Consider the following 45,712-nt stretch of genomic DNA (forward strand, 5'->3'; position numbering starts at 1 on the left):
GCGTAAAAGGCTGATTATTATTTTAATGATATTATCCACTTGTGGACTTATGGTAAGCGCTTTATCTCAAAATATATGGATGCTTATCATAGGCACAGCTATGACAGGGCTATTTTCAACGGTAGCTCAAGTTTTAATTCCTTTTGCCGCTACGCTATCAAAACCAGAGCATCGTGGTAAAATTGTGGGCATGTTAATGAGCGGTATGCTACTAGGTATTTTATTAGGTAGAACCTTTGCTGGTATCATTTCAACAATTGCTGATTGGCATGACGTGTATTGGATTGCAACAGGTATGATGACCATTGTGACGCTATTACTCTGGATTTCTCTACCTAGTTACCGTAGTGATATTAACATTAATTATTTTAAGCTGTTATGGTCGATTGCTTTATTATATAAACAAGAACCAATACTTAGAATTCGTTCACTATTAGCCATTATATCATTTGCACTATTTTCACTATTATGGACACCGCTTGCCTTTTTGTTAACTAATGCACCATACCACTATTCTGATTTTATTATTGGCTTATTTGGACTTGCTGGTGCGGCTGGGGCAATGGGATCACCAATAGTAGGAAAATTGTCAGACAAAGGCAAAGGTTTTATTGCAACCACTATTGGGTTATGCTTATTACTGTTATCTTGGTTGCCACTCTCGTTAGCCCAATATTCAATTTATGCCTTAATTATTGGCGTGATTTTATTAGATTTTGCCGTACAAGTTACCCACGTCTCAAGTATGAATGCCATTTATCAAATTAGGCCCGAAGCACGCAGCCGAATGAATACAGGTTATATGGTATGTTATTTTATTGGCGGAATGCTAGGATCTGTGGGTTCGACCTATTTATTTAGTCATTACGGATGGATAGCGATAATCATTGCAAGCACGTCTTTGGCAATATTAGGTATCATTTGCTGGCTTTTTTATACTAAAACGCATTCCTATTAGAAACTTTTTGACAAAAATCACAGTAATAAAATGTCAACCTAGATCAAATATGCATAGCATATTTGATCAATTGTTTTTTTAATAATGAGCTATGATTAATAGCATTCATACCAATGGTTCTTAATGTCTTTTTCAGCACATTATCACCATTAAACATATCTTGAATAGTTCGCATGGCTGTTAACATAACTAACGTATCTTTACGACGGTTAAACTCAAATGACTTCAAATTATTTACAAGTCCAATATCTTTTTGTGTATCAAGTGATTTTTTAATGGCCGAAACTAATAAAGCTGAGTCTTGAAAACCTAAATTTACACCTTGTCCAGCTAAAGGATGAATCGTGTGCGCAGCATCACCAATAAGTACTAGGCGGTGTTTAACAAATTGTTTTGCAAAACGCGCTTTTAATGGAAATACCATGCGCGGGTTAATTAATTTGCATTTGCCTACCTTATCACCCGTTAACGCTAATAATTCATTTGAAAATTCAGATTCACAAAGCGAGGACAACATTGCTGCATTATCAGGTTTAGTCGACCAAACTAAGCAACTTTTATATTCATCCCAAAGAGGAAGAAAAGCGATAATCCCATTTGGATAAAACATTTGTCTAGCACAAGATTGATGTGGATACTCAGTTTCAACAGTTGTAATAAGAGCATGATGAATATAATCGCGCTCAAAAACAGAAATATTTTCGCATCTACGCACCCAAGAGTGAGCACCATCAGCACCTATCATTAATTTAGATTGTAAAACAGTTTTATCAGCAAGCGTCAAAAAGGCAAAATCATCATTAAATGTACAATCAATGGCTTCACAACCAAAAATATTAATATTGGAGCAATTTAAAGCATATTGGTAAAGATAATGAGAAATCACATTATTTTCGATTATATATCCAAGATTAGGATAGTCATAATCTTTGGCATGAGCAGACAAATGAGCTTGACCATATTTTTCCCATACACCTATTTCGGTAAATTCTTGTACACGTTGACTTGCGCACAGATCATCCCATATACCGATTTGCGAAAAATACCGTTGGCTTGCGCCATTAATAGCTGAGGCTCTAATACCTATTTCACTATGTGACAATGATGCATGCCGATGAATTTTAGCATCTATAATTGCAATGTTTAGTGCATATTGACTAAGTGCGCAGGCTGTCGCTAACCCCACTAACCCTCCACCTACAATTGCCACATCAAATTGAATATTCATACCAATAATTACATCTATTTATTATCTAACTTATCATCATTTTTTGATTCCACTTCGTCATCATTCATCGCTTTTTTAAAGCCTTTCAATGCTGAACCAAGATCTGAACCTAAATTACGTAATTTTTTGGTACCAAATAATAAAATAACTACAGCAAGAAACACTAAAAGATGTGGAATACTAAAAGACATAATAAACTCCTCTCAATAAATACAAGTCTCTATTTAGGATAGGCCTTAAAACAGATTTTATAGCATATTATTATACTCTTTTTATGATGGGATTTCATGAATAGTTCAAGAACAAAAAAAAGACCTGTATAAAACTATACAGGCCAACATGAAATATAAGGAATATAAGGAAAGAAAACAATGAAAAATCCTTACCCTTCTTATTATCCGTTTTTTTTCGCACTAGTCAACGTTTTTATTTTTTTAATTTACTTATCCATAACATAACAATAAAACAACAAATCAAAATAAAACAAACAAATAAATAGAAAGGTGACACTTGATCAATATCAAAATTAGATTGAAAAAACAAATATAAACATTAAAATAAACAATTTTTACAGAAAAAACACAAATTAAAAACAGAAAAAAATTAATTTGTGTTTTTTTAAACCATTTTCCATAAACAAAAATATGCAATAAGAAAACAAATTAATATAAAAATAAAAAGAATTCCATTAATTTCCTATATTATGGATTTATACAAAATTATTTTAAAATACACTATAATCAATCAACTTATGCAAGAAATAATGAGTCAAAGATGAATACAATTAAAAATAATAATGTTAAAACTTTCAAAGATAGATTACATAGCTCAATGCAAGGTTTATCTGTTTCTGCTTTCGCTAAAAAATGTGATATGTCAGAAACGGTAATCCGAGATTATTTATCGGGGAAAACATACCCATCACTGACACGCTTAGAAGTCATTGCTGAAAAATGTAATGTTTCTTTTAATTGGCTTGCTACGGGACATAGACTAGAATTTGTAGACTCCAAAAATGATGAAGATGTTTACAATGAAAATATTTATCGTATTCCTGTTTATAAAAAACAGCTACCAACAAAAGAAGAAGCACAAAAAGAACGTTTTGTTAGAGAAACCCCTCCGGTAATGAATTATCCTATTATTGAAGGTTGGGTTAAACACCGTGGTTTAGATGCTAAAAAATTAATTATATATTGGGCCAAAGGTGATTTAATGTCACCAGAAATAAAAAATAATAACGGTCTAATCCTTAACACTGAAGTGAGTGACATCGTTGATGGAGCAATCTATTTAATTGAATATGAAGATATTACTTTCTTAAGAAAGGTACGTTTAACTCTCGATGGGTGGCTGTTAATTTGTAACAATAGCCAACACCCTACAATTGAAGTACCAAAAGCAGACTTTCATAAATATCATATTGTTGGTCGTGTTGTACTTATCATTAAAGATATTTATTAATGTCTTTAATCGCTATATATTAACTCTCAAGATATAATCAAAAACGAGGGAATATTAAACATTTTATTCCCTCCTAATTTCTATGATGCTTATAACTTAAATAATAACAGTTAAATAGTTAACTCATGTTTTTTAAATTTCATGTAGCATATTAGTGCAAAAATAATTTGTAGTTATTTGCATTACCCCATTTTTTCTATATTATTTATAATATTATCAATAAATAATCTTATTATTAACTAGGCCTAACATGTATCGATTTTTTGAAAAATTAGTGTCATCTTATCCGACAGATGAACCTCGTCCTATGGCTAAAAATTTTTTTAGTTTCATATGGCAATCAACTAAAGGAACTCGTTTATTTTTACTACTATTAATTATTTTTAGCGCGTTAGGTGGAGCTTTTGAAGCCTTTTTATACTCAGCCCTCGGTAAAGTTATTGATTGGCTTTCGATTGTTGAACCTAGCAAATTTTGGCAACAAGAAAAAACAACATTAATACTATTAACCTTAATTATCCTATCCAGTACAATTATTATTGGATTACAAACTATTATTAAACATCAGTGCCTAGCAGGAAATTTTCCGATGCGAATGCGCTGGAATCTACATAGGTTAGTACTTAACCAAAGTATGCGCTTTTTTCAAGATGAATTTGCTGGAAGAATATCAGCAAAAGTCATGCAAACAGCACTAGCGGTTCGCGATACGTGTTTCTTAGTGGCGGATATTTTCATCTATGTCATAATCTCGTTTATTACTATGGCAACAATCATCGGCCAATTAGATATTTGGTTATTAATGCCATTTATGTGTTGGTGTCTGATTTATGGAATTGCCATGTATTATTTTATTCCCCGATTAAGTAAAGTGGCTAGTATGCAGGCTAATGCTCGTTCTACGATGACAGGAAGAGTGACCGATGCCTATACCAACATTATGACAGTAAAACTATTTTCTCATGCAGGCAATGAAGCAAAATATGCGCAAGAATCAATGGATGATTTTTTAGTTACTGTTAACAAACAAATGCGTCTAGTCAGTAGTTTTGAAATTGTTAATCATTTATTGTCTATTTTATTAGTGTTAAGCACAACAGGCGTTGCATTGTGGTTATGGATAAATCAATTCATTGGTGTTGGTGCAATTGCAACAACAACAGCTGTTGCACTTCGTTTAAATGGTTTTTCACACTGGATTATGTGGGAAATGGCCGCCCTATTTGAAAATATTGGGGTTGTTAAAGATGGTATTAATACTTTTTCAGCAACTAAAACAGTTGTTGATCAACCCAATGCAACATCACTCACTGTTACTCAAGGAAAAATCGAATTTAAACACATTTATTTTGCGTATGACGAAAAGCAACGTCATTCAGTCATTGAAAATTTTGATTTAACAATTAAGTCTGGTGAAAAAATCGGATTAGTTGGTCGTTCTGGGGCAGGTAAATCAACACTTATCAATTTATTACTTCGCTTTTACGATTTACAAAGTGGCAAGATTGTCATTGATGGTCAAGATATTACGGCTGTTAGCCAAGAAAGCCTACGAGCTCAAATTGGTATGGTGACACAAGATACTTCATTATTGCATCGAACAGTTCGAGAAAACTTGCTTTATGGTAACAATCACGCTACTGAAAAACAAATGATTGAAGCAGCCCAAAAAGCACATGCAGACAATTTTATTCAAACCCTCATTGATGCAAGGGGTAGAACTGGATATGACGCATTTGTTGGTGAGCGAGGCATAAAATTATCTGGCGGCCAAAGACAACGTATTGCAATTGCTCGCGTTATCCTAAAAAATGCTCCTATTTTATTATTAGATGAAGCAACAAGTGCGCTGGATTCTGAAATTGAACAAGCAATCCAAGAAAGTTTATACACTTTAATGGAGGGTAAAACCGTTATTGCCATTGCTCATCGGCTATCAACCATTGCAGCAATGGATAGATTAGTCGTACTAGATCAGGGAAAAATCATCGAACAAGGAACACACCAAGAATTACTCATGAAAAATGGATTATATGCACAGCTTTGGAAACATCAAAGCGGCGGATTCTTAGCGGCTAATATTTAATTTTATGCTTTACCGTTAAATAATTTTTAGGACACATATTTATTTTAGATAAAACTTATGTGTCCTTCTTAGGAAATTATTATTGAATAAAGTTTTTATAAAATTCCGATTCAAAACGCATAATGGCACTATTTTGGGGTTCGCTTTGATTATCAGCGTGATAACCTGATAATAACTGCACGAAAGCCACATACTTGCCATCGGATTTTTGGATAAATCCAGCCAAATTATAGCAACCTTGAATATAACCTGTTTTGGCCAGTATTGTTTCTTTAAAAGGTGCTTGATTAAAGCTCTTACGATTTAGCAAAGTACCATCAACGCCTGCAATTGGTAGCATTTCAATAATTCTTAATTGCGCATTATTAGCTGAAATATATTGTAAAATTTCCATTAACTTGTCAGCACTTACTAAGTTCAATCGAGATAATCCAGAACCATCAACAATAACTAAGTTCTCTAAATTTATCCCTGCTTTTTTGCGTAAAATTTGCTTAACAGCATCGCCACCATTACGCCATGTACCTTGAACATTATAATAATGAGCACCTAACGTTCTAAAAATTGCATCTGCATATAAATTATTTGATTTTTTAAGCATCACCGTTAATAGCTCAGAAAGCGGTTCTGATTGGCTAGATGCTAACAAAGTCAACTGAACATTAGTCCTTTGATTACGTTCTAAAAGTGAACCTGTATACGTTATTTTTTGCTGTTTGAGCTCATTTTTTAAAATAGTAGAAAAATACTCCACCCCATTAATTACCGCAAACTTTAACGCTGTTTTATCCGAGCTTGCAGCAATGCATCCCGATAGATGGTAACGGTTTTTATCTGAATAGGTAACATCTAATTCACAATACTTATCATTGAGATCTTTACTATTTTTAGCTATGGTTTTCACATTTCCCGTCACCAAGACAGGAATGTTAGACGACGTAGATATTGTGGCTTGCCCCCCTACTTTACCTGGCATCACTGTTGCATAGAAACAATTATCATCAATAATCGCTGCCGATGGCGGAGCACTGTAACAAGCTGTTAAATTATTCCACGCCCATCCCTCAGCTTTATCATGACTGGTAAATATTGAAGTATCTAAAATCACATTTCCTGCAATTTTTTCAATACCTTTTTTACGCAGTTCAACAATCATATTTTTTAATTTTTCTCGGGTAAATGTTGGATCTCCACTTAATTGAATAATAAGATCACCACTTAACTGTTTATTACTTATTGAACCATTGGTTTGCATACGAGTTATAAATCGGAAATCACGTCCTAATTCAAGCTCTGCGGCTAAAGCAGTTATAACCTTTTGAGTACTTGCAGGCTGTTTAAACTGATCACTTTTATATTTTGCTAAAGTCTTAGGTTTACTTTCTACAGACTGGACCAAAATAGATAAATCACTTCCTTTAGGCAAAGAAGATATATAAGGCTCTACCGAAAGTGCATGCAATAATCCAGTAAAAAAAGGAAGAAGAAATAAAATAATTACTTTAAATTTTGTCATGAATTTTAGCTCAAAATTGTATTAACTTAAAACAGTTAAATGTAAGTTGCAAATATAACTTTTTTTGATTTAGCTAGCAATATATACTCAACCACTTTTATAATTACGATCTATTGAATAATTCAATATAACCAAAACGCAAAATTCACTCCATATAGCTAATATTAGGTAATATAATTATGATTCAAGATTCATTAGGCTTTCCAATAGAAACTATATTGGTATTTATTGGACTAGCCTTGGCCGCAATTATTATTGATTTATATGCTCACCACAACGATAAACCAATTAGTTTAAGCAATGCCATTGTTTGGTCACTATTTTGGATAATCGTTGCATTGGTGTTTGCACTATATTTGTACCTTCATCATGGCAGTGCTATAGCCAGTTTATTTATTACAGGTTATGTCCTTGAAAAAGCATTATCGGTTGATAATTTGTTTGTGATTATGGCTATTTTTTCGTGGTTTGCAGTACCAAATAATTATCGACATCGCCTACTTTATTGGGGAGTTATTGGCGCTATTATATTTCGTGCCTTATTTGTGGTAATTGGTACAGGTTTGCTATATTTGGGGCCTTGGATGGAATTTGTATTTTCGATCTTAGTTGCTTGCACAGGAATCATGATGTTAAAAAATCAAGACAATGACCAAGATATCAAAGATTATTCAAATCACTTTGCTTTTCGCATAGCCAAACGTATTTGTCCATCTTATCCCAAAATTGTCGGCCATCACTTTTTATTGTCTCAGAAACAACTTGATACAGAGCTTGCAAAACCTGAAAACAAAAATTTAGTGGATACAATACCTAAAAGTACTTTTTATGCTACACCGCTGTTTCTATGTATTATTGTAATCGAACTAAGTGACATTATGTTTGCTTTTGATTCAGTTCCTGCAGTAATCGCTGTCAGCCAAGAACCATTAATCGTCTATAGTGCTATGATCTTTGCTATTTTAGGACTTAGAACGATGTACTTTATTTTACAAGCCATGAAACAGTATTTAGCTCATCTTGGTAAAGCAGTTATCTGTTTACTCTTTTTTATTGCCGGAAAATTGGTTTTAAATGCAAGCAACCACCTATGGGGGTATGGTATTGATATAGCTCCAACCACAAGTCTTTATATCGTTTTAGGCATACTAGCTTTGGGGATTATTGCAAGTATTATATGGCCAGAAAAGAATAAATCTCAATAATTGCAATAACGATATTGGCAGGATTACCTGCCATTTTGGGTTTATATTTATTGGCGTTTTAAAGAGCGAATAAAATAGCTCACACATAAAATAACAAACCAAATAGGTGTTGCCACTAATGCTTGGCGGGTATCTGCCTCGAAAGTAAGTAACACAATCATGAAAGCAAAAAAAGCTAAACAGACAACACACATCAAAATACCACCGGGCATTTTAAATTGAGATTGTTCATGCAAGTTTACTTTTTTACGACGATAAGCAATATAAGAAATAAGAATCATCGACCAAATAAACATAAATAAAATAGCTGAAATTGTAGTTACTATGGTAAAGGCTTCCATGACATTAGGCACTAAGTAAATCAAAACTACACCACCAAATAAACAAGCACACGAAAACACTAAACCATTAGCCGGTACTGAACGACTTGATAATTTGCCAAAAGGCTCTGGCGCATCTTGTTTTTTAGCAAGTCCAAATAGCATTCGGCTTGTTGAGTAAATACCGCTATTAGCGGAAGATGCAGCTGATGTAAGTACTACGAAATTAATAATACTTGCAGCTGCAGGTAAACCAATTAAAGTAAATAATTCAACAAATGGGCTTTTATTTGGAGAAATTAACGTCCAAGGTGTGACACTCATAATAATGATTAAAGCAAAAACATAGAAAAAGATAATACGTGCTGGCACAGAGTTAATAGCACGAGGTAAATTTTTGCTCGGATCGACTGTTTCTGCAGCCGTTGTACCAACTAATTCAATTCCCACGAAAGCAAAAATAGCAATTTGAAATCCAGCAAAAAAGCCCATAGTACCATGAGGAAAAAAGCCGCCGTACTCCCATAGATTCGAAAATGTAGCTGTGGTATCTGTTTGTTCGGAATGGAAAGCAGTTATAATAAGAATTAGTCCAATACCAATCAGTGCTAAAATTGCAACAATCTTAATCATTGAAAACCAAAACTCTGTCTCACCAAACATTTTTACAGTTAATAGATTTAAAGTTAATAGCAAGATAACCGTCAATAACATTGGTATCCAAGATTGTAGTTCAGGAAACCAATGTTGCGCATATCCAGCAATTGCAATAACATCTGCAATTCCTGTAACCACCCAGCAAAACCAATAAGTCCAACCAGTAAAAAATCCGGCCCAAGGACCTAGAAGGTCGTTGGAAAAATCACTAAAAGACTTGTATTTCAAATTAGAAAGAAGGATTTCACCCATCGCACGCATAACAAAAAAAAGAATAAAACCAATAATCATATACACAAAAATAATAGAAGGTCCAGCAAGACTAATTGTCTTTCCCGAGCCCATAAATAAGCCAGTACCAATTGCACCACTAATTGCAATTAATTGAATATGACGGTTAGAAAGGTTTCGCTTTAGATCATGCTTTGAGGATGTAATGCTCATCGCTATTATTTCCTTTTGTTTTCACAATTTCTCGATTTTCTAAGAATATAGGACTATAAAGTCTATAAAATAAAAGCGCAAGCTGAATCGTTATGAAAACTTTTTATAGATTCTTAATAATTAACTGTAGTTTCTTATAATAGAATCTTGTAGCATAGCATTATATGTTTTATAACTGATTATAATTAATGACTAAGATGAAAGAAAACAGCCATTACTATCGCTTTTATGCTTTATGCTTTTTTATTATGTTATCGCTATTAAGCGGTTGTCAAAGCAACAAAAATGAAGGACAACAATATAGAGATGGAAAATTACCATTACCTCTCAACATCAGCCATCCACAACTGCCCTCGCCTATTAACATTTCTGACTATATTATCCAAGTTTCAAAAATTAAAGAAATATCACCATCTTTATATCAAAAAAATGAACATATATATAAAGCTATCGACGCTTGGATTAACCGTTCATTAGGCACCAGTGAATTTAAAAAAGTCGGATTAAATAGCTATGAAATGGCTGGGCAAGATGGCTATGGTAACGTGCATTTAACAGGTTATTACACTCCCGTGATTAAAGCAAGACATACACCAACTGCAGAATTCAAATACCCCATTTATAAAATGCCGCCTAAAACAACAAAAGGAAGATTACCAAGCCGTGAACAAATTTATAATGGAGCATTGTCAGGGAAAGGGCTTGAAATCGCTTATAGTAACTCTTTGATGGATAACTTCATCATGGAAGTACAAGGCAGTGCTTATATTGATTTCGAAGATGGTTCTCCTTTAGTCTTCTTCTGCTATGGTGGCAAAAATGGCCATGGTTATTCAAGCATTGGAAGATTACTAGTAGAACAAGGTGAAATCGAAAAAGAAAAAATGTCGATACAAGCTATCAAAGATTGGGCCAAAAATAAAAGTGAAAAAAAACTGAAAGAATTATTAATTCAAAACCGCTCATTTGTTTTTTTTAAACCACAACATAATGCTGAAGTAAAAGGCGCTGCTGCAGTACCTTTAGTTGCTAATGCATCTGTCGCCTCTGATAAATCACTAATACCAATTGGTTCGGTGGTATTAGTTGATGTTCCTCTACTTGATAATGATGGACAATATCGCGGTAGAAGAGAGACTCGTTTAATGGTTGCACTTGATGTAGGTGGTGCAATTAAAGGGCATCATTTTGACCTTTATCTCGGTATTGGAGATAAAGCAGGTAAATTAGCTGGTTATTATAACCACTATGGCCGTGCATGGGTGATTAAGCCTTAAACGACTAACATCGACGCCATTAGAAGAACCTGTTAGAATAACGCAATACGAGTTGAATTAAGGATCACCCATGAGATTATGCGACCGAGATATTGAAGCGTATTTACAAAATGGTAAATTAAAAATAACGCCACAACCGGCAGCGAGCTGTATTAATGGTGCAACCGTTGATGTTAGATTAGGTAACCAATTTCGAACGTTTCGAGAACATACTACACCTTATATAGATTTAAGCGGACCTAAAGAAGAAGTATCGGCAGTACTAGAACGTGTGATGAGTGAAGAAATGATATTACCGGAAGGTGATGCCTTTTACTTACATCCGGGTGAATTAGCATTAGCGGTAACATTAGAATCAGTCACTATTCCTGATGATTTGGTTGGGTGGTTAGATGGGCGTTCATCGCTTGCAAGACTAGGACTTATGGTTCACGTTACAGCCCATCGAATCGATCCCGGTTGGCAAGGACAAATTGTATTAGAATTTTACAATTCAGGAAAAATTCCATTAGCACTTAGACCAGGAATGACCATCGGCGCGCTCAGTTTTGAAACACTAACAGGACCTGCTGAAAGGCCATATAACCGAAGACAAGATGCTAAATATAAAGACCAACATGGAGCTGTCGCCAGTCGTATTGATAAAGACTAAACGGTTTATAACCTTAAAAAAGGAATATTAATATGATCAAAAAAATATTGGTTACTTTACTTATCTTAATTTTAGTTATCACAATTAGTATTGTTTCTCTTATTGTTTTTGTCGATCCTAACAATTTTCGTGGGTTTATTTCCAATACAGTAAAAAATAAAACAGGCTATGAATTATCTATTGAAGGTAATTTGCGCTGGCACATATGGCCACAAGTGAGTATTTTAACCGACTCAGTAAAACTATCCGATAATGGCTCTGAAAAACCCATTTTAACTGCAGATAACATGAGACTGGATGTTGAATTACTGCCTCTTTTTTCAAAAAAATTATCAGTTAAAAATGTATTTATAAAATCAGCGATCATCAACATTACCGATGAAAGTAAAGGAAATATTGCAAAGAATAAAGTTAAAATTTCCTCGAATACTATCAATGATGATAAGCCTACTGATTTAAAGGCTCAAAAAAGTTCATCTAATTGGGAATTTAACCTAAATAAGTTTGAAATTGCTGATAGCACTGTGGTATTGCAACATAGTGATGATCTTATTAACTTTAGAAATATTAATTTAGTGATAGAACAAAATAAAGATAAAAATGTCTCTATCAACTTAAAAGGAAACATAGATAAAAATCAACAAGATATATATTATGTAGCTAACGCTTCTGTTGATTTAAATCAATTTCCAGAACAAACTACAGTCGATTTAAAAAAGTTAGATTTTACCTATAAGGGCGTTACTAATTCAGCAAAAGAGCTAAAAGGTAGTATTAATGGTGTATTTAACTACCAACAAACCCCAATGTTATTAAACAGTCAAAATTTATCTTTTTCAGTTAATGAGAATCATTTTACCGGTACTATCAACGCCGATTTAGCAAATAAACCGGATATAGATTTACAGTTAAATTCAGAAAAAATCGACCTTACTTCATTTTTAGAAATAGATGAAAAATCGAAAGAAAAGACAACTATCCAACAAACTTCACCCGTAGTATCAAATGTCACAAAGAGCGATAATGAATTAAGCTTTCTAAATACTTTTAATGCTAAAGCTAAATTGAATATCAAACAGCTCAATGCTAATAAAATCACATTAAATAATATTGAAGTTAATATAGTTAATAATGACGGTATTGCAATATTTAAAAATATTAGTTTAGATTTTGCTAAAGGCCATATAGATGCAACTGGTGTGGCAAATGGCAAACAAAAAAATACGCTAATCAAACTTAATACTAAAATAGCAAATATTAATTTAAATACATTTTTCAGTCAGATAGATACCGAAAACGATCTAGATGGTTTATTTAACGCTACTGGAGATTTAGAAAGTAACAGTTTATCGAGTTCCAAACTGTTAGCCAACTTACAAGGTAATCTAGATATTGTTGTAACCAATGCAAAACTCAAAAATCTTAATATTCAAAGTATTATCCAAAATGCAGCGGCACAATATTCGAAAGATGTCATAACACCTGAAAATCAAGAAAAATATACCCAATTTCATAAAATTTCGACCAATACCTACTTGAAACAAGGCAATTTGGAATTTTCTACATTAAGTGCGAATTCTGAGACACTTGATATCATTGATGGTTCAGGAAGAGTTGGGATATTAAAGCGAGATTTAGATATTAATTTGAGTTTAAAAATGTTTGGCGGCTGGAACGGAAAAAGTGAAACCATTGGAAAACTGCAAAAATTGACAATACCATTACGTATTTATGGACAATTTGCTAATCTTCGTTACCAAATAGATATGGGTAAATTAATCACCGATATGCTAAGTGATAAATTACAAGAGCGGTTAGACAAACTTCGTGATAAATTAGAAAACCGTGATGCTAAAGAACACTCGAAATCTAAATCCAAAGCCATTGATATATTAGATGGATTGCTCAAAAAGTAATAATAAAAAACCAAATTGCTCACTAACCAAAAGCTTGCTTTTAGCGAGCTTTTGGTTTAATTGTTAAAGAAAAAAACTCACACCATGGACAACAGAAAAAAAGAACAATATCTTCCAAAATCGTTTTGTCCTTAAAATTAAAGTCATCAATTTTGAATTTATTTGTGAACTACTGACTCTGTTTTATAACTTTAATGATATTTTTTGGCATAAAAACCAGCAAACATGCACAAAACTATATTGGTAAATTGCTTTTTTGGCATTTTTAATAAACAACAACAAAACTGTTCCCAAAAAGCTCAAACGCTCTAACCCCAACCGCACCAAACTCAATCATCACCTATACCCGATAAAAACAAGTCAGAAAAATAATTGATTTTATTTAATTTTTTATTCACTCTTTTAAAAAAATTACTTATTATGAGCAACCACAACTACTGATACCCAAATCCTTGTAATATTCTCATCTTCCATCCGTATATGGCTTAACTAAAACATCTGTTAGATGCTTGTTGACATTGGATTTGGTGCTAGATAACCTACCATCTGTAATTTACTCATCGCTAAATAGATATCGCTAGTATTGGTTTTTCATCGGTTAACCTATAGCAGTCACACCCAAATATAAAAAACAATAAAACTATTTTTGTTTTTTTTAAGTTGTTATGCCCCAAGATTGTAAAACCCAAGAAAAAATAAACCCCGAATTACCTCGGGGTTTATATCAATCTAAGTGAGAAAAACTTATTTTTGTATACTAATATCTAAGTCATTTATAAAATAAACTTACTTAGATCTTCATCTGCAACAAGTTTATCTAAATGATCACCAACGTATTTAGCATCAATTGTGACAGTTTGTCCATCAAGTTCGCTAGCCTCAAATGAAACCTCTTCCATCAATCGTTCTAATACAGTATGCAATCTACGCGCACCAATATTTTCATTTTGCTCATTTACTTGCCATGCTGATTCGGCAATTTTGCGAATACCATCTGAAGTAAAATCAATATTAACGCCTTCCGTTGCCATTAATGCTTTATATTGAACAGTAAGTGAAGCATTTGGTTCAGTTAAAATACGCTCAAAATCTTCACTAGTTAGTGCTTGTAATTCAACTCTAATTGGTAATCTACCCTGCAATTCAGGAATTAAATCAGATGGATTGGCTGTTTGGAAAGCACCTGATGCAATAAACAAGATATGATCTGTTTTAACAGCTCCGTGTTTAGTCGACACAGTACAACCTTCAACCAATGGTAAAAGATCTCGTTGTACACCTTCACGTGAAACATCTGGACCAGATGAATTACCGCGTTTACAAACTTTATCTATTTCATCAATAAAGACAATTCCGTTCTGCTCAACCGCTTCAATCGCTTCATGCTTAAGCTCATCAGGATTAACCAATTTAGCAGCCTCTTCTTCGATGAGTTGTTTGAACGCATCTTTAATTTTCATTTTACGTGGTTTAGTTTTTTGTCCACCTAAATTTTGAAACATTGATTGTAGTTGGTTTGTCATCTCTTCCATGCCTGGAGGAGCCATAATTTCAACACCGATATTCACACCAGCTAACTCAATTTCTATCTCTTTATCGTCAAGTGAACCTTCACGTAATTTTTTACGAAAAGCTTGTCTTGCTGTTGAATTATGATTATCTTCAACTTGTCCCCAGCCATCTTTAGCTGGTGGTACAAGCACATCTAAAATACGATCTTCAGCAAGTTCTTCCGCTCGATTACGATTTCGTTCCATGGCTTCTTGGCGGATCATTTTTACTGCTGAGTCGGTTAAGTCACGAATAATGGAATCAACTTCTTTTCCAACATAACCAACTTCAGTAAACTTAGTCGCTTCTACTTTAATAAATGGTGCGTGTGCCAATTTTGCTAATCGTCTTGCAATTTCAGTTTTACCCACCCCTGTTGGACCAATCATAAGTATATTTTTAGGCGTAACTTCATGACGCAATGTTTCATCTAGCTGCATCCGACGCCAACGATTACGCAATGCTATAGCCACAGAACGTTTGGCTTTATCTTGTCCTATGATGTGTTGGTTTAATTCGCTTACAATCTCACGAGGAGTCATTTCAGACATAGTTAAATTTCTCTTAAATCAGATTAATAATTAAGTTCTTCGATTGTTTGGAAATTATTAGTATAAACACAAATATCACCAGCAATCGATAATGATTTTTGCACAATATCATGTGCAGAAAGTGAGCTATTATCTAATAAAGCCCGAGCCGCTGCTTGCGCATAAGGACCGCCAGAACCAATAGCAATTAAATCATCTTCTGGTTGAATAACATCACCAGTCCCTGTAATAATCAGTGACGCACTTTCGTCAGCAACAGCAAGTAACGCTTCTAGTTTACGTAGCATTCTATCAGTTCGCCAATCTTTAGCTAGTTCAACAGCAGCTTTGGTTAAATGTCCTTGGTGCATTTCTAATTTTCGCTCAAATAGCTCAAATAGAGTAAAAGCATCAGCAGTACCACCGGCAAAACCTGCAATCACTTTGTTATTATATAAACGACGAACTTTACGAGCATTACCTTTCATAATAATACGTTCACCTAACGTGACTTGGCCATCACCACCGATAACGACTTGCCCCTCACGACGGACACTGACAATTGTTGTCATGTTCTGCTCCTTCTTTTACTTAAATAACTTGGTTCGAAATGAATAGAGGATATATTGGGGTGATTAATGTAATTTCAACATTTACATTTGCAGATATAGGTAATTTATTGTAAAGATTTTTTAGAAAACATCGTATTTACGTATAAAAATCATTTCGGTTGAAAGTCAATTGTCATCGTTTTTACTTGATTATAAAACGCACTTGCAGGCTTTGGAATTACTGCTTGTTTAGTCGCTGCAAGAGCTTCTCGACATAATGCCTCATCACCACCTTTTGCACTAACACTAAGTAACAAGCCATCTGGCGCTATTTGAATTTCTAATACACAATTGCGACCACTATATAACTTATTAGGATTAATAAATTTATTACTGATGGCATTTTGAACTAAAGATTTATATTTATCGAGTTCTCCATCTGAAACACCTTTACGACTGGCTGCACCGCCTGATGGACTGGGCGTGCCAGATGTTAGCCCACCTAACAAATTATCAAGTTCTTTATCTTTTTTTGCTTGTGCCGCTTTTTTTGCTTTTTCGGCTGCAGCTTTTTCAGCTGCGGCTTTATCCGCCGCAGCCTTTTCTGCAGCGGCTTTTTCAGCGGCTTGCTTTTTTGCTTGTTCTTGCTCTTCTTTTTGCTTAGCTAGCTCTGCTTGTTTACGTTCATTTTCAGCTCGTTGCTTTTCAAGAAGTTCTTGTTCAGCTTTTGCTTTAGCTTCGTGTTCGGCTTTTTGTTTCGCTAATTCTTCTTGTTTTCGCTGAGTTTCTTCTCGCTGTTTTTCTAATAACTCTCGGTCTGCTTTTAATTTAGCTTCTTGTTCTGACTTTTGCTTTAATAACTCAGCCTGCTGTTGCTCTAAACGCTGTTTCTCGGCTTGCCTTTGCTGCTCTTCCAATTGTTCTTTCGCTTTGCGATCTGCTTCTTCTTTTTGTCTTGCAGCCCGTGCAGCCTCCGCGGCTTCTGCTTCTTTCTTTTGTAGTTCCTCTACTTTTAAGCGCTCTCTTTCTAACTCTTTTAGTCTCTGTTGCTGAGCCAGCTGTTGCTCTTGCAGTTCACGAGCCTGATTATCTATTTGTTGCTGTCTTTGTTGTTCAGCTTGTTTTTGACTAACTTGTGTTTTTAGTTGTCTTTGGTACTGTTCGGTCATCACGGAAGGATCAACCATAATAGCGTCTATAGAATTTCCATTAATGCTGCCATAGTTAACGTTATTATCATGCATAGCATGATACCCCAAGATGATGATTAAAATCACATGTAATATAATGGATATTATAATTGCTATACTTAATTTTGAATTTGGCTTATAAGACATTGCTGACATCTTGCTATATTATTTTATTTAAATTGGTTGAGTCATTAATCCTACAGACTTTACGCCCGCAGATTGTAATAAATTCAAGGCTTTTATAATTTCTTCATAGGGAACATCTTTAGCTCCACCGACTAAAAAAACAGCTTTGTCATTAAGTGACATTTGTTGCTTCACTTCAGCGACAATCTGCTCTTGTGGTAAATTAGATTGACGATCCTGATCAATAATCAGTGCATATACACCCACACTAGATACTTCAATAATAATTGGTTTATTTTCTGAAGATGAAACCGTTTTTGATTCCGACGCTTCTGGCAGGTCAACCTCAACACTTTGGCTAATAATTGGCGCTGTTGCCATAAAAATAAGCACTAATACTAATAGTACATCCAGTAATGGGACTATATTGATTTCAGATTTAGTTGAATAACGTGAACGTCTGCTTCTGCTCATAATTACTTCCTAACAGCAACAGCTTGACGTTGTAAAATTGCAGAAAACTCATCAATAAAGTTAAGGTAACTTTGTTCAATTCGGCTTACCCCCAACGACAAGCGATTATAAGCAAGTACCGCAGGAATAGCAGCAAATAAACCGATTGCAGTTGCAATTAATGCTTCAGCAATCCCTGGGGCAACCATTTGTAACGTGGCTTGTTTAACGGCACCTAACGAAATAAATGCATGCATAATCCCCCAAACCGTACCAAACAAACCAATATATGGACTAATAGAACCTACCGTACCTAAAAAAGGAATATGCAATTCTAAGTTATCAAGTTCACGATTCATAGCCAAACGCATAGAACGTGATGCACCATCCAAAGCTGATTCAGCCATATTTGGATTTATTTGATACAAGCGTGAGAACTCTTTAAAACCTGAATAGAAAATATGTTCTGTACCGCTAATTTCTTCTTTATGAAATTTTGCTTTATCAAACAAAACATTTAAATCATCAGCAGCCCAAAAACTATTATCAAATTGCTCAATTTGTTTTTTAGCTTTACCTAAAATCTTACTTCGTTGAAATATAATAGCCCACGACATAACGGAAAAAGCAAGTAGCAACAACATAACGCATTGTACTAACAAGCCTGCCTGTAAAAACAGATTAATAATATTCAGATTTTCCACTTATATAAACTCCAAAACTAATAACTTGGGAAGCCCGCACGGCTTCATTTTAATAATATCAACACAAGCGATAAGAACACCTGCTGTACTAATAATTTGTTTATTTTGATTAAAAATAGTTTGCTTAAAAATAATAGACGCTTTGCGAACCTCTTCAACTTTAGAGCTAATAGTTAGCATATCATCTAAACGGGCTGGGAATTGGTAGCTAATATCCATCTTTTTTACAACAAAAGCAATACCTTCTTGTAATAATGTTTGTTGACTAATACCAAGCTGCCTTAAAATTTCTGTCCTTGCTCGTTCATAAAAAGCAAGATACCTAGCATGGTAAACAACACCACCAGCATCCGTATCTTCATAATAAACTCTTGCATTCCAATTGAATTGTCTCATACCCTAATTACGCTAATTAAATTTAGCGCTATTATATCTGAATATAAAATTTACTGCACTACGATATAAAAAACACAAATGAAAAAAATTATCATTTACATTTTATTCTTTACAAATTTATTTAACAATTAAAAAGGCGACGATTCGCCACCTTTCTATTAATTTTATTTTTTAATTAATATTATTTGTTATTAGATTCTTTTTCGCTACTATCGCGTTCAATCCATAAGCCTGTTACTGCGGATAGCATACATGCAGCAATAAGTCCTATAAGCCATAAAATGTAATACATAATTTTCCCTTAATAAAGTGAGTGTTTATTATTTTCGATATGATTTTTATCCAACCGCCCAAACATTTTAATATATGACCAAATAGTATATAAAAGAACGATAGGCAAAAAGATAAGAACAACAACAAACATAATATTAAGTGTTAATTGACTTGATGATGCATCCCATATTGTCAAACTCGCATTTGGCATAATGCTTGAAGGCATAATAAATGGGAAAGTTGCAATACCGTAGGTAAATAAAACACACACAATTGTTAATACTGATGAAACAAACACTAATGCATTTTTATTTAAACTAGAAAAAAGAATAGTCAATAGCGGTAACAAAACACCTAAAGCAGGTACTATCCATAAAATAGGACAATTCATATAGTTGGTTAACCATGACGTATTAGTAGATACTGTCTTGCTTAGCGGATGAGATGACGCATTATAATCAATCACGCTAGTCACTTCATAACCATGAATACCAAATGCCACCCAAACACCTGCTAACACAAATGCAATTAACACAACTAAACTGGCAATTTGTGTAACCTTCCTAGCTCTTAAATAAAGTTCACCTGATGTTTTCAACTGTAACCATGCTCCACCATGAGCTACAAATAACATTAAGCTAACAACACCAGTCAACAGTGCAAAAGGATTAAGCAAACCAAAGAAGTTACCATCATAAAACACACGATAAGAGTTATCGAATCTAAAAGGAACACCTTCTAATAAGTTACCAAAAGCGACCCCAAAAACCAATGCAGGCACAAAGCTACCAGCAAAAATGCCAGCATCCCATAAATTACGCCATTTTGAATTTTCTAATTTGCTACGATAATCAAAACCAATTGGTCTAAAAAACAGCGCACAAAGCACTAAAATCATAGCAATATAAAAGCCTGAAAATGACGCAGCATATGCCATAGGCCACGCAGCAAAGACTCCTGCACCAGCCGTGATCAACCAAACTTGGTTACCATCCCAATGAGGAGCAATTGCATTAATCATAATTCGACGTTCTGTATCTGTTTTACCGATAAAAGGTAATAAAATACCCACGCCCATATCAAAACCATCGGTGACAACGAAACCGATTAAAACAACACTAATTAGTACCCACCAGATGACGCGTACAATTTCATAATCAATCATTGTGTATACTCCCTATGCCCTATTCTGTTACCGGTTGTGTTTTTTCATAATGATAGTTACCCGTACCTAAAGAACTAGGTCCTAAACGAGCAAACTTAAACATTAAGAATAATTCAGCAACTAAGAACAATGTATAAAGGCCACAAATAAGTACCATAGTGAATAACACTTCACCTGCAGTTAATGATGAATTTGCCACTCCAGTCGGTAAAATATCCTGAATTGCCCAAGGTTGACGCCCATACTCGGCAACAAACCAACCAGATTCACATGCAAGCCAAGGGAATGGTAAAAACAAAACTAACAAACGATGTAACCAACGTTTCTCACCAATTTTATTTTTATAAGTAGTCCATAAAGCAAAGCCAGTGCCCAAAATCATTAACACACCAAGACCTACCATCACTCTGAAAGCCCAAAATAGTGGCCATACTGTAGGAATTGAGTCTTCAGTAGCAGCTTTAATATGCTCTTCTGTCGCTTGAGGAATCGTTAAATTATCACGATCGGTAAAACGTTTAACCAGATAACCATAACCTAAATCAGATTTATTATCCTCAAATGCTTTAAGGACGTCAGGATCTTGATTACCTTGTTGAATTTTTTCTAAATTTGTATAAGCCAAAATACCTTTACGAATTCTCGTTTCATTATTCGCTAATATATCTCTTAATCCAGTTACTTGCGTGTCCAATGAACGAGTGGTCATTATGCCCATTGCATAAGGAATTTCTATTGCAAATAAATTTTCTTTATTTTTTTGTGATGGAAAAGCAATAACATTGAATGATGCTGGTGCTGGTTGAGTTTCCCATTCGGCTTCAATGGCAGCAAGTTTAGTTGGTTGAACTGTAGTCATCTCATGACCCGCTTCATCCCCCATAATTGCTACAACAATTGACATGATAAATCCAAAGGTAGCAGCCACAGCAAAAGAACGTTTAGCAAAGGCAACATCACGTTTTTTTAGTAAATAGAAAGAACTAATACTTAAAATAAAAATAGCCCCAGTCAAATAACCCGCAGCAACGGTATGAACAAATTTATATTGGGCAACCGTATTAGTAATCAGCTCAAAAAAATTGGCCATTTCCATGCGTGAATTAATAGGGTTAAATTCAGAACCTACAGGGAATTGCATCCAACCATTAGCAACTAAGATCCAAAGTGCCGAAAGGTTAGAACCAAATGCAACACACCAAGTCACCATTAAATGCTTACCACGGCTTAATCTATCCCAACCAAAAAAGAATAAACCTACCATGGTTGATTCTAAGAAGAATGCCATTAAACCTTCGATGGCTAACGGCGCACCAAAAATATCACCCACATAATGTGAATAATAAGACCAGTTAGTACCAAATTGAAACTCCATGGTTAAACCAGTTGCAACACCTACTGCAAAGTTAATACCGAACAGTTTGCCCCAAAACTTTGTCATATCTTTCCAGACTTGCTTACCACTAACAACGTATACCGTTTCCATAATTGCTAGCATAAACGCTAAACCCAACGTTAATGGAACAAAAATAAAATGATACATTGCAGTAAGTGCAAACTGGAGGCGTGAAAGTTCTACTATATCTAACATAAGCGCTCCCTAATCCTCAAATTCTCAAATTCTCACAAATTTTATGTTATTGGCAGCTATTATACACTGATAATGAAAGAATAAAATTGATATATATCAAAAAAACTATATCTTAATTTGTTTTTTTACAGCATCCCCTATATCGGTAAGACTCTTTACAACCGTAATGCCCGCAGATTGCAATGCTTTAGATTTTTCTACTGCTGTACCTTTATTACCTGAAATAATTGCACCTGCATGTCCCATACGTTTTCCTGATGGTGCAGAAACACCAGCAATATATGCAATCACAGGTTTAGTTACGTGTTTTTTAATATATTCAGCAGCTTCTTCTTCGGCGCTACCACCAATCTCGCCAATCATCACAATAACTTCAGTTTTAGGATCTTGTTCAAGTAACGCTAAAATAGAAATAAAATCACTACCAGGAATAGGATCACCACCAATACCAACACATACAGATTGCCCTAAACCAATATCCGTTGTTTGTTTAACCGCTTCATAAGTCAATGTTCCAGAACGAGAAACAATCCCCACCTTTCCGGCTAAATGAATATGCCCTGGCATAATACCTATTTTACATTCATCAGGAACAATTATACCTGGGCAATTTGGTCCAATCATGACGACATTATTTTGTTGTAATTTTTCCTTAACAACGAGCATATCTAAAGTTGGAATACCCTCAGTAATACAGACAATTAATTTAATACCTGCATCAATCGCTTCCAAAATAGAATCTTTACCAAATGCTGCTGGCACATAAATAACACTTGCAGTTGCACCAGTTGCTTCAACCGCTTCTTTAACAGTATTAAAAACAGGTAAACCTAAATGGATTGTTCCCCCTTTACCAGGCGTCACACCGCCAACTAACTTAGTACCATAAGCTAGCGCTTGTTGTGAGTGTAAAGTACCTTGACCGCCTGTAAATCCTTGGCAAATGACTTTGGTTTCTTTATTGATTAAAATTGACATAATAACCTTTCTCCACACGCCTCTTTATTAGACAACAGCAACAATTTTTTGAGCCGCATCGATTAAACTTTCTGCAGTAATAACATTTAATTTGCTTTTAGCCAAAATTTCTTGCGCAAGCTTAGCATTATTACCTTCAAGACGAACAACAACAGGAACATTAAGACCTATTTCTTTAATTGCACTAATAACCCCATCAGCAATTAAATCACAACGAACAATACCGCCAAAAATATTGACCAAAATTGCTTTCACATTTTTATCAGATAATATCAACTTAAATGCTTCAGCAACGCGCTCTTTCGTCGTTCCTCCTCCAACATCTAAGAAATTGGCAGGTTCACCTCCATGTAATTTAATAATATCCATAGTTGCCATGGCAAGACCTGCACCATTGACCATACAGCCAATATTGCCATTTAATGATACATAGCTAATACCTTGTTTTGCAGCAATTGACTCACGCTCATCCTCTTGAGTTGTATCTCTTAAAATAGTTAAATTAGGGTGCCTAAAAAGCGCATTATCATCTAAAACAACTTTTGCATCTAAACAAATGAGTTCCTCTGAATCGGTAATGACTAACGGATTAACTTCGGCTAATGCAACATCGTTTTCTAAAAAAAGTTTTGCAAAATTAACAAATAGCTTTGTAAACTGATTCACTAATTTGCCTGTTAACCCCAGCTTGAATGCAAGTTCACGACCTTGGAAAGCACAAGGTCCTGTTAAAGGGTCGAGTGAAGTTTTGTAGATTAAGTGTGGTGATTTTTCGGCAACACTTTCTATATCAACACCGCCTTCAGTTGAAGCCATGATCACAACACGTTTAGAACTACGATCAACCACCGCCCCTAAATAAAGTTCTTTATGAATATTAGACGCTTTTTCAATTAAAATTTTATTAACTATCTGACCTTTATCGGTTGTTTGATAAGTAACAAGATACTGCCCCAACCATTTTTCAGCAAATTGCTTTATTTCACTAAAGCTTTGAGTACAAATAACGCCACCGGCCTTACCTCGCCCTCCTGCATGAACCTGACATTTAGCAACCCAAAGGCCTGAATCTGCCTGTGAAGATAATTCAGATAACGTATCTTGTACTTCATTAATTGAATTACAAACATACCCCTCAGGTACGGGCAAATTATATTGTTTAAAAAGATATTTAGATTGATATTCATGCAAGTTCATAATGAAATTCCACGGCCTAAATTAATATAAAAACAGGTAATAATTCTAATGCAAGATAAATAAATTGTATAGCAAATAATAACTTATGTTTGGGGTTAGTTAGGATTATTGCTGATAGTAAGTGACAATGATATACTTCTAGAATATTTTAATATCGAAAATAATAAAGGTACAAATATGAAACAAGTTGGTATTTTTTTTGGTAGTGACACTGGTAACACAGAAAATGTAGCTAAGCAAATCCAACTCATTTTAGGTAGTGACAACGCCGAGATTTTTGACATTGCAAAAGCCACTAAAGAAAACATCGAACAATATAATTATCTATTTTTTGGAATTCCAACTTGGTACTACGGCGAATCACAAGCAGACTGGGACGACTTTTTTCCAAATTTAGAAAAAATTGATTTTAACGGTAAAACTGTGGCTATTTTCGGATGTGGTGATCAAGAAGACTATGCCGAATATTTTTGTGATGCCATGGGAACAATTCGCGATATCATTGAGCCTAAAGGTGCAAAAATTGTTGGGCATTGGTCAACCGAAGGTTATAGTTTCGAAGCATCAAAAAGTTTAGTTGATGAAACACATTTCATTGGTTTAGCAATTGATGAAGATCGTCAACCTGAATTAACTGAAGAACGTATCAATAATTGGGTAAATCAAGTCAAAACCGAAATGAAAATTTAATCTATTAAAACGATTTCTTTTATTTACCGTATATAGTTCCTATAATGGACAAATATTAATAAATTAATGGGAAGTAATATGACAAATCATGATAATGATAATAATGCAGCGCTAAAAAGCGCTGGTTTAAAGGTTACGTTACCACGATTGAAAATTTTAGAATTATTACGAGATCCTTCATGCCAACATATCACAGTAGAAGACCTTTATAAAAAACTACTGGACATGGGAGAAGAAATCGGACTAGCAACCGTTTATCGTGTTTTGAATCAATTTGACGATGCAGGAATTGTTACTCGCCACAACTTTGAGGGTGGAAAAGCTGTTTTTGAACTAGCAACTCAACAACACCACGATCACCTAATTTGCTTAGACTGCGGTGAAGTATTCGAATTTCGTGATGATATCATTAACACCAGACAAAAAGAAATTGCTGAACAATATGGCATGACATTAACTTTTCATAGTTTATATCTTTATGGACATTGCCAATCAGGTAATTGTAAAAAACATCCTGAGCTTCATCACAAAAAATAAGCCTATTCCAATAGGCTTTTTACTTATTTAAAATATACCCATTCATCTTTTTTCTAGGTTAATAATTTAATGAAACAAATTTTAAACTTTATTCCGCTTGTATTCTTTTTTGTTTTTCTAACCATGTATGATGTCTTTGTCGGTGTTCAAGCATTAATGATCGCCGCAACAGTATGCTTTCTTCTCATTCTTATTCTATATAGAAAAGTAGATAAAGTAGAGTTGATTTCTTATCTAATGGTGATGATTTTTAGTGGATTTACACTTTATTTGCGTGACCCGAATATAATCAAATGGAAAGTCACTATTATTAATTTTTTATTTGCCACAGCCTTATTAGTTAGCCAATTTATTTTTAAAAAAAATCTACTTCAAAAAATGCTTGGCAAAGAAATACAGCTCGATACAGCTATTTGGAATAAACTAAATTTATTATGGATCTTCTTTTTTATATTGTGTGGTGCCATTAGTTTAGGTGCAACCTATTACACGACTGATAATTTCTTTTGGATATTTAAAGTATTTATTTTACCTGGTGCATCGTTATTATTATCGTTGATATCAGGTATCTATATCTATAAAAACATGAATAAAGATATAGATAACAAACAATAAGTTAGAACAAACGGAGTATTTTAGTATGACACAAGATACAACCCCCAAAGGTCAATTAGTACTTAGAACGCTTGCAATGCCGGCTGATACCAATCCTCATGGACATATTTTTGGTGGATGGATCATGTCTCAAATGGATCTTGCTGGCGGTATTTTATCAAAAGAGATCGCGAGAAATCGAGTTGTAACAGTAAATGCTAGTAGCATTACATTTTACAAACCAGCAATGGTCGGTGATGTTGTTTGTTGCTATGCGCATTGCATCAAAACAGGGAAAACATCTATCACTATTGGCATTGAAGTGTGGATTAAAAAAGTCATTGATACATCGGATACTACACAGCGCTTTTGTATAACAGATGCCATATTCACTTATGTTTCAGTTGATAAACACAATAACCCCAAACCATTACCTGAAGCATTTCAGAATTATGATTACACTCAAGACCCAATAACTAAATTAAACCTAACTAATAGCTAATTAAGTATGCAACTTACCTCATTTCATGCATTAATCAGCACTTTGATCTTTCTTACTTACTGGTTGATCATTGTTGCAACAACATTACGGATTGTCTTCAAACGAAGACCAACCACTTATGTTATTGCATGGATGTTAGTCATTTATATCTTACCACTTGTCGGAGTATTCCTTTATTTTGCCTTGGGCGAAGCACACTTAGGTCAACAACGAGTTAAGCGGGCACAAAAAATGCGCCCAACTATTTCAAAATTTATTAACCGTTTAAGTGAATTTCCTGATATTTTCACCAGTAACGTTAGCCTAGTTAGCAAACCGATTTTCCAACTTTGCAAACACCAAACAGGCCTTGATGGAATTAACGGCAATCACATTGAACTACTAAGCGAAACTAACGAAATTTTTGATCGCTTAATTGACGATATCAATAAAGCAACGTCTAATATTGAAATGGTATTTTATATCTGGAATGAAGGTGGTCGAGCTAACGAAGTCGAGCAAGCACTCATTCAAGCAACACAGCGAGGAGTAACTTGTCGATTAATGGTTGACTCTGCCGGTAGCCGACATTTTATCAAAACGAATGCCAGTAAAAGAATGCGTGATGCAGGTATAATTATTGTCGAAGCGTTACAAGTAAACTTACTTCGATTCATGTTTAGGCGATTGGACTTACGACAACACCGAAAAGTTGCTATTATCGACAACTACATCTCTTATACAGGCAGCATGAATATTGTTGATCCTCGTTTTTTCAAACAAAATAAACATGTCGGTGAATGGGTTGATATCATGGTCAGAATGAATGGACCAGTAACAACGCTTATGAGTGCCATATATGCTAGTGATTGGGAGCTAGAAACAGGCAAACATTTAGCACTACCGAAAATTACTGATTTTGCCGAACCGCCAGAAGATAAAAAACACATAATGCAACTAATAGCATCCGGACCAGGTTATATGGAAAACATGATCCACCAAGTGTTATTAACGGCAATTTATTCAGCACAAGAACAAATTATTTTTACGACACCTTATTTAGTACCAAGTGATGATATTCTACATGCTGTCTGCACCGCAGCTCAAAGAGGGGTAGAAGTCATCATCATCGTTCCCAAAAAGAATGACTCACTAATGGTAAAATGGGCAAGTCGAGCATTTTTTTCCGAATTATTAAACGGTGGGGTAAAACTTTATCAATTCAATGATAACTTATTACACACCAAAAGCGTCCTAATCGATAACCAGCTAAGTCTTGTTGGTACTGTTAATTTAGATATGCGCAGCTTATGGCTTAATTTTGAAATTACAACTGTGATTGATGACGTAGAATTTGCTAAATCACTGTCAGTACTCTTACAAAAATATTTATCTAATTCAGATAATATAAAAGCTGAAGAATGGAATCAACGTCCAATTTGGCAACGGATAGTTGAACGGCTGTTTTACTTTTTTGCACCTTTACTATAACTATTGAACAAGTTTTAACTTCACGCTAACTATGATTACAAACTAATATATTACGGCTTACTAATAACCATTTTGAGAAACATCGGGTAAAAACTGATTATCTGCTAAACGATGAACCTCGCTCTCGATAGAACCATCAGTATTAAGCGTAATTTCTCGCCAACCAGGCACATCTTCAGTTGATACTTGAAAATCATAACATTCAGGCTTAAATTGAAAACATGTTGAAGGGGTTGAAAATGCATGACAATGATGCCAAACATAATCTTGTTTTTGATGAATGTGTCCCCAACCTATCCCTTTTACATTACAATGTTTTTGAATAATTTGCTCTAATTGATCACTATTTTTTAAAATATGGTGATCTAACCAATGACATCCAGAATTAATTGGATGGTGGTGTAAAAAAACTAATGCATTTCGATCAGAATGCTCGGTTAAAGCATTACGTAAAAATTCAAGTTCAGATTCAGGTAAAAAACCATATGCTTGACCAATAACTTGGCTATTTAATAAAACAATCAGCCAGTTATCTCCTAATTGCACTATTTTATTATCGGCCAGTTGATAATCTGCAAATACATCTTGCATCCCCTCATAATTATCATGGTTGCCAGCCAACCACACACAAGGCGTATTAAACTTGTTGATTTGCTCAGCAAAACGAGCATAAGCCTTTTTAGAACTATCTTGCACAAAGTCACCCGTTGCCACAATCAAATCAAACGTCTTATTACTACTTCCAATTTCATTTATAACAGCTTGAAAACTTGCATTGGAATTAATACCAAGCAATGAACCATCGTCCTCAGAAAAAAGATGAGTATCAGTTATATGCAATATTTTACCGTAATTTTTGTTACGAATTGGAAGTTTTAACAATGACCTCAAAATTCACCCCAATTATTTATCAATCTATAATCATGGTTAATAATGTCAGCAATAAAATAGACATTGTGACAGGAAATACAATTTTTATTTTAAATCTTAGCGTTATACAAAAGTGTAAATTAGATCACACTTTTATGAAAGAAATAATTAAATATGAACACTAAAAAGTTATTCCCACTCTTTTTTTAATAACTGGTGATTAAGTTCTAACCATTGCAGTGCAATAATTGATGCAGCATTGTTAATTACTCCGTCTTTGACCCATTGATAAGCTTGATTACGACTGACAACATGAACTTTAATATCTTCGTTTTCTTCAGCAAGCCCATGAATACCTTTGGCGGTTGATGAATCGACTTCGCCCACCAAAATATGCAATTGTTCAGTTAAACCACCAGGTGATGCTAAATAACTGATGATAGGTTTACATCGACCAATAACAACTCCAGCCTCTTCTATTGCCTCACGTTTTGCCACTTCTTCAAATGATTCATTTTCATGATCCATCATGCCTGCAATGAGTTCTAACATCCACGGACTCTCTTGGGTTTCAATAGCAGCAATCCGGATTTGTTCAATCAGCACAACTTCATCACGTTTTATATCATATGCTAAAAGCACAACCGCGTGTCCTCGTTCCAAAATTTCACGACTAACAACCTCGCTCATTGAACCATCAAATTTGCGATATTGAAAACGATACTCAAATAAAGAAAAAAAACCTTTATACAAAATTCGTTTAGTTAGATTAAACACATCATTTTTGTCAAAATGTACCGGATTATTTTTCATTTTCATATAAGATCTCGATGTTAAACTTAATTTGAATAAAAAGTGCGAATGGCATACAAACTATGCTTACTATATACTAATAATCTGTTAAAATTACACTATTAAAAATACTACTATATTTTAATGATTTTTAAAGAGAAGATTAATGAAAAAAACTTTAACCTTTTTAATTGGCTTAGCATTAAGCCAATCTGTATTTGCTGAAAATTTGATTCAAGTCTATGAACAAGCAAAAGAAACCAATCCAGATCTACGCAGTTCATTAGCTGAAAAAAATAAAGCATACGCAGCAATTTCAGGTTCTCGAGCAAGTTTGCTACCGCAAGTTGGTTTAAGTGCTTCTTATGGTGTAACTCATGGCCGACGTGATACAAGTGGAGTAAAATCTAAAAGCGGAAACTTATATCAAGTAGCCGTATCGCAAAGCATTTTTAATTTTTCAAATTGGAAGGCCTTAGATATTACTAAAAAACAAGCAAGTATTGCCGATATTGCTTATCAATACCAAGGTCAAACATTAATCTTAAATACTTCTGTCGCTTATTTTAATGTGCTAAAAGCGCTAGATGCATTGAGTTTTATTGATGCCCAGAAAAAGGCTATTGGACGTCAGCTAGAACAAACTCGTCAACAACACCAAGTTGGTTTAGTCGCCATTACTGATGTACAAAATGCCCAAGCTAACTATGACCTAACTGTTGCACAACAAGTTAACGCATTAAATGAACTAAACAACGCAATCGAGGATTTACGCCAAGTAAGTGGTCGTTTTTATTCTAATTTAGCCAGTGTTAACACCAATACATTTAAAACAGAGTCCCCAGAACAAATCAGCACATTATTAAGACAATCTGAATCATCTAATCTAAATTTATTAACAATGAAATTAAACCAAGACATTGCACGTGAACAAATCAAACTCTCACAAGCAGGTCATTTACCTACAGCCAATTTAGATGCATCAACTAATTTAAATAAAACTGATAGATACGGTAATAACATAGCGGCTGGTGCTCATAGTGGTAAATCTTATTCAGGGAATAACTATGTTGGTGTCAGTGTAAACCTACCAATCTTTTCTGGCGGTGCAACGGTATCGAAAGTTGAACAAGCACAACAAAATTACGTAAGCTTCAGTGAAAAACTAGAAAGTACTAATCGTGGCGTGATTAACCAAGTACGTTCATCGTACAACAATATTTCATCATCGATTAGCGCAATCAAAGCTTATCAACAAGCAGTTGTTTCGGCACAAAGCTCATTAGAAGCAACTAACTCTGGTTATCAAGTTGGAACAAGAACAATCGTTGACGTATTAAATGCAACAACTCAGCTTTACAGTTCTAAAAGAAATTTATCTGATGCAAAATATAATTATCTAACTAGCTTACTACAACTAAAATATGCAGTAGGAACCTTAACTGCCAACGATTTAGTTTATTTAAACAATATGTTAGGTAAAGAAGTGAGCACTTTAGTGACGATAAAATAACTATTGGTTCTTTTATGACAACTTTAAAAAAAGGCGAGCAAATCGCCTTTTTTATTATGTCTTAAAAAAACATACCTACCACTTAAGACATTTCAGCCTTTACCGAAGGGCTAGCACAGGAATTAAAGCAAGCTAACGCCCAATTAACCGCAAAGCTATTAGCTCCGGCTGCGACAAAAACAGAATTTGGTGAAAAAGCCAATAATGTCAGTAAATACAATTATGATGCAAGTTTTACCAAGTACCATACAGCAAAGCAAATGGCCGATTTTCTACTGGCTTTATACGATAGCAACAAAGTTATTTGGTGAGATTAATACAAAAGATTTCTCTTTTTCACTAAAAGACAGCATATTTCCTTATTCAGGAAATCCGTCAGAAAATCAAAAATAATGCAATAACGAATTTACATGCAATGTTAAATCAAACAGCAAAATATGATTTTTAACAAAATTGAACTTTGGCAGTCGTTATTTTGATTGCCAAATTTCAGGATAAAAGAGAAACATAGCATATTGATTTAAAGTGAAGTTTTATTTACTTCGATCAAAAAATGGCGTTTAAATGAAATTGGACGCCAGATATGAAATAGGTTTCTAAGTGTAAACGGAAAGGTTTTTATAGGCTTTTTAAAAAGTTTAAGCAACCAACCATCAGTACCCTCAAACGACATAAATTCAAAACTTACCGTATGATCAGATAAAATTTTAACATCCCAAAGGCCACTAGCGCAAAGCCAAGCATATGGTCCACCGCCAATTCTGGCACGATCAACGATATTGTAGTTTTTTGAATCAAGTAGATAGATGAATAAAACTTCTTCCCAAGCACCGCCATCTTGCGTCACAAAAATTAAAATATAACAGTCATCATAGCTAAAAGCCATTTCTAAATAACGACCTTCTAGTTTTTCACCATAGCAAATACCATCAACTTCAACAAGCGAACTAATTTTACCTCTTTTACCTTTAGGTAGCGGTTTCAATGTAATATTAGATATCGGTTTTATCATGTTTATCCTAAAAAATGCTTACTAAAATATTAATAAAAACCTATCAATAATAAACTTAATAAAGCCATCAATTGATAAGCAAAATAATAAAATACCTATATTGAAAATAGATTATAAAACTAATTAATGGCTAGAACACAAATCCTCCAGTTGTGTTAGCTGGAATTTCTATTAATTACCCGATAAATCAAAAATTATTGCTTAATAATGAACTTAACTTAGTTTTAACGCAAAGGAAAAGTATAACAAATAGTTGTTGTATCGTCTTCAACCTGAGCAGGTATAAAAATAAAATGTCTTGATTTAAATACTGGTTTCTATTTTTGGACACTCATTGCGCCCTATCAAAGGGCAATGGGATTTTTTAGAGTAGAAAGGCAAACTCAAAAATAGTTGCATGATAGTTGGTTAGCTAAACATTTATAATAAAAAAACAGCCCAAAAAAACTAACGCTACAATTATTTATCAAATCAGAAAATTTTTAATAAAACGCATAATTTCCTGAAACATCTTAACAAGCACATTAACTTGTTAAGATGCATTTTTTTTACATGATGAGAATACAAATTACGAAATGCGCATTCCCGGTTTAGCACCACTATCTGGCGATAACAAGTACACGCCGTCACCATCATCTTTACCACTGGCACAAAGCACCATACCTTCTGAAACACCAAATCGCATTTTACGAGGCGCTAAATTGGCAATCATAATGGTTAAACGCCCAATTAGTACTTCTGGATCAGGATAAAACTGCTTGATGCCTGAAAACACATTACGAGTTTCATCACCAATATCAAGCGTCAACTGGAGTAATTTCTCGGATCCTTCAACAAAACAGGCATGTTTAATTAAAGCAACACGCATATCAACTTTGGCAAAATCGTCAAAATTAATCGTATCGGCAATAGGTTCAGCAACATTTGTTTTAGCTGGTGTTGCTAGGGCAGCTTGCTCTTTTGTTTCTTCAATCATGGCAGTAATTTTATCCATATCAATACGGTTAAATAGGGCTTTAAACTGATTTATCTTATGGCCAGTTAACGCATTAGCAATAGTATTCCATTCTAATTTGCTATTTAAAAATGCTTCTGTTCGCTCAGCTAATGAAGGCACTATTGGTTTTAAATAGGTCATTAAAATACGGAATAGATGAATACCCATTGAGCAAATATCTTGCAATGTTTGATCTTGCCCTTCTTGTTTAGCAACCACCCATGGCGCTTTTTCATCAATATAACGATTAGCTTCGTCAGCAAGTGTCATAATTTCACGAATCGCCTTACCTGATTCACGTTGTTCAAAATAATCAGCAATGATTTGAGATTTTTCAACAAAATACGCATAAAGTGCTGGTTCAGCTACATTATCCGATAATTTGCCGTCAAAGCGTTTATAAATAAATCCAGCCGAACGTGAAGCAATATTAACAACTTTATTAACTAAATCGCTATTTACACGTTGAACAAAGTCTTCTAAATTTAAATCGATATCATCAATATGTGGTGACAGCTTAGCGGCATAATAATAGCGTAAGCAATCAGGATCTAAGTGTTTTAGATAGGTACTTGCTTGAATAAAAGTACCTCGCGACTTAGACATTTTTGCGCCGTCAACAGTTACATAACCATGCACAAAAATATTCGATGGTTTGCGATGTTCGCTACCCTCTAGCATTGCCGGCCAAAATAAACTATGAAAGTAAACAATATCTTTACCAATAAAGTGATAAAGCTCAGTGGTTGAATCTTTATTCCAAAACTCATCAAAAATTGGTTTATTTTGTGTATTGCAGTAGTTTAAAAAAGAGCCCATATAACCAATTGGTGCATCTAACCAAACATAAAAATATTTACCTGGCGCATCGGGGATTTCAAAACCAAAATAAGGAGCATCACGGCTAATATCCCACGGCTGTAAGCCTGATTCAAACCACTCTTGCATTTTATTAGCGACTTGGTCTTGTAGTGTCCCTGAGCGAATCCAATCTTGTAACATAGTTGAAAAAGCCGGCAGATCGAAAAAGAAATGTTCTGACTCTTTTAAAATTGGCGTCGCCCCCGAAACCACAGACTTAGGATTAATTAAATCAATCGGATTGTAAGTTGCACTACACACTTCACAGTTATCGCCATATTGATCTGGGGCTTTACAACGTGGACAAGTACCTTTTACAAAGCGATCTGGTAAAAACATCTGTTTTTCAGGATCAAATAGCTGTGAAATGACTTTGGTTTTAATATAACCATTGGCTTTTAAACGCTTATAAATTTGCTCTGATATTTCACGATTTTCTAAGCTATGAGTTGAATGGTAATTATCATAACTAATATTAAATCCAGCAAAATCACGCTGATGCTCAGTTTTTACTTCACTAATCATTTGTTCAGGAGTAATGCCAAGTTGTTGTGCTTTGAGCATAATTGGCGTGCCATGCGCATCGTCGGCACAAATAAAATAGATCTCATTACCACGCATACGTTGATAACGCACCCATACATCAGCTTGAATATGTTCAAGCATATGACCTAAGTGAATTGCACCATTGGCATAAGGCAGTGCGCAAGTCACCAATATTTTGCGTTGAGTTGTCATGTTGATTTATTACCTTTTATTACATAATGGCAGAAATAGTACATCAATCGTGGGATTATCGCTAGATTTATGCCATAATTTGATAAAATTTCTATACTCTATTCACTTTGCAAATGGCAAATAATCCTTTTTAAAGAAGGTAAATTATTATAATTTTCCCACCCTCTTTAAGAGGGAGTATTAAAAATGAACCAAGTATAAATATCAATGCATAAAGAGATAACAGCAATGAACATTGAAGTAAAAAAGATTCTTGAGAGTTTTACTCATTTAACCTTACAAAAAAATTTACTTGAACTTAACGCAGTAACAAAATGCGAAATAGTTAATCAGCATTTATACATTAATTTAACCATGCCCTTTGCTTGGCAAAACACTTTTGATGAGTTAAAAAAAATAGCTACCCCAAAATTACTTAAGCTTAATGGCATTGATGACGTTGGCTGGCACATTGACTATAAAATAGCCACATTAAAACGTGCCAATGACCAACATGCCATTAACAATATAAAAAATATTATCGCCATAAGTTCAGGCAAAGGTGGCGTGGGCAAATCATCAACAGCTGTTAATCTTGCACTAGCCTTACAAAAACAAGGCGCCAAAGTAGGCATTTTAGATGCGGATATTTATGGGCCTTCAATTCCCACCATGTTAGGCACAGAAAAACAGCAACCGTTAACACCTGACAATAAACACATGACTCCAATTATGGCACACGGATTAGCCAGTAACTCTATTGGTTATTTAGTCGATCCAGATAGCGCCATGGTATGGCGAGGACCAATGGCAAGCAAGGCATTACTACAAATATTACAAGATACATTATGGCCTGAACTTGATTATTTGGTTATTGATATGCCTCCAGGAACTGGGGACATCCAATTAACCCTAGCACAAAGTATTCCAGTAACGGCCGCAATTATTGTCAGTACACCACAAGACATCGCATTGATTGATGCCAAAAAAGGCATGACCATGTTTAATAAAGTCAACATCCCAACGCTAGGCATTATTGAAAACATGAGTTACCACATTTGCGAAAATTGTGGTCATCACGAAGCTATTTTTGGCGAAGGTGGAGCACAGCGTCTAGCTGAGCAATATCAAACAAAATTGCTCGGACAAATACCACTTCATAAAATATTACGCCAAGATCTCGATACAGGGCAACCTACTGTTATTAGCCACCCTGATAGCGAATTTACCCAACTTTATTGCCAAATTGCTGGGCGCATTGCCAGTGAGCTATATTGGCAAGGCGAAGCAATTTTACCGGATATTTCCTTTAAGGCGCTATAACAAAAAATCAGCTTGGCTGTCGAAAACAACAGCCAATACTATTGATATTTTATGATTAATTTGGCATAACATCGCCACGATCAGCCGCGCAATATGTGGAATATTTGCAAGGCTAATTTAGATCATTACCGTGACAAATATGCTCAATATTTATCACGGTTTTAGAATGAATTTAAACAAAAATCTTATCGCGGAACATAAAAAATACCGCACCTAAAAGACACAAACCCGCCCAAATATAGTCTGTCTTAAATGGCTCTTTTAAAATATAAATTGAAAAAGGGATAAAAACAGACAAACTAATTACTTCCTGAATAATCTTTAATTGACCTGCGCTGGCAACCTGAAAACCAATGCGATTAGCAGGCACTTGCAATAAATACTCAAATAACGCAATCCCCCAGCTAACAAACACCGCCACTAGCCAAACTTGGTTATGTAAAAACCGCAAATGCCCATACCACGCAAAAGTCATAAAAACATTACTAAAAGTCAGTAAACAAACAGTAATAAGTAATTGATTCATAGTGTTGATATAAGAGTAAAGAAAGGGACTGGCATTATATACCATTGTCTAATAAACATACAAAATAGAAATAATTTAATTACATTAAAAAAACAACATTATTAACAATAGTTGAAATTGGCTAATTCATCACTAAAAACATGATAGCGCTATTGCTCAGTAGCCTGTTTAGGTCTATATTGAATCAACGCCAATAGGTGCAAAATCTTTAATGCATTGAACGTCGTTATCCTATCAACACTGAAATTTATTACAACACAATTATTATCCCCAAAGGAAACAGTTATGCAAAAAAGAGTCAATGAAGTTACTATGCGTGGAGCCCCTATTACTTTGTTAGGTCCCAAAATCAACGTTGGTGACATAGCACCCGATTTTATCGTGCAAGATTTAGCAATGAAACCCATTAAATTATCCGATTTTAAAGGTAAAATCAGGATTATTAATTCGGTACCATCCATTGATACTTCCGTATGTAGTGCCCAAGTTCACCGTTTCAATGTAGAAGCAGCAAAACTAAAAGATACCGTGATATTTTCAATTAGTGTTGATTTACCTTTTGCATTAAATCGCTATTGTGCGGCTGAAGGCATTGATGCGGTCAAAGTTACTTCTGACCATAAAGATCTGGATTTTGGTTTAAAATATGGCACAGTTATTGAAGAGCTACGCTTACTTTCCCGAGCCGTATTTGTCATTGATAAAAATGACAAAATTGCTTATGTTGAATATGTTAAAGAAACATCTTCAGAACCTGATTATGACAAAGCCCTAGCGGCGGCTAAAGCGTTAGCATAAATCAAAGCAATAATACATCGCCATTATCTACCAACAGTGGTGGCGATGATTTACTTTAAGATTTATTTATAGCAGCTATTTAATAGACAAAATTATTCAGTTATAATCCAATAAAAACATACCTCCTCCATAATCTTAATCATGAATAATAGCATTACCCGATCTCGCATTTGGTCATCAATTCTTTGCCTTGCATTTGCGGCATTTATTTTTAATACAACGGAATTTGTACCCGTTGGGCTATTACCTAATATTGCTGAAAGCTTTTCAATGGATGTGGCTCATGCTGGATTATTACTCACCATTTATGCGTGGGCTGTCTCGCTATTATCATTGCCACTCACAGTATTAACGTCAAAAATGGAACGAAGGAAACTACTTATCCTTTTATTTTGCCTATTTATTGGTAGCCATATTTTAGCCGGATTTGCGTGGAATTTTTACAGTCTGATGTTAGCAAGAATTGGTATTGCTTGTGCACATGCGGTATTTTGGGCAATTACAACACCACTTGCAGTTCGGTTAGCGCCCAATGGTAAAAAAGCTAAAGCAATGGGCTTTATTGTTATTGGCGTATCGATGGCAACCATCCTAGGGATCCCGATTGGTACCATCATAGGGCAACTCGTTGGCTGGCGCGTGACTTTTTTATGTATTGCTGGTATCGCTTTTTGCGTGATGATATTACTACTCCGCTTATTGCCTACTGTACCAAGCATGGATATTATCTCTATCAAAGATATTCCAATGGTATTAAAACGCCCAATACTGCTAAACATCTATCTATTAATAGCCATTATAATTGCCGGCCACTTCACTGCTTATACCTATATTACGCCATTTATGAAAGATGTTGGCGGATTTAATCAAAATGTTATCGTCGCTTTATTGTTAGTAGTCGGTTTTTCTGGCATGATTGGCAGCGTTATTTTTGCAAAATACGCCGAAAAAAATCCAACCGCCATATTAGTCATTCCCATGTTATCATTGATCGCTTGTTTATTATCACTTTATGCCTGTTCATTCATGCTTTATACCGCAATCATTCAATGTTTGATTTGGGGGCTTTCGATTACTATTATTGGCATGGTCATGCAAAGCAAAGTCATTGATGCAGCGCCCGATGCAACCGATATTGCCACATCTGTTTATTCAGGTATTTACAATATTGGAATCGGTGGAGGTGCTTTTATAGGCAGTAAAGTATTAATTTTACTATCAAATGAGGATATTGGTTTTGTTGGCGCAATTTTTGTCATCATTGCGTTGTTATTTTTCTGTCTTTGCTCTAGAAAATTGTGGAATAATAAAACCATTTTATAAAAATCTTAAAGTACAAAAACAGCATTATTTATTATATAACGCTAATAAATAATGCTGAAAATAACACCCTTACATTATGATTTACTTAAAGACTCTAACTGTTCCCAGCGTTCAAAAGCAGATTCTAATTCAGCTTCTTTATCGGTCAAAGATTGTAAGATTGGACCCGTAACCTCGTGGGGTTGATTAAAAAAGTCACTTTGCCCAATCTGTGTTTGTAAATCAACAATGGCTAATTCTAATTGTTCTATTTTGCTTGGTAATTGTGTTAACTCTCGTTGCTCATTATAACTCAGCTTAACCTTCTTTTTAGTGGCTTGATCATTGCTTTTGTTATTTGCCGTACTTAACGCTTTTTTAGGCAGTTTAACATCATTAACTGCCGCTACCTTAACCGGTTGCGCCTGTTGCTGTTGTTGCAGAGCATCAGCATAACCACCTGCATAAACACCAATATGCCCTTTTTCTTCAAAAAACCAACATTGGGTAACGACGTTATCAACAAACTGCCGATCATGGCTAACTAGCAAAACTGTCCCCTGATAATCATTAACCAACTCTTCTAACAACTCCAGCGTTTCAATATCAAGATCATTGGTCGGTTCATCGAGTATTAATAAATTGCTAGGTTTTAAAAATAGTTTAGCCAGCAATAAACGATTACGTTCCCCACCCGATAATGCCCGAACAGGAGTTCTGGCGCGTTTTGGTGGGAATAGAAAATCTTGCAGATAACCAAGTACATGACGTGATCGTCCATTAACCATCACCTCTTGTTTACCTTCAGCTAAATTGTCCATCACGGTTTTTTCAGGATCAAGCTCTAATCGATATTGATCAAAATAAGCCACTTCAAGCTTTGTACCACAATGTACGCTACCTGATGTTGGCGCTAAATTACCTAACATTAGTTTTAATAACGTCGTTTTACCAATACCATTAGGGCCAATTAGGGCAATTTTATCGCCACGTAATACTTGCACAGTAAAATCATTAACTAGCAATTTATCTTCAATCTGATAGGTCACATTTTCAAGCTCAAAAACGATTTTTCCTGAACGTAGCGCCTCTTCAATTTGCATTTTAGCACTGCCCATCACTTGGCGACGCTCGCTATACTCTTGGCGCATTGCTTTCAATGCACGCACTCGCCCTTCATTACGTGTGCGGCGCGCTTTAATACCTTGGCGAATCCAGACCTCTTCTTGAGCCAATTTTTTATCAAATTCAGCATTTTGCAACTCTTCAACGCGCAAAGCTTCTTCTTTACCAAGTAAATAGTTATCGTAATTACCACTCCAAGAGGCAATTTTACCCCGATCTAAATCAATAATACGCGTTGCCATTTGACGTATAAACGAACGATCATGAGAAATAAACACAATACTGCCATTAAAGCTTTTCAAAAACTCTTCCAACCATTTTATGGTTTGAATATCTAAATGGTTTGTTGGTTCATCAAGCAATAAAACCGACGGTTGACAAACCAATGCCTTGGCTAATGCGGCTTTACGAAGCCAACCACCAGATAGCGAAGATAACAAGGCATCACCATCAAGTGACAACGACGAAATAACATTACGGATACGACTATCTAATTGCCAGCCATTTTGATGATCTAACTGCTCTTGCATTTTCGCTAATTTAGCCAAGTTACTTTCACATGGATCGTGCTCAACACGATGAGCTAAATCATAGTAATCTCGTAATAACTGTGCTTGTTCGTGTAATCCTTCTGCTACAAAATCAAACACATTACCTTGCACATCACGAGGAGGATCTTGCTGCAAGCGTGAAACAATCACATTATTTTCATAAATAATTTGCCCTTCATCTAATGGCACTTCTTTATTTAACACTTTAAGTAACGTTGATTTGCCAGCGCCATTACGTCCAACAAGACAAACACGCTCGTTTGGTTCAATAGACATATCAATATGATCAAGTAGCGGTGCATCACTAAATGAAAGATAAGCATTGGTAAGATTAATTAATGACATATTATTGGTTTTTATTTGGATATTAAATAATAAGTCGCTATTCTATCATAAAGTTGCCCAAGGCAACTAAACCAAATACCAAAGAGACGTTAATAGGCCTAACAAATATTAGAAATCACTGTTCTGTTCTATCAAAAAAAACAAATACTGTTTATATTAATGAACAAAATATTATTTTTGATGTGGAGATAACTATGAGTCACATGTGGACATTTCAGCGCGTAGGTGGATTAGATCAAGTGGTATTTAAAAATGCCAATGACATTATTAATCTACCTGATTTAGACCCTAAATTATGGGTAGCTTTAAGTTGTCCAACCACAGGGTTAGATTTTGATGAGCGAACCTTAGCGCTACTCGACTCAGACAAAGACGGCCGAATTCGCATACCTGACATTCTCGATGCCATCAGCTGGACACAAGACAAAATCACCTCATTTGACAGCATTTTAAACTCAAGCGAAACACTGTCACTATCGCAAATAAACACCTCGACCCCACAAGGGAAAAAGCTATCTATCACCGCTCACAGCATCTTAGCTAGCTTAAATAAAAACAACGTAAATTACTTAACGCAAGATGACGTTCAACAATCAATCAAAATCAACGCTAGCAAACTTTACAACGGTGACTTAATCTTCCCTGTATCAAGCGAATTATCGCCCGACATGCAAACATTCATCCAAACCGCCATCAACACCACTGGCGCACAAAAAGACATGAGCGGACAAGATGGCATTGACCTAAATATAGCCACCACCTTTGTCGACAACCTAAAAACATGGCTACAATGGCAAACTCAAATAAGCAAGACCCCAACCCCATTTGGTGAAAATAGTGCCGAGACATGGAAATTAATCCAACAACTCAAACCCAAAATTGACGATTATTTTTTACGCGTTGAACTAGCACAATATGCTCCACAAGCGCAAACAGCCCTCAATGTTGACGAAAAGTACATCGTTCCGACCCAAAATGGGCTACTTTCTGATGACGCCTTAGCACAATTACCACTATCAAAAATCGACACAACCAACGCACTTGACTTAGTCAATGGGCTTAATCCATTATGGAAAGCCAAAGTTAACCGACTCAAAACGCTCATCGCCCCAGCATTAGCCAATCCTGACTTACTAACCGAGCAAGAATGGCAAAACATCCAACACAGCTTAAAAACTTACACCACATTAATAAGCACTAAACCCGAAATAACAAAAATAAAAGTTGAAATCGCGCCATCTGCCAGCATAGAAGATATCCCAAGCAACACTATCGCCCACTTAGCCAACAGTGAACTGCTGGACGAATTTACACAAATGGTTGAACAAGACAATAAAACCCCGATATCCTCATCCGACGTCCTTGTATTAGAAAAGCTAGTCCTATTCCACAAACACCTTTACCGCTTATTGGTCAACTTTGTGTCTTTTGCTGACTTCTTTTCGTTAAAAACCCGAGCGGCCTTTCAGCTTGGCAAGCTCTACATTGATGGACGCTGTGCAACCCTTTGCGTTGCAGTTGATAATATTGCCAAACACGCCACCATGGCAAACTACTCTGAACTCTGCTTACTCTATTGTGAATGCACCAGACGCGGGCAAAAACAACTCATTGCTGCCGCTATGACAGCGGGGAAAGGTGATTTACTGATTGAAGGTCGTAATGGCGTATTTATTGACAACGACGGCAACGACTGGGATGCCAATGTCGTCAAAATCATTACCAAACCTATCAGCATACAACAAGCAATCTGGGCGCCTTATCAACGAATGGGACGTGTCATTACTGAACAGATAAACAAATGGGCAAGCAGCAAAGATGCCGATGTTGCAAAATCAAGTGAACAAGCATTGCAAAACCCAGCCAATAAATTTGATATTGGCAAAAGCGTAGGTATTTTTGCCGCAATTGGCCTAGCCATTGGCGCAATCGGCACGGCATTAGCTACACTATTCCAAGCTATTTTTGCGTTAGCTTGGTGGCAATTGCCTTTGGTTTTTATTGGATTATTCCTAATTATTTCTGGTCCTTCTGTTATTTTGGCATGGTTAAAATTGCGTCGAAGAACTCTTGGCCCACTGCTAGAAGCATCAGGTTGGGCAATTAACGGACAAGTCAAAATCAACTTAATGCTAGGTAGCTTACTCACCAGCAAAGCAGAACTTCCAGCCAATGCAAAACGCAACTTACGAGATCCAATGAAACAACGCCACCACAAATTGGCTATCATTTTTTGGTTAGCTATTTTACTTGGTATTGGAGCGACAGGAGGCTGGTTATGGCATGAAGGTTACCTTGACCACTATATCAAGCAGCACAAACAACAACAAACCCAAAATAAAACTGACACAAATGCCAATATTGGCAAATAAAAGCAACAAACCATTTCGCCGACAATCGTCGGCGAAATGAAACGATCATTAATGCTGATAAACCGGCAAACGGCGGCAAGTTGCAAGCACCTTTTCTTTCACAGCTTGAATAGTTTGCTCGTCATCGATATTATCTAAAACATCACAAATCCAATTAGCTAAATCTCGCGATTCGGCTTCTTTAAAGCCTCGGCGAGTAATAGCCGGCGTACCAATACGCACGCCTGATGTCACAAACGGGCTTTGTGGATCTTTCGGTACGCTATTTTTATTAACCGTAATATTGGCACTACCCAAAGCCGCATCGGCTTCTTTACCTGTGATATTTTTATCAACTAAATCAATTAAAAACAAATGATTGTGTGTTTCACCAGAAACCACTTTATAACCACGCTGCATAATCACTTCAACCATCATTTTGGCATTTTTCACCACTTGCTGTTGATATTCTTTATAAGCGGGTTCCATTGCCTCTTTTAATGCCACCGCTTTAGCGGCAATCACATGCATTAAAGGCCCACCTTGCGCCCCAGGAAAGACAGCCGAATTTAACTTTTTATATAATTCTTCACTGCCACCTTTAGCTAAAATCAAGCCCCCACGTGGGCCACCAAGGGTTTTATGGGTGGTTGTAGTCACAACGTGAGCATAAGGAACAGGGTTTGGATAAACACCTGCGGCCACCAAACCAGCCACATGCGCCATATCCACAAATAAATAAGCACCCACACTATCGGCGATCTCGCGCATACGCTTCCAATCCACCACACCAGAATAAGCCGAAAAACCACCAATAATCATTTTCGGTTTAGACTCTTGGGCTGTTTTAGCTAACTTGTCATAATCAATACGTCCTGAATCATCAACGCCATAATCCACAATATGATAAAGCTTGCCAGAAAAGCTAACCGGCGAACCATGCGTCAAATGCCCACCTTCAGACAAATTCATACCCAAAACAGTATCGCCTGTATTTAAAAGCGCCATATAAACCGCAAAATTCGCCTGCGAACCTGAATGAGGTTGTACATTGGCATAATCAGCACCAAATAAAGTTTTAGCGCGATCAATTGCCAACTGCTCGACCACATCAACATACTCACAACCACCATAATAACGCTTACCGGGATAACCCTCGGCATATTTATTGGTTAATTGTGAACCTTGTGCTTGCATTACGCGTGGGCTGGTATAGTTTTCTGATGCGATCAATTCAAGGTGATCTTCTTGACGCTGTTCTTCACCTTTTATCGCATCCCACAGTTCTTTATCGTACTCGGCAATAGCCATCTTGTTACTAAACATGTTGGATCCTTATCATCAATTATGTAGTTTATCTGGTTTTGCTTTATCGTTAGCAAAAATGGGTATTACGCTCATATGGTTACTTAACAACCAAATGATTTCAATCTTTTTTTGAGGTTATAAAAAATATTTATATTGAAGGATGGGTTGTTGTGTTTTTATTAGGCGTTTTTTGTTAAAAAACAGCCAGAAAAAAACTTAAATAAAATCAATACCTTTTCTGACCGATTTTTGTAAGTAAATAAGGTGTTTTTTTGTGAAATAAAAACGTTTAAATTAATGCGCTTTTTTAATTTTGTTTTTGTTTTAGCTTAAATCCTCATCATTCACCTGCGCCATAAACCAATGTTGCCAACCAGTGGTCTGCTTTTGGATGTTGTCGATGGATTGGTTGAATAAAGCAAAAGCACCGTGTGATATCATTTTCATTTTCCAACCTACACACAATAATCCTTTGATAACATCTAACGAGGCGCGAATATGTTGTAACTGTTTAATGGCGGATTGGCATTCTTTGATGTTATCTCGGTCAACTATATTAGATAATACTGCAGAGCGAATTGCCCCAGTTAGCTCGGTCAATATTGCTTCGCCAGTGGTAAATTTAAAAGACTTTGGTAAGTGGCAATGCGTTTGCCAATAACATTGGTATAATGTCACTAAATCATTAAATATTTTAGGTTGAACAAAAGTTGATTGAGTAAAGTTAGGTAATTTATTGTGCATAATTGTCCTACAAAACAGAAAACCGTTTACATCTATTAACTCCAATTCACTCATAGCAGAGCACACTGTAATAAGGCCTCGGTGCAAACAGCGTAATTACTGTTGGAAGCGCTGTTGCTGTTAACGTTGCCGTTGTTCGAGTTGACATTGAAGCCATTGCTACCTGTTGCGTCGCTTGTCCAGTAGTTGTTGTTGACGAAGCCCGCATCAGCGTAGTTGTTCATGTTGCTCGTTTTTGCACCTTAATCTTAATACTACCAGCTTACTGCGTTGCCGCATTCGCCCTTAAATAACGTAAAAAGCCATTTGTACTTTTCCTGACTTTTCCCGTGAAAGGTGCTGACCTTATTTGTAGC

The 45,712-nt window shown here is 35.3% G+C and carries 42 protein-coding genes (1 of these 42 running past the window's edge); 18 read left to right on the top strand and 24 right to left on the bottom strand.

Going from position 1 to position 45,712, the window contains the following annotated elements:
• Positions 1-958, top strand: partial view of an MFS transporter gene (locus ACYIAJ_RS06285; RefSeq protein WP_483559175.1) — the 3' portion only. It extends 224 nt beyond the left edge of the window; only the last 958 of its 1,182 coding nucleotides appear in the window; its start codon lies beyond the left edge, outside the window; it ends in the stop codon at positions 956-958.
• 43 nt (positions 959-1,001) lie between these two features.
• On the opposite strand, the gene ACYIAJ_RS06290 is transcribed toward ACYIAJ_RS06285, so the two are convergent.
• Positions 1,002-2,186 (bottom strand): FAD-dependent monooxygenase, encoded by a 1,185-nt coding sequence (locus ACYIAJ_RS06290; protein ID WP_483564487.1) that lies wholly within the window; start codon positions 2,184-2,186, stop codon positions 1,002-1,004.
• Between the two features lie 14 nt (positions 2,187-2,200).
• Positions 2,201-2,377 (bottom strand): Sec-independent protein translocase subunit TatA, encoded by a 177-nt coding sequence (locus ACYIAJ_RS06295; RefSeq protein ID WP_065637331.1) that lies wholly within the window; start codon positions 2,375-2,377, stop codon positions 2,201-2,203.
• 583 nt (positions 2,378-2,960) lie between these two features.
• Between ACYIAJ_RS06295 and ACYIAJ_RS06300 the strand changes: the two genes are divergently transcribed.
• Together ACYIAJ_RS06300 and ACYIAJ_RS06305 are read left to right on the top strand one after the other, a co-directional pair.
• The gene (locus tag ACYIAJ_RS06300; RefSeq protein WP_160401940.1) at positions 2,961-3,650 is read left to right on the top strand and encodes a LexA family transcriptional regulator; all 690 of its coding nucleotides are present in this window, start codon (positions 2,961-2,963) and stop codon (positions 3,648-3,650) included.
• Between the two features lie 250 nt (positions 3,651-3,900).
• On the top strand, positions 3,901-5,736 hold the full coding sequence (locus ACYIAJ_RS06305) for an ABC transporter ATP-binding protein (protein ID WP_483559178.1): 1,836 nt from the start codon (positions 3,901-3,903) through the stop codon (positions 5,734-5,736).
• Positions 5,737-5,815: 79 nt separating this feature from the next.
• Here ACYIAJ_RS06305 and dacB read toward each other — a convergent pair whose 3' ends face one another.
• Positions 5,816-7,252 carry a serine-type D-Ala-D-Ala carboxypeptidase gene (gene dacB / locus ACYIAJ_RS06310; protein ID WP_483559179.1) on the bottom strand — a complete coding sequence of 479 codons (1,437 nt, stop codon included), beginning with the start codon at positions 7,250-7,252 and terminating at the stop codon, positions 5,816-5,818.
• A 179-nt stretch (positions 7,253-7,431) separates the two neighbouring features.
• Here dacB and ACYIAJ_RS06315 point away from each other — a divergent pair, with 179 nt between their 5' ends.
• Positions 7,432-8,457: a TerC/Alx family metal homeostasis membrane protein gene (locus ACYIAJ_RS06315; protein WP_483559180.1), complete on the top strand. Its 1,026-nt coding sequence runs from the start codon at positions 7,432-7,434 to the stop codon at positions 8,455-8,457.
• Positions 8,458-8,504: 47 nt separating this feature from the next.
• Here the strand turns inward: ACYIAJ_RS06315 and cycA are convergent, their stop codons facing one another.
• A complete protein-coding gene (cycA, locus tag ACYIAJ_RS06320; RefSeq protein WP_483559228.1) occupies positions 8,505-9,887 on the bottom strand; it encodes a D-serine/D-alanine/glycine transporter in 1,383 nt (460 codons plus the stop codon).
• Positions 9,888-10,066: 179 nt separating this feature from the next.
• Here cycA and mltA point away from each other — a divergent pair, with 179 nt between their 5' ends.
• The 3 genes from mltA (at position 10,067) to asmA (ending at position 13,723) form a co-directional block, all read left to right on the top strand.
• A complete protein-coding gene (gene mltA, locus ACYIAJ_RS06325) occupies positions 10,067-11,155 on the top strand; it encodes a murein transglycosylase A (RefSeq protein ID WP_483559182.1) in 1,089 nt (362 codons plus the stop codon).
• 70 nt (positions 11,156-11,225) lie between these two features.
• Entirely contained in the window at positions 11,226-11,807 is a 582-nt protein-coding gene (gene dcd / locus ACYIAJ_RS06330) for a dCTP deaminase (RefSeq protein WP_483559184.1), read from the top strand.
• A gap of 32 nt (positions 11,808-11,839) precedes the next feature.
• Positions 11,840-13,723, top strand: a complete 1,884-nt coding sequence (gene asmA, locus ACYIAJ_RS06335) for an outer membrane assembly protein AsmA (protein WP_483564488.1) — start codon at positions 11,840-11,842, stop codon at positions 13,721-13,723.
• Between the two features lie 773 nt (positions 13,724-14,496).
• On the opposite strand, the gene hslU is transcribed toward asmA, so the two are convergent.
• From hslU to sucC, 11 genes are all read right to left on the bottom strand, one after another.
• Entirely contained in the window at positions 14,497-15,825 is a 1,329-nt protein-coding gene (gene hslU / locus ACYIAJ_RS06340) for an HslU--HslV peptidase ATPase subunit (RefSeq protein WP_483564489.1), read from the bottom strand.
• A gap of 23 nt (positions 15,826-15,848) precedes the next feature.
• On the bottom strand, positions 15,849-16,376 hold the full coding sequence (gene hslV / locus ACYIAJ_RS06345; protein ID WP_483564490.1) for an ATP-dependent protease subunit HslV: 528 nt from the start codon (positions 16,374-16,376) through the stop codon (positions 15,849-15,851).
• A 149-nt stretch (positions 16,377-16,525) separates the two neighbouring features.
• Positions 16,526-17,701, bottom strand: coding sequence for a cell envelope integrity protein TolA (gene tolA / locus ACYIAJ_RS06350; protein WP_483564491.1), 1,176 nt, complete (start codon positions 17,699-17,701; stop codon positions 16,526-16,528).
• An 18-nt stretch (positions 17,702-17,719) separates the two neighbouring features.
• A complete protein-coding gene (tolR, locus tag ACYIAJ_RS06355) occupies positions 17,720-18,145 on the bottom strand; it encodes a colicin uptake protein TolR (RefSeq protein ID WP_483564492.1) in 426 nt (141 codons plus the stop codon).
• A 2-nt stretch (positions 18,146-18,147) separates the two neighbouring features.
• Positions 18,148-18,828 (bottom strand): protein TolQ, encoded by a 681-nt coding sequence (gene tolQ / locus ACYIAJ_RS06360; protein ID WP_483564493.1) that lies wholly within the window; start codon positions 18,826-18,828, stop codon positions 18,148-18,150.
• Positions 18,829-19,224, bottom strand: coding sequence for a tol-pal system-associated acyl-CoA thioesterase (ybgC, locus tag ACYIAJ_RS06365; RefSeq protein WP_483564494.1), 396 nt, complete (start codon positions 19,222-19,224; stop codon positions 18,829-18,831).
• A gap of 181 nt (positions 19,225-19,405) precedes the next feature.
• On the bottom strand, positions 19,406-19,516 hold the full coding sequence (locus ACYIAJ_RS06370) for a cytochrome bd oxidase small subunit, CydX/CbdX family (protein ID WP_483564495.1): 111 nt from the start codon (positions 19,514-19,516) through the stop codon (positions 19,406-19,408).
• Positions 19,517-19,525: 9 nt separating this feature from the next.
• Complete coding sequence (gene cydB / locus ACYIAJ_RS06375) at positions 19,526-20,662, bottom strand: cytochrome d ubiquinol oxidase subunit II (RefSeq protein ID WP_483564496.1); 1,137 nt, start codon at positions 20,660-20,662, stop codon at positions 19,526-19,528.
• Between the two features lie 19 nt (positions 20,663-20,681).
• Positions 20,682-22,253 (bottom strand): cytochrome ubiquinol oxidase subunit I, encoded by a 1,572-nt coding sequence (locus tag ACYIAJ_RS06380; RefSeq protein ID WP_483564497.1) that lies wholly within the window; start codon positions 22,251-22,253, stop codon positions 20,682-20,684.
• Positions 22,254-22,358: 105 nt separating this feature from the next.
• Entirely contained in the window at positions 22,359-23,231 is an 873-nt protein-coding gene (gene sucD, locus ACYIAJ_RS06385) for a succinate--CoA ligase subunit alpha (protein ID WP_483564498.1), read from the bottom strand.
• Positions 23,232-23,258: 27 nt separating this feature from the next.
• Positions 23,259-24,428 carry an ADP-forming succinate--CoA ligase subunit beta gene (sucC, locus tag ACYIAJ_RS06390; RefSeq protein WP_483564499.1) on the bottom strand — a complete coding sequence of 390 codons (1,170 nt, stop codon included), beginning with the start codon at positions 24,426-24,428 and terminating at the stop codon, positions 23,259-23,261.
• A gap of 177 nt (positions 24,429-24,605) precedes the next feature.
• On the opposite strand from sucC, the gene fldA reads away from it, so the two are divergent.
• The 5 genes from fldA (at position 24,606) to cls (ending at position 28,221) form a co-directional block, all read left to right on the top strand.
• Entirely contained in the window at positions 24,606-25,118 is a 513-nt protein-coding gene (fldA, locus tag ACYIAJ_RS06395) for a flavodoxin FldA (protein WP_483564500.1), read from the top strand.
• A gap of 78 nt (positions 25,119-25,196) precedes the next feature.
• A complete protein-coding gene (gene fur / locus ACYIAJ_RS06400; protein WP_483564501.1) occupies positions 25,197-25,655 on the top strand; it encodes a ferric iron uptake transcriptional regulator in 459 nt (152 codons plus the stop codon).
• A gap of 69 nt (positions 25,656-25,724) precedes the next feature.
• On the top strand, positions 25,725-26,270 hold the full coding sequence (locus ACYIAJ_RS06405; protein ID WP_483564502.1) for an inner membrane-spanning protein YciB: 546 nt from the start codon (positions 25,725-25,727) through the stop codon (positions 26,268-26,270).
• A 25-nt stretch (positions 26,271-26,295) separates the two neighbouring features.
• The gene (gene yciA / locus ACYIAJ_RS06410; RefSeq protein ID WP_483564503.1) at positions 26,296-26,751 is read left to right on the top strand and encodes an acyl-CoA thioester hydrolase YciA; all 456 of its coding nucleotides are present in this window, start codon (positions 26,296-26,298) and stop codon (positions 26,749-26,751) included.
• A 6-nt stretch (positions 26,752-26,757) separates the two neighbouring features.
• Entirely contained in the window at positions 26,758-28,221 is a 1,464-nt protein-coding gene (gene cls, locus ACYIAJ_RS06415; RefSeq protein ID WP_483564504.1) for a cardiolipin synthase, read from the top strand.
• A gap of 60 nt (positions 28,222-28,281) precedes the next feature.
• Here cls and cpdA read toward each other — a convergent pair whose 3' ends face one another.
• Both cpdA and nudF read right to left on the bottom strand, forming a co-directional pair.
• The gene (gene cpdA / locus ACYIAJ_RS06420) at positions 28,282-29,112 is read right to left on the bottom strand and encodes a 3',5'-cyclic-AMP phosphodiesterase (RefSeq protein ID WP_483564505.1); all 831 of its coding nucleotides are present in this window, start codon (positions 29,110-29,112) and stop codon (positions 28,282-28,284) included.
• 168 nt (positions 29,113-29,280) lie between these two features.
• Positions 29,281-29,910 carry an ADP-ribose diphosphatase gene (gene nudF / locus ACYIAJ_RS06425; protein ID WP_483564506.1) on the bottom strand — a complete coding sequence of 210 codons (630 nt, stop codon included), beginning with the start codon at positions 29,908-29,910 and terminating at the stop codon, positions 29,281-29,283.
• Positions 29,911-30,049: 139 nt separating this feature from the next.
• On the opposite strand from nudF, the gene tolC reads away from it, so the two are divergent.
• Positions 30,050-31,396, top strand: coding sequence for an outer membrane channel protein TolC (tolC, locus tag ACYIAJ_RS06430; RefSeq protein WP_483564507.1), 1,347 nt, complete (start codon positions 30,050-30,052; stop codon positions 31,394-31,396).
• 204 nt (positions 31,397-31,600) lie between these two features.
• Positions 31,601-31,789, top strand: coding sequence for a hypothetical protein (locus ACYIAJ_RS06435; RefSeq protein WP_483564508.1), 189 nt, complete (start codon positions 31,601-31,603; stop codon positions 31,787-31,789).
• Positions 31,790-31,916: 127 nt separating this feature from the next.
• On the opposite strand, the gene ACYIAJ_RS06440 is transcribed toward ACYIAJ_RS06435, so the two are convergent.
• Both ACYIAJ_RS06440 and metG read right to left on the bottom strand, forming a co-directional pair.
• Entirely contained in the window at positions 31,917-32,408 is a 492-nt protein-coding gene (locus ACYIAJ_RS06440; protein WP_483564509.1) for a hypothetical protein, read from the bottom strand.
• Positions 32,409-32,976: 568 nt separating this feature from the next.
• Positions 32,977-35,004, bottom strand: a complete 2,028-nt coding sequence (gene metG / locus ACYIAJ_RS06445; protein ID WP_483564510.1) for a methionine--tRNA ligase — start codon at positions 35,002-35,004, stop codon at positions 32,977-32,979.
• A 207-nt stretch (positions 35,005-35,211) separates the two neighbouring features.
• Between metG and apbC the strand changes: the two genes are divergently transcribed.
• Positions 35,212-36,306 carry an iron-sulfur cluster carrier protein ApbC gene (gene apbC / locus ACYIAJ_RS06450; RefSeq protein WP_483564511.1) on the top strand — a complete coding sequence of 365 codons (1,095 nt, stop codon included), beginning with the start codon at positions 35,212-35,214 and terminating at the stop codon, positions 36,304-36,306.
• Between the two features lie 172 nt (positions 36,307-36,478).
• Here the strand turns inward: apbC and ACYIAJ_RS06455 are convergent, their stop codons facing one another.
• Positions 36,479-36,832, bottom strand: a complete 354-nt coding sequence (locus ACYIAJ_RS06455; protein ID WP_483564512.1) for a DMT family protein — start codon at positions 36,830-36,832, stop codon at positions 36,479-36,481.
• Between the two features lie 285 nt (positions 36,833-37,117).
• Here ACYIAJ_RS06455 and tpx point away from each other — a divergent pair, with 285 nt between their 5' ends.
• Entirely contained in the window at positions 37,118-37,630 is a 513-nt protein-coding gene (tpx, locus tag ACYIAJ_RS06460; RefSeq protein WP_160401914.1) for a thiol peroxidase, read from the top strand.
• Positions 37,631-37,771: 141 nt separating this feature from the next.
• Complete coding sequence (locus ACYIAJ_RS06465; protein WP_483564513.1) at positions 37,772-38,953, top strand: sugar transporter; 1,182 nt, start codon at positions 37,772-37,774, stop codon at positions 38,951-38,953.
• Between the two features lie 74 nt (positions 38,954-39,027).
• On the opposite strand, the gene ACYIAJ_RS06470 is transcribed toward ACYIAJ_RS06465, so the two are convergent.
• Entirely contained in the window at positions 39,028-40,953 is a 1,926-nt protein-coding gene (locus ACYIAJ_RS06470; protein ID WP_483564514.1) for an ABC transporter ATP-binding protein, read from the bottom strand.
• A gap of 194 nt (positions 40,954-41,147) precedes the next feature.
• Between ACYIAJ_RS06470 and ACYIAJ_RS06475 the strand changes: the two genes are divergently transcribed.
• Positions 41,148-43,325 (top strand): hypothetical protein, encoded by a 2,178-nt coding sequence (locus tag ACYIAJ_RS06475; RefSeq protein ID WP_483564515.1) that lies wholly within the window; start codon positions 41,148-41,150, stop codon positions 43,323-43,325.
• 48 nt (positions 43,326-43,373) lie between these two features.
• On the opposite strand, the gene glyA is transcribed toward ACYIAJ_RS06475, so the two are convergent.
• From glyA to ACYIAJ_RS06490, 3 genes are all read right to left on the bottom strand, one after another.
• A complete protein-coding gene (gene glyA / locus ACYIAJ_RS06480; protein ID WP_483564516.1) occupies positions 43,374-44,630 on the bottom strand; it encodes a serine hydroxymethyltransferase in 1,257 nt (418 codons plus the stop codon).
• Between the two features lie 306 nt (positions 44,631-44,936).
• Positions 44,937-45,356 (bottom strand): four helix bundle protein, encoded by a 420-nt coding sequence (locus ACYIAJ_RS06485; protein ID WP_483564517.1) that lies wholly within the window; start codon positions 45,354-45,356, stop codon positions 44,937-44,939.
• Positions 45,357-45,406: 50 nt separating this feature from the next.
• Positions 45,407-45,580: a hypothetical protein gene (locus ACYIAJ_RS06490; protein WP_160401909.1), complete on the bottom strand. Its 174-nt coding sequence runs from the start codon at positions 45,578-45,580 to the stop codon at positions 45,407-45,409.
• Between the last annotated feature and the right edge of the window lie 132 nt (positions 45,581-45,712).

It is taken from the genome of Gilliamella sp. X-46 (assembly GCF_057063525.1).

Bases quoted from the DNA above. Each gene is read 5' to 3' on its own strand.
- ACYIAJ_RS06290 (WP_483564487.1), bottom strand. From the start codon at position 2,186: ATGAATATTCAATTTGATGTGGCAATTGTAGGTGGAGGGTTAGTGGGG.
- ACYIAJ_RS06295 (WP_065637331.1), bottom strand. From the start codon at position 2,377: ATGTCTTTTAGTATTCCACATCTTTTAGTGTTTCTTGCTGTAGTTATT.
- ACYIAJ_RS06300 (WP_160401940.1), top strand. From the start codon at position 2,961: ATGAATACAATTAAAAATAATAATGTTAAAACTTTCAAAGATAGATTA.
- ACYIAJ_RS06305 (WP_483559178.1), top strand. From the start codon at position 3,901: ATGTATCGATTTTTTGAAAAATTAGTGTCATCTTATCCGACAGATGAA.
- dacB (WP_483559179.1), bottom strand. From the start codon at position 7,252: ATGACAAAATTTAAAGTAATTATTTTATTTCTTCTTCCTTTTTTTACT.
- ACYIAJ_RS06315 (WP_483559180.1), top strand. From the start codon at position 7,432: ATGATTCAAGATTCATTAGGCTTTCCAATAGAAACTATATTGGTATTT.
- mltA (WP_483559182.1), top strand. From the start codon at position 10,067: ATGACTAAGATGAAAGAAAACAGCCATTACTATCGCTTTTATGCTTTA.
- dcd (WP_483559184.1), top strand. From the start codon at position 11,226: ATGAGATTATGCGACCGAGATATTGAAGCGTATTTACAAAATGGTAAA.
- asmA (WP_483564488.1), top strand. From the start codon at position 11,840: ATGATCAAAAAAATATTGGTTACTTTACTTATCTTAATTTTAGTTATC.
- hslU (WP_483564489.1), bottom strand. From the start codon at position 15,825: ATGTCTGAAATGACTCCTCGTGAGATTGTAAGCGAATTAAACCAACAC.
- hslV (WP_483564490.1), bottom strand. From the start codon at position 16,376: ATGACAACAATTGTCAGTGTCCGTCGTGAGGGGCAAGTCGTTATCGGT.
- tolA (WP_483564491.1), bottom strand. From the start codon at position 17,701: ATGTCAGCAATGTCTTATAAGCCAAATTCAAAATTAAGTATAGCAATT.
- tolR (WP_483564492.1), bottom strand. From the start codon at position 18,145: ATGAGCAGAAGCAGACGTTCACGTTATTCAACTAAATCTGAAATCAAT.
- ybgC (WP_483564494.1), bottom strand. From the start codon at position 19,224: ATGAGACAATTCAATTGGAATGCAAGAGTTTATTATGAAGATACGGAT.
- ACYIAJ_RS06370 (WP_483564495.1), bottom strand. From the start codon at position 19,516: ATGTATTACATTTTATGGCTTATAGGACTTATTGCTGCATGTATGCTA.
- cydB (WP_483564496.1), bottom strand. From the start codon at position 20,662: ATGATTGATTATGAAATTGTACGCGTCATCTGGTGGGTACTAATTAGT.
- ACYIAJ_RS06380 (WP_483564497.1), bottom strand. From the start codon at position 22,253: ATGTTAGATATAGTAGAACTTTCACGCCTCCAGTTTGCACTTACTGCA.
- sucD (WP_483564498.1), bottom strand. From the start codon at position 23,231: ATGTCAATTTTAATCAATAAAGAAACCAAAGTCATTTGCCAAGGATTT.
- sucC (WP_483564499.1), bottom strand. From the start codon at position 24,428: ATGAACTTGCATGAATATCAATCTAAATATCTTTTTAAACAATATAAT.
- fldA (WP_483564500.1), top strand. From the start codon at position 24,606: ATGAAACAAGTTGGTATTTTTTTTGGTAGTGACACTGGTAACACAGAA.
- fur (WP_483564501.1), top strand. From the start codon at position 25,197: ATGACAAATCATGATAATGATAATAATGCAGCGCTAAAAAGCGCTGGT.
- ACYIAJ_RS06405 (WP_483564502.1), top strand. From the start codon at position 25,725: ATGAAACAAATTTTAAACTTTATTCCGCTTGTATTCTTTTTTGTTTTT.
- yciA (WP_483564503.1), top strand. From the start codon at position 26,296: ATGACACAAGATACAACCCCCAAAGGTCAATTAGTACTTAGAACGCTT.
- cls (WP_483564504.1), top strand. From the start codon at position 26,758: ATGCAACTTACCTCATTTCATGCATTAATCAGCACTTTGATCTTTCTT.
- nudF (WP_483564506.1), bottom strand. From the start codon at position 29,910: ATGAAAATGAAAAATAATCCGGTACATTTTGACAAAAATGATGTGTTT.
- tolC (WP_483564507.1), top strand. From the start codon at position 30,050: ATGAAAAAAACTTTAACCTTTTTAATTGGCTTAGCATTAAGCCAATCT.
- ACYIAJ_RS06435 (WP_483564508.1), top strand. From the start codon at position 31,601: ATGTCAGTAAATACAATTATGATGCAAGTTTTACCAAGTACCATACAG.
- ACYIAJ_RS06440 (WP_483564509.1), bottom strand. From the start codon at position 32,408: ATGATAAAACCGATATCTAATATTACATTGAAACCGCTACCTAAAGGT.
- metG (WP_483564510.1), bottom strand. From the start codon at position 35,004: ATGACAACTCAACGCAAAATATTGGTGACTTGCGCACTGCCTTATGCC.
- apbC (WP_483564511.1), top strand. From the start codon at position 35,212: ATGCATAAAGAGATAACAGCAATGAACATTGAAGTAAAAAAGATTCTT.
- ACYIAJ_RS06455 (WP_483564512.1), bottom strand. From the start codon at position 36,832: ATGAATCAATTACTTATTACTGTTTGTTTACTGACTTTTAGTAATGTT.
- tpx (WP_160401914.1), top strand. From the start codon at position 37,118: ATGCAAAAAAGAGTCAATGAAGTTACTATGCGTGGAGCCCCTATTACT.
- ACYIAJ_RS06465 (WP_483564513.1), top strand. From the start codon at position 37,772: ATGAATAATAGCATTACCCGATCTCGCATTTGGTCATCAATTCTTTGC.
- ACYIAJ_RS06470 (WP_483564514.1), bottom strand. From the start codon at position 40,953: ATGTCATTAATTAATCTTACCAATGCTTATCTTTCATTTAGTGATGCA.
- ACYIAJ_RS06475 (WP_483564515.1), top strand. From the start codon at position 41,148: ATGAGTCACATGTGGACATTTCAGCGCGTAGGTGGATTAGATCAAGTG.
- glyA (WP_483564516.1), bottom strand. From the start codon at position 44,630: ATGTTTAGTAACAAGATGGCTATTGCCGAGTACGATAAAGAACTGTGG.
- ACYIAJ_RS06485 (WP_483564517.1), bottom strand. From the start codon at position 45,356: ATGCACAATAAATTACCTAACTTTACTCAATCAACTTTTGTTCAACCT.
- ACYIAJ_RS06490 (WP_160401909.1), bottom strand. From the start codon at position 45,580: ATGAACAACTACGCTGATGCGGGCTTCGTCAACAACAACTACTGGACA.